Annotated in this window: 53 protein-coding genes (2 of these 53 running past the window's edge); 24 read left to right on the top strand and 29 right to left on the bottom strand. The window is 73.1% G+C overall.

The window, feature by feature from the left end; genetic code table 11:
- Window positions 1–1,148, bottom strand: partial view of an ROK family transcriptional regulator gene (locus ACZ7LT_RS13765; RefSeq protein WP_471236206.1) — the 5' portion only. Its footprint begins 34 nt before the window's first position; only the first 1,148 of its 1,182 coding nucleotides appear in the window; the start codon lies at window positions 1,146–1,148; its stop codon lies beyond the left edge, outside the window.
- A gap of 183 nt (window positions 1,149–1,331) precedes the next feature.
- Entirely contained in the window at window positions 1,332–2,294 is a 963-nt protein-coding gene (locus tag ACZ7LT_RS13760; RefSeq protein ID WP_471236205.1) for a beta-ketoacyl-ACP synthase III, read from the bottom strand.
- A 328-nt stretch (window positions 2,295–2,622) separates the two neighbouring features.
- Here ACZ7LT_RS13760 and fdhD point away from each other — a divergent pair, with 328 nt between their 5' ends.
- Window positions 2,623–3,471 carry a formate dehydrogenase accessory sulfurtransferase FdhD gene (gene fdhD, locus ACZ7LT_RS13755; protein ID WP_471236204.1) on the top strand — a complete coding sequence of 283 codons (849 nt, stop codon included), beginning with the start codon at window positions 2,623–2,625 and terminating at the stop codon, window positions 3,469–3,471.
- 39 nt (window positions 3,472–3,510) lie between these two features.
- On the opposite strand, the gene ACZ7LT_RS13750 is transcribed toward fdhD, so the two are convergent.
- Together ACZ7LT_RS13750 and ACZ7LT_RS13745 are read right to left on the bottom strand one after the other, a co-directional pair.
- Complete coding sequence (locus ACZ7LT_RS13750) at window positions 3,511–3,921, bottom strand: (2Fe-2S) ferredoxin domain-containing protein (protein ID WP_471236203.1); 411 nt, start codon at window positions 3,919–3,921, stop codon at window positions 3,511–3,513.
- Window positions 3,922–3,988: 67 nt separating this feature from the next.
- Window positions 3,989–5,020, bottom strand: coding sequence for a bile acid:sodium symporter family protein (locus tag ACZ7LT_RS13745; RefSeq protein WP_471236202.1), 1,032 nt, complete (start codon window positions 5,018–5,020; stop codon window positions 3,989–3,991).
- A 219-nt stretch (window positions 5,021–5,239) separates the two neighbouring features.
- Between ACZ7LT_RS13745 and ACZ7LT_RS13740 the strand changes: the two genes are divergently transcribed.
- The 6 genes from ACZ7LT_RS13740 to ACZ7LT_RS13715 all read left to right on the top strand — a co-directional run bounded on the left by ACZ7LT_RS13740 (window position 5,240) and on the right by ACZ7LT_RS13715 (window position 14,006).
- Complete coding sequence (locus tag ACZ7LT_RS13740; RefSeq protein WP_471236201.1) at window positions 5,240–6,115, top strand: LysR substrate-binding domain-containing protein; 876 nt, start codon at window positions 5,240–5,242, stop codon at window positions 6,113–6,115.
- Window positions 6,116–6,362: 247 nt separating this feature from the next.
- Window positions 6,363–8,186 carry an AMP-dependent synthetase/ligase gene (locus ACZ7LT_RS13735; RefSeq protein WP_471236200.1) on the top strand — a complete coding sequence of 608 codons (1,824 nt, stop codon included), beginning with the start codon at window positions 6,363–6,365 and terminating at the stop codon, window positions 8,184–8,186.
- A gap of 133 nt (window positions 8,187–8,319) precedes the next feature.
- Window positions 8,320–9,579 (top strand): ABC transporter substrate-binding protein, encoded by a 1,260-nt coding sequence (locus ACZ7LT_RS13730; protein ID WP_471236199.1) that lies wholly within the window; start codon window positions 8,320–8,322, stop codon window positions 9,577–9,579.
- A 25-nt stretch (window positions 9,580–9,604) separates the two neighbouring features.
- On the top strand, window positions 9,605–12,346 hold the full coding sequence (locus tag ACZ7LT_RS13725; protein WP_471236198.1) for an ABC transporter permease subunit: 2,742 nt from the start codon (window positions 9,605–9,607) through the stop codon (window positions 12,344–12,346).
- A complete protein-coding gene (locus ACZ7LT_RS13720; protein ID WP_471236197.1) occupies window positions 12,343–13,164 on the top strand; it encodes an ABC transporter ATP-binding protein in 822 nt (273 codons plus the stop codon). The genes ACZ7LT_RS13725 and ACZ7LT_RS13720 overlap by 4 nt, the downstream gene beginning before the upstream one ends.
- A 14-nt stretch (window positions 13,165–13,178) precedes the next feature.
- The gene (locus tag ACZ7LT_RS13715) at window positions 13,179–14,006 is read left to right on the top strand and encodes an aldo/keto reductase (protein ID WP_471236196.1); all 828 of its coding nucleotides are present in this window, start codon (window positions 13,179–13,181) and stop codon (window positions 14,004–14,006) included.
- A gap of 6 nt (window positions 14,007–14,012) precedes the next feature.
- On the opposite strand, the gene ACZ7LT_RS13710 is transcribed toward ACZ7LT_RS13715, so the two are convergent.
- Window positions 14,013–14,939 carry an NADP-dependent oxidoreductase gene (locus ACZ7LT_RS13710; RefSeq protein ID WP_471236195.1) on the bottom strand — a complete coding sequence of 309 codons (927 nt, stop codon included), beginning with the start codon at window positions 14,937–14,939 and terminating at the stop codon, window positions 14,013–14,015.
- Between the two features lie 118 nt (window positions 14,940–15,057).
- Between ACZ7LT_RS13710 and ACZ7LT_RS13705 the strand changes: the two genes are divergently transcribed.
- Together ACZ7LT_RS13705 and ACZ7LT_RS13700 are read left to right on the top strand one after the other, a co-directional pair.
- Complete coding sequence (locus tag ACZ7LT_RS13705; protein ID WP_471236194.1) at window positions 15,058–16,086, top strand: GlxA family transcriptional regulator; 1,029 nt, start codon at window positions 15,058–15,060, stop codon at window positions 16,084–16,086.
- Entirely contained in the window at window positions 16,083–16,547 is a 465-nt protein-coding gene (locus ACZ7LT_RS13700) for an RICIN domain-containing protein (protein ID WP_471236193.1), read from the top strand. Before ACZ7LT_RS13705 ends, ACZ7LT_RS13700 begins: the two co-directional genes overlap by 4 nt.
- A gap of 62 nt (window positions 16,548–16,609) precedes the next feature.
- On the opposite strand, the gene ACZ7LT_RS13695 is transcribed toward ACZ7LT_RS13700, so the two are convergent.
- Window positions 16,610–17,473, bottom strand: a complete 864-nt coding sequence (locus ACZ7LT_RS13695; protein ID WP_471236192.1) for a class I SAM-dependent methyltransferase — start codon at window positions 17,471–17,473, stop codon at window positions 16,610–16,612.
- Between the two features lie 109 nt (window positions 17,474–17,582).
- A complete protein-coding gene (locus ACZ7LT_RS13690) occupies window positions 17,583–18,530 on the bottom strand; it encodes an AraC family transcriptional regulator (protein ID WP_471236191.1) in 948 nt (315 codons plus the stop codon).
- Between the two features lie 80 nt (window positions 18,531–18,610).
- Between ACZ7LT_RS13690 and ACZ7LT_RS13685 the strand changes: the two genes are divergently transcribed.
- Entirely contained in the window at window positions 18,611–19,480 is an 870-nt protein-coding gene (locus ACZ7LT_RS13685; protein WP_471236190.1) for a Rossmann-fold NAD(P)-binding domain-containing protein, read from the top strand.
- A 15-nt stretch (window positions 19,481–19,495) separates the two neighbouring features.
- On the opposite strand, the gene ACZ7LT_RS13680 is transcribed toward ACZ7LT_RS13685, so the two are convergent.
- Window positions 19,496–19,798: a 4a-hydroxytetrahydrobiopterin dehydratase gene (locus ACZ7LT_RS13680; protein ID WP_471236189.1), complete on the bottom strand. Its 303-nt coding sequence runs from the start codon at window positions 19,796–19,798 to the stop codon at window positions 19,496–19,498.
- Window positions 19,799–20,013: 215 nt separating this feature from the next.
- On the opposite strand from ACZ7LT_RS13680, the gene ACZ7LT_RS13675 reads away from it, so the two are divergent.
- Complete coding sequence (locus ACZ7LT_RS13675; protein ID WP_471236188.1) at window positions 20,014–20,823, top strand: helix-turn-helix domain-containing protein; 810 nt, start codon at window positions 20,014–20,016, stop codon at window positions 20,821–20,823.
- On the opposite strand, the gene ACZ7LT_RS13670 is transcribed toward ACZ7LT_RS13675, so the two are convergent.
- Complete coding sequence (locus ACZ7LT_RS13670; RefSeq protein WP_471236187.1) at window positions 20,813–21,232, bottom strand: hypothetical protein; 420 nt, start codon at window positions 21,230–21,232, stop codon at window positions 20,813–20,815. The genes ACZ7LT_RS13675 and ACZ7LT_RS13670 overlap by 11 nt on opposite strands.
- Window positions 21,233–21,384: 152 nt before the next feature.
- Entirely contained in the window at window positions 21,385–22,323 is a 939-nt protein-coding gene (locus ACZ7LT_RS13665) for an oxidoreductase (RefSeq protein ID WP_471236186.1), read from the bottom strand.
- 80 nt (window positions 22,324–22,403) lie between these two features.
- Here ACZ7LT_RS13665 and ACZ7LT_RS13660 point away from each other — a divergent pair, with 80 nt between their 5' ends.
- On the top strand, window positions 22,404–23,036 hold the full coding sequence (locus ACZ7LT_RS13660; RefSeq protein WP_471236185.1) for an acyl-CoA-like ligand-binding transcription factor: 633 nt from the start codon (window positions 22,404–22,406) through the stop codon (window positions 23,034–23,036).
- 10 nt (window positions 23,037–23,046) lie between these two features.
- Here the strand turns inward: ACZ7LT_RS13660 and ACZ7LT_RS13655 are convergent, their stop codons facing one another.
- On the bottom strand, window positions 23,047–23,433 hold the full coding sequence (locus tag ACZ7LT_RS13655; protein ID WP_471236184.1) for a hypothetical protein: 387 nt from the start codon (window positions 23,431–23,433) through the stop codon (window positions 23,047–23,049).
- 182 nt (window positions 23,434–23,615) lie between these two features.
- On the opposite strand from ACZ7LT_RS13655, the gene ACZ7LT_RS13650 reads away from it, so the two are divergent.
- Window positions 23,616–24,824, top strand: a complete 1,209-nt coding sequence (locus ACZ7LT_RS13650) for a low temperature requirement protein A (RefSeq protein WP_471236183.1) — start codon at window positions 23,616–23,618, stop codon at window positions 24,822–24,824.
- 113 nt (window positions 24,825–24,937) lie between these two features.
- Complete coding sequence (locus tag ACZ7LT_RS13645; protein WP_471236182.1) at window positions 24,938–25,501, top strand: cysteine hydrolase family protein; 564 nt, start codon at window positions 24,938–24,940, stop codon at window positions 25,499–25,501.
- A gap of 46 nt (window positions 25,502–25,547) precedes the next feature.
- Here the strand turns inward: ACZ7LT_RS13645 and ACZ7LT_RS13640 are convergent, their stop codons facing one another.
- Complete coding sequence (locus ACZ7LT_RS13640) at window positions 25,548–26,978, bottom strand: amidase (protein WP_471236181.1); 1,431 nt, start codon at window positions 26,976–26,978, stop codon at window positions 25,548–25,550.
- A 135-nt stretch (window positions 26,979–27,113) separates the two neighbouring features.
- Between ACZ7LT_RS13640 and ACZ7LT_RS13635 the strand changes: the two genes are divergently transcribed.
- Entirely contained in the window at window positions 27,114–27,755 is a 642-nt protein-coding gene (locus tag ACZ7LT_RS13635; RefSeq protein ID WP_471236180.1) for a TetR/AcrR family transcriptional regulator, read from the top strand.
- Window positions 27,756–27,791: 36 nt separating this feature from the next.
- Here the strand turns inward: ACZ7LT_RS13635 and ACZ7LT_RS13630 are convergent, their stop codons facing one another.
- From ACZ7LT_RS13630 to ACZ7LT_RS13605, 6 genes are all read right to left on the bottom strand, one after another.
- Entirely contained in the window at window positions 27,792–27,956 is a 165-nt protein-coding gene (locus tag ACZ7LT_RS13630; RefSeq protein ID WP_471236179.1) for a hypothetical protein, read from the bottom strand.
- A gap of 58 nt (window positions 27,957–28,014) precedes the next feature.
- On the bottom strand, window positions 28,015–28,383 hold the full coding sequence (locus ACZ7LT_RS13625) for a hypothetical protein (protein ID WP_471236178.1): 369 nt from the start codon (window positions 28,381–28,383) through the stop codon (window positions 28,015–28,017).
- A gap of 91 nt (window positions 28,384–28,474) precedes the next feature.
- Complete coding sequence (locus ACZ7LT_RS13620; protein ID WP_471236177.1) at window positions 28,475–29,926, bottom strand: amino acid permease; 1,452 nt, start codon at window positions 29,924–29,926, stop codon at window positions 28,475–28,477.
- Between the two features lie 66 nt (window positions 29,927–29,992).
- Window positions 29,993–32,146, bottom strand: coding sequence for a phage holin family protein (locus tag ACZ7LT_RS13615; RefSeq protein ID WP_471236176.1), 2,154 nt, complete (start codon window positions 32,144–32,146; stop codon window positions 29,993–29,995).
- 135 nt (window positions 32,147–32,281) lie between these two features.
- Window positions 32,282–32,686 carry a hypothetical protein gene (locus ACZ7LT_RS13610; protein WP_471236175.1) on the bottom strand — a complete coding sequence of 135 codons (405 nt, stop codon included), beginning with the start codon at window positions 32,684–32,686 and terminating at the stop codon, window positions 32,282–32,284.
- Window positions 32,687–32,728: 42 nt separating this feature from the next.
- Window positions 32,729–32,875, bottom strand: coding sequence for a hypothetical protein (locus ACZ7LT_RS13605; RefSeq protein WP_189204564.1), 147 nt, complete (start codon window positions 32,873–32,875; stop codon window positions 32,729–32,731).
- 196 nt (window positions 32,876–33,071) lie between these two features.
- Here ACZ7LT_RS13605 and ACZ7LT_RS13600 point away from each other — a divergent pair, with 196 nt between their 5' ends.
- The gene (locus tag ACZ7LT_RS13600; protein ID WP_471236174.1) at window positions 33,072–33,845 is read left to right on the top strand and encodes an MBL fold metallo-hydrolase; all 774 of its coding nucleotides are present in this window, start codon (window positions 33,072–33,074) and stop codon (window positions 33,843–33,845) included.
- Window positions 33,842–34,477, top strand: a complete 636-nt coding sequence (locus ACZ7LT_RS13595; protein ID WP_471236173.1) for a DedA family protein — start codon at window positions 33,842–33,844, stop codon at window positions 34,475–34,477. The genes ACZ7LT_RS13600 and ACZ7LT_RS13595 overlap by 4 nt, the downstream gene beginning before the upstream one ends.
- Before the next feature lie 24 nt (window positions 34,478–34,501).
- Here ACZ7LT_RS13595 and ACZ7LT_RS13590 read toward each other — a convergent pair whose 3' ends face one another.
- Complete coding sequence (locus ACZ7LT_RS13590) at window positions 34,502–35,548, bottom strand: MBL fold metallo-hydrolase (RefSeq protein WP_471236172.1); 1,047 nt, start codon at window positions 35,546–35,548, stop codon at window positions 34,502–34,504.
- Between the two features lie 24 nt (window positions 35,549–35,572).
- Complete coding sequence (locus ACZ7LT_RS13585) at window positions 35,573–36,805, bottom strand: aminotransferase class I/II-fold pyridoxal phosphate-dependent enzyme (RefSeq protein WP_471236171.1); 1,233 nt, start codon at window positions 36,803–36,805, stop codon at window positions 35,573–35,575.
- A 241-nt stretch (window positions 36,806–37,046) separates the two neighbouring features.
- Between ACZ7LT_RS13585 and ACZ7LT_RS13580 the strand changes: the two genes are divergently transcribed.
- The 5 genes from ACZ7LT_RS13580 to ACZ7LT_RS13560 all read left to right on the top strand — a co-directional run bounded on the left by ACZ7LT_RS13580 (window position 37,047) and on the right by ACZ7LT_RS13560 (window position 41,180).
- Entirely contained in the window at window positions 37,047–38,642 is a 1,596-nt protein-coding gene (locus ACZ7LT_RS13580) for a phosphatase PAP2 family protein (RefSeq protein ID WP_471236170.1), read from the top strand.
- A gap of 76 nt (window positions 38,643–38,718) precedes the next feature.
- Entirely contained in the window at window positions 38,719–39,288 is a 570-nt protein-coding gene (locus tag ACZ7LT_RS13575) for a GNAT family N-acetyltransferase (protein ID WP_471236169.1), read from the top strand.
- Window positions 39,285–39,854, top strand: a complete 570-nt coding sequence (locus ACZ7LT_RS13570) for a GNAT family N-acetyltransferase (RefSeq protein WP_471236168.1) — start codon at window positions 39,285–39,287, stop codon at window positions 39,852–39,854. Before ACZ7LT_RS13575 ends, ACZ7LT_RS13570 begins: the two co-directional genes overlap by 4 nt.
- An 88-nt stretch (window positions 39,855–39,942) precedes the next feature.
- Window positions 39,943–40,764, top strand: a complete 822-nt coding sequence (locus tag ACZ7LT_RS13565) for a methyltransferase domain-containing protein (RefSeq protein ID WP_471236167.1) — start codon at window positions 39,943–39,945, stop codon at window positions 40,762–40,764.
- Window positions 40,765–40,832: 68 nt separating this feature from the next.
- Window positions 40,833–41,180 (top strand): VOC family protein, encoded by a 348-nt coding sequence (locus tag ACZ7LT_RS13560; protein ID WP_471236166.1) that lies wholly within the window; start codon window positions 40,833–40,835, stop codon window positions 41,178–41,180.
- Window positions 41,181–41,243: 63 nt separating this feature from the next.
- On the opposite strand, the gene ACZ7LT_RS13555 is transcribed toward ACZ7LT_RS13560, so the two are convergent.
- From ACZ7LT_RS13555 to ACZ7LT_RS13540, 4 genes are all read right to left on the bottom strand, one after another.
- Entirely contained in the window at window positions 41,244–42,143 is a 900-nt protein-coding gene (locus ACZ7LT_RS13555) for an arginase family protein (protein WP_471236165.1), read from the bottom strand.
- Between the two features lie 77 nt (window positions 42,144–42,220).
- Entirely contained in the window at window positions 42,221–42,787 is a 567-nt protein-coding gene (locus tag ACZ7LT_RS13550) for a GNAT family N-acetyltransferase (RefSeq protein ID WP_471236355.1), read from the bottom strand.
- A 44-nt stretch (window positions 42,788–42,831) separates the two neighbouring features.
- Window positions 42,832–43,260 carry a hypothetical protein gene (locus tag ACZ7LT_RS13545; protein ID WP_471236164.1) on the bottom strand — a complete coding sequence of 143 codons (429 nt, stop codon included), beginning with the start codon at window positions 43,258–43,260 and terminating at the stop codon, window positions 42,832–42,834.
- A 179-nt stretch (window positions 43,261–43,439) separates the two neighbouring features.
- A complete protein-coding gene (locus tag ACZ7LT_RS13540) occupies window positions 43,440–44,897 on the bottom strand; it encodes an MFS transporter (RefSeq protein ID WP_471236163.1) in 1,458 nt (485 codons plus the stop codon).
- 247 nt (window positions 44,898–45,144) lie between these two features.
- On the opposite strand from ACZ7LT_RS13540, the gene ACZ7LT_RS13535 reads away from it, so the two are divergent.
- Window positions 45,145–45,894, top strand: a complete 750-nt coding sequence (locus ACZ7LT_RS13535; protein WP_471236162.1) for a GntR family transcriptional regulator — start codon at window positions 45,145–45,147, stop codon at window positions 45,892–45,894.
- 168 nt (window positions 45,895–46,062) lie between these two features.
- Window positions 46,063–47,163 carry an adenosine deaminase gene (locus tag ACZ7LT_RS13530; protein WP_471236161.1) on the top strand — a complete coding sequence of 367 codons (1,101 nt, stop codon included), beginning with the start codon at window positions 46,063–46,065 and terminating at the stop codon, window positions 47,161–47,163.
- 12 nt (window positions 47,164–47,175) lie between these two features.
- Here the strand turns inward: ACZ7LT_RS13530 and ACZ7LT_RS13525 are convergent, their stop codons facing one another.
- From ACZ7LT_RS13525 to ACZ7LT_RS13505, 5 genes are all read right to left on the bottom strand, one after another.
- Window positions 47,176–49,902, bottom strand: a complete 2,727-nt coding sequence (locus ACZ7LT_RS13525) for an NACHT domain-containing protein (RefSeq protein WP_471236160.1) — start codon at window positions 49,900–49,902, stop codon at window positions 47,176–47,178.
- 81 nt (window positions 49,903–49,983) lie between these two features.
- Entirely contained in the window at window positions 49,984–50,931 is a 948-nt protein-coding gene (locus ACZ7LT_RS13520; RefSeq protein WP_471236159.1) for a S66 peptidase family protein, read from the bottom strand.
- Window positions 50,928–52,907: a prolyl oligopeptidase family serine peptidase gene (locus tag ACZ7LT_RS13515; RefSeq protein ID WP_471236158.1), complete on the bottom strand. Its 1,980-nt coding sequence runs from the start codon at window positions 52,905–52,907 to the stop codon at window positions 50,928–50,930. The genes ACZ7LT_RS13520 and ACZ7LT_RS13515 overlap by 4 nt, the downstream gene beginning before the upstream one ends.
- Before the next feature lie 12 nt (window positions 52,908–52,919).
- Window positions 52,920–54,251, bottom strand: a complete 1,332-nt coding sequence (locus ACZ7LT_RS13510; RefSeq protein ID WP_471236157.1) for a M20/M25/M40 family metallo-hydrolase — start codon at window positions 54,249–54,251, stop codon at window positions 52,920–52,922.
- Window positions 54,244–54,453 carry the 3' end of a M55 family metallopeptidase gene (locus ACZ7LT_RS13505; protein WP_471236156.1) on the bottom strand. It continues 624 nt past the right edge of the window, so the window shows 210 of its 834 coding nt (coding positions 625–834); its start codon lies off the right edge, out of view — the gene reads right to left on this strand; its stop codon occupies window positions 54,244–54,246. Before ACZ7LT_RS13505 ends, ACZ7LT_RS13510 begins: the two co-directional genes overlap by 8 nt.

The following is a 54,453-nucleotide window of genomic DNA, read 5'->3' as shown; positions in this document are numbered from 1 at the left end:
CGGGCCGCGCCGGTCACGCCCGCCGTCTGGCCGAGTTCCCCAAGGACGATGGGGAGGTTGCCGGTGGCCAGGGGCAGGGACTGGCGGTAGACCTGGGTACGGACGCTGGCGAGGAGGTTGTGGCCGAGGCCGGTCACGCCGCCGCCGATGACGACGAGTCCGGGGTTGAAGAAGCTGACGAGTCCGGCGATGACCTGGCCGACCCGGTTGCCGCCCTCGCGGATCAGGGTGAGGGCGGTGGCGTCGCCCGCGGCGGCGGCCGCGGCGACATCGGCGGCGGTGAGGGTCCCGGCCGTGTCGAGACGGGCGGCGAGTTCCGGTGAGCGTCCGGTACGGGCCGCCTCCTCGGCGTCGCGGGCGAGCGCCGCGCCGCTGAAGTGGGCCTCCAGGCAGCCCTTGTTGCCGCAGGCGCAGTCGCGTCCGGCCGGGTCGACCTGGATGTGGCCGATGTCGCCGGCGCTGCCGGTCGTTCCGCGGTAGACCTCGCCGCCGACGACGATGCCGCAGCCGATGCCCGTACCGATCTTGACGCAGAGGAAGTCGGCGACGGAGCGGGCGACACCGGCGTGCTGCTCCCCCATCGCCATGAGGTTCACGTCGTTGTCGACCATGACCGGGCAGCCGAGTTCCTGGCTGAGCGCCTCCCGGACCGGGAAGCCGTCCCAGCCGGGCATGATCGGCGGGGCGACCGGGACGCCTTCGGGGAAGCGGACGGGGCCAGGGACGCCGATTCCCGCCCCGTCGAAGCCTTCGGCGAGGCCCGAGGCGCGGAGCTTGTTCGCCATCGACAGGGCTTGTTCGAAGACGGCGACGGGGCCCTCTCGGACGTCCATGGGGTGGTTGAGGTGTCCTAGCACCTCCAACTCGGCGTTGGTGACGGCGACATCGACCGACGTGGCCCCGATGTCGATGCCCAGGAAGCGGAGTTGGGGTGCGAGGCGGATGTTGTGTGAACGGCGCCCGCCGCGGGAGGCGGCGAGTCCGTCGGCGACGACGAGCCCGGTCTCCAGGAGCCGGTCGACCTCGACCGCGAGCTTGGAACGGGACAGGTCGATCTGATCGCCCAGCTGGGCACGGGAGTTGGGGCCGCCGTCGCGCAGCAGGCGCAGCAGGCGCGCCTGATGCGCGTTGGCCGGTCGTGCGGTCATGCGTCTCACGCGCCCCTCCCGCCTGCGGCTGCGGCTTCGGCCGTACTCGGCCTGGCTTTCGAGGGGAACGTAGCAGCGCTGTCCCGGGGTGGGAAGAAGTTGCGCAGCAATCACCGCGAACTTTCGCCGCACCGAGGACAAAGCGAGGGTCGGAGCTTCCGCCCGTGCGTCGACAGGGCCCGGTCAGGGGGTGCGTACGACCTGACCGCCGTAGGAGAGGTTGCCGCCGAAGCCGAAGAGCAGGGCCGGGGAGCCGGAGGGGATCTCACCGCGTTCGACGAGCTTGGACAGGGCCATCGGGATGGAGGCGGCCGAGGTGTTGCCGGAGTCGACGACGTCGCGGGCGACGACGGCGTTCACCGCGCCGATCTTCTGGGCGACCGGTTCGATGATGCGCAGGTTGGCCTGGTGCAGGACGACCGCGGCGAGGTCTTCGGGGGTGAGGCCGGCCCGGGCGCAGACCTGGCGGGCGATGGGCGGGAGCTGGGTGGTGGCCCAGCGGTAGACGCTCTGGCCTTCCTGGGCGAAGCGGGGCGGGGTGCCCTCGATGCGTACGGCGTGGCCCATCTCGGGGACCGAGCCCCACAGCACCGGGCCGATGCCGGGCTCTTCGCCGGGTGCGGTGGCCTCGACGACCGCGGCGCCGGCGCCGTCGCCGACGAGGACGCAGGTGGTGCGGTCGGTCCAGTCGACGATGTCGGCCATCTTGTCGGCCCCGATGACCAGGGCGCGGGTCGCCGATCCGGCGCGTACGGCGTGGTCGGCGGTGGCCAGGGCGTGGGTGAAACCGGCGCAGACGACGTTGAGGTCCATCGTGGCGGGCGCCGACATGCCGAGGCGCGCGGCGACGCGGGCGGCGGTGTTCGGCGAGCGGTCGATGGCGGTGGAGGTGGCGACGAGAACGAGGTCGATGTCGGTGGGGGCGAGTCCGGCGGAGGCGAGGGCCTTGGCGGCGGCGTGTGCGGCGAGCTCGTCGACGGGCTCGTCGGGTCCGGCGATGTGGCGGGTTTTGATACCGACCCGGGTGGTGATCCACTCGTCGCTCGTGTCGACCAACGCAGCCAGGTCCTCGTTGGTGAGGATCCGGGCGGGCTGGTAGTGCCCGAGTGCGGTGATTCGAGTTCCCGTGGTAAGCGTGCCCGTCATGCCCGGGACCCCCTTGGTTTGGCTGTGTGCGTCAGGAGCTCTCCAGTGTTGTCAGCGACTGATGGGTAACCGGGTGCGTGAACCACCAAGATTCGTGGGCAGCTGTTGGAGAGTCCACAACAAGAGGGGCACGCGCCGCGCGTCGGGACGAATGCGGCATACACGACATCCGGGCTCGGGCGCCCGCCTGCAGCGCGGAGCAATGTCACCGTGCACCCCGCCCCCCGCCCCCCACCCCGCAGCAGTGTCACCGTGCACGTGCGGGACAACAGGTGCAGGACAATGAGATCGAACCCACCGCTCTTCGAGACCAAGGGGACTGATTGCCATGGGACGGGTCACCGAGCGTCGGCGCACCCTGCGGATCCGGGGCGCGGCTGTGTCCGCCCGCCCCGACACGCTGGTCGCCGAGGAGCCGCTGGAGATCCGGCTCAACGGCCGCCCGCTGGCGATCACCATGCGGACGCCGGGCGACGACTTCGCGCTGGCCGCCGGGTTCCTGGTCAGCGAGGGCGTGCTGGGCGCCGCGTCGGACGTACGGAACATCGTGTACTGCGCCGGCGCCAAGGACGACGGCACCAACACCTACAACGTGGTGGACGTGCAGCTCGCGCCCGGGGTGCCCGTGCCCGACATCACCCTGGAGCGGAACGTCTACACGACGTCGTCGTGCGGGCTGTGCGGCAAGGCCAGCCTGGACGCCGTACGCACCACCGCGCGCTTCCCGATCGCCGACACTCCCCCGGTGCGGGTGACCCCCGACCTGCTCGCCGGGCTTCCCGATCGGCTGCGGGCGGCACAGCGGGTCTTCGACCGGACCGGAGGGCTGCATGCGGCCGCGCTGTTCTCCGAGTCGGGTGAGCTGCTGGACGTACGGGAGGACGTGGGCCGGCACAACGCCGTGGACAAGCTGGTCGGGCGGGCGCTGCGGGAGGACCGGCTGCCGCTGGAGCGGGCGGTGCTGCTGGTGTCGGGCCGGGCGTCGTTCGAGCTGGCGCAGAAGGCGGTGATGGCGGGCATTCCGGTGCTCGCGGCGGTGTCGGCGCCGTCGTCGCTCGCGGTGGATCTGGCCTTGGAGACGGGCCTGACGCTGGTCGGTTTTCTGCGCGGCCCGGACATGAACGTGTACGCGGGTGAGCACCGGATAGCCCTCGGGGCCGCGGTCTCGGCGGACTGAGGCGGGCTCAGACCGGCGGAGACGGGCTGAGGCGGGGGCTTACCCGGCGGGCGGGTCGATCAGCTGGAGGGCGAGCGCGGCCGGGGGTTGCGCGATGCCGGGGCCGCCCGCGGCGGTCCAGGCGAGGATGTCGTCGAGGACGTCGTCGTCGAGGGTGAAGCCGATCCAGGCCGCGCGGGCTCCCTTGCGTCGGCCTTCGGTCGAGGGCTGGACCACGATCACGTTGGCCTGCGCGCACGGGCCGAGGCAGTCGCTCGTACGCACCTGAAGCCGTCCGCCGGAGGCGGCCGCGGCCTCGCGCAGCCGGGCGAGCTGACCGGCGTGGTCGGTACCAGGGTGCTTGCGCGCGTCGCCGCAGCAGCAGCCCCGGCAGACGACGAGGGTGCAGGGGCGGGAGGCGCCCGGGCGTATCCAGGTGTGGCCGGTTCGGCGGCCGGCGTCTAGGGACATACGGTCACTCTAGGGGCCCGGATGATCTTGCCCCCGCGGCGGGAGCCCTCCCCGGTCCCGGCAGGGGTCAATTTCCGGCCGGGACGGTGTCCCGGGCCTCGGCCGGCGCGTTCGCGTTCGCGTCGCCCACGTCGCGGGAGCGGCGCGCGGCGATCACCACGCAGACCATCAGCTGCATCTGGTGGAAGAGCATCAGGGGGAGGACGGCCAGCGCGGCCTGGGCCCCGAACAGCACGCTCGCCATCGGCAGACCGGCCGCGAGGCTCTTCTTCGACCCGGCGAACTGAATCGCGATGCGGTCCTCCCGGCTGAAGCCAAGGCGACCGGACCCGTACCAGGTGAGCCCCAGCATCACGGCGAGCAGCACTGCCTCGACCGCGAGCAGCGCGGCGAGACGGCCGGGGGTGACCTGCTGCCAGATGCCCGCGACCATGCCCTGACTGAAGGCGGTGTAGACGACGAGCAGGATCGAGCCGCGGTCGACGTAACCGAGGACCTTCTTGTGCCGCAGCAGGAAGCCGCTCACCCAGCGCCGCAGCAGCTGTCCCGCGAGGAACGGCACGAGCAGCTGGAGCACGATCTTCAGCAGGGAGTCGGCGGAGAAGCCTCCGGCGCTGCCGCCGATGAGCAGCGCGGCGAGGAGCGGGGTGAGCACGATCCCGGCGAGGCTGGAGAAGGAGCCGGCGCAGATGGCTGCGGCGACGTTGCCGCGGGCGAGCGAGGTGAACGCGATGGAGGACTGGATCGTCGAGGGGACCAGGCACAGGAAGAGCAGCCCGCCGTACAGGGCGGGGGTGAGGATGGCCGGTACGAGTCCGCGGGCGGCGAGGCCGAGCAGCGGGAAGATGACGAAGGTGCAGGCGAGCACGGTCAGGTGGAGCCGCCAGTGGGTGAGCCCGTCCAGTGCGTCGCGGGTGGAGAGTCGGGCGCCGTAGAGGAAGAAGAGCAGCGCGATCGCCCCGGTGGAGGCCGATCCGACCATGTCGGCGGCGGCTCCGGAGGCCGGGAGCAGGGCCGCGACGCCGACCGTACCCAGGAGGAGCAGGACGTACGGGTCGATGGGCAGCCAGGCTGGCAGGAGGGTGGTGCGGCGGCTCATGGGCGGCGGGGGCTCCTCTGGGGTGTGTACGGCGTCTGGGCGGCTTGCGAAAGGGATGGCGGCGGTACGGGGCCGTGGACGCGGGCCGCGCCTGGGGCGTCGGCGCGACTGAGGAGCCGCTGCCGCCGACCGTTCCCTCCCATCGTGCTCGCTGCCCGAGCAATCGGGAATCCCGTACACCACTCTTACTGCGATCGTGATCCGCAATAACATGAGGGTGTGTACGACCCGACGCAGCTGCGGACCTTCCTCGCCGTCGCCCAGACGCTGAGCTTCACGCGGGCGGCGCGCCGTCTGGGGCTGCGCCAGTCGACGGTCAGCCAGCATGTGCGGCGGCTGGAGGAGGCGACCGGCCGCCAGCTGTTCAGCCGCGACACGCACAGCGTCGATCTCACCGAGGACGGCGAGGCGATGCTCGGTTTCGCGCGGACGATCCTCCAGGCCCATGAACGGGCGGCGGCCTTCTTCACCGGGACCCGGCTGGCGGGCCGGCTGCGGTTCGGCGCGTCCGAGGACTTCGTGGTCACCCGCCTCCCGGAGGTCCTTGAGGCGTTCCGGCGCGATCACCCCGAGGTCGATCTGGAGCTGACGGTCGAGCTCTCCGGCACGCTGCACTCGCAGCTGGAGGCGGGACGTCTCGATCTGATCCTGGCGAAGCGCCCCGCCGGGGACAGCCGGGGCGAGCTGGTCTGGCAGTCGGCGCTCACCTGGATCGGGGCGCCCCGGCTGCGTCTTGACCCGGACCGTCCGGTGCCGCTGATCGTCTTCCCGGCCCCGGGGATCACCCGGGCCCGCGCTCTGGAGGCGCTGGAGGCGCAGGGCCGGGCATGGCGGATCGCCTGTACGAGCTCCAGTCTGAGCGGTCTGATCGCGGCGGCCCGCGCGGGCCTGGGCGTCATGGCGCATACGCGCGGTCTGATCCCGCCGGGCCTCACCCCCGTGCCGGCCCGCGCGGGTCTGCCGGAGCTCGGGGGCGTCGACTTCGTCGTACGGCAGGCGGAGCATCCGCGGGGCGCGCGGGAGGCGGCGGACGCGCTGGCCTCGGCGATCCTCGCGAGCGGTGACCGGCTGCGCGGTCCGGCGGCGGGGGACTGAAGGATCTGCGCCGTGACCGCACGTTACGGATTCGGTGGAGATTCCACCCGTCCACTACTTACCCGTGAGTCAGTAGCGCGGCTCCGATCTCTCCCCACCATCCCTCCCTCCTCCGGGCCGAACGCCGCTCCCCCGGTCTGACCTGTGACGTTGTCAGTTGTCCGGACATTGTGAAGGCCCTCCCGCCGGGCCCGGGGGTGGGGTACCGTCACCGGCGCTGTGCGGAGCGCCACCAAGGAGCAAGTCATTGCGCGAGTTCACTGCGCCGCCCGTGGAGGCGGCGCCTCAGGTCGGGGGCCTGGCGGACGCCGTGTTCGACCATGCCCAGAACGCTCCGGACCGGGTCGCCCTCGGCCGTAAGGATGCCGCCGGACACTGGCGGGACGTGACGGCGCGGGAGTTCCGTGACGAGGTCCTCGCGCTGGCCAGGGGGCTGATCGCGCACGGCGTACGGTTCGGCGACCGGGTCGCCGTGATGTCCCGTACGCGCTACGAGTGGACGCTCTTCGACTTCGCGCTGTGGACGGTCGGCGCGCAGCCGGTGCCGGTGTATCCGACGTCCTCCGCCGAGCAGGTGTTCTGGATGCTGCACGACGCCGAGGTGACCGCGTGCGTGGTGGAACACGAGGACCATGCGATGACGATCGGCTCGGTGGTGGACCGGCTGCCGCGGCTGAAGCGGCTGTGGCAGTTGGACGCGGGTGCGGTGGCGAAGCTGGTGGCGGCGGGCGCGGCGGTCGACGAGGACGTGGTGCACCGGCATCGGCGGGCGGTGACGCCGGAGTCGGTGGCGACCGTGATCTACACGTCGGGGACGACGGGCCGCCCCAAGGGCTGTGTCATTACACACTCCAATTTCATGTTCGAGTCGGATGTGCTGACGGGGCGCTGGGAGCCGGTGTTCCACTGCAAGCCCGGTGATGAGCCGTCGACGCTGCTGTTCCTGCCGCTCGCGCATGTCTTCGGGCGGATGGTGGAGGTGGCGGCGATCCGCAGCGGGGTGAAGATCGGCCATCAGCCCGTCCTCGCGGCGAGTGCCCTGCTGCCCGATCTGGCCGCGTTCCGGCCGACGTTCATCCTGGCGGTGCCGTACATCTTCGAGAAGGTCTTCCACGCGGCGCGGCGCAGGGCCGAGAGGGAGGGCAGGGTCGGACCGTTCGACAAGGCGGTCGAGGTGGCGGTGCGCTACGCGGAGGCCTTGGAGCAGCGGGCGTTCGGCCTGGGGCCCGGGCCGTCGGCGCCGCTGCGGGTGCAGCACCAGTTTTTCGAGAAGCTCGTGTACGGGAAGGTGCGCGAGGCGATGGGCGGCAGGGTCCGGCACGCGATGTCGGGCGGTTCGGGGATGGACCGGCGGCTCGGGCTTTTCTTCGAGGGCGCGGGGGTGACGGTCTACGAGGGTTACGGGCTGACGGAGTCGTCGGCGGCGGCGACGGCGAACCCGCCGGAGCAGACGAAGTACGGCACGGTCGGGCAGCCGATCCCGGGGACGACGGTGCACATCGCCGAGGACGGGGAGGTGTGGCTGCGGGGCCCGCACATCTTCTCCGGCTATCTGAACGATCCGCAGTCCACCGGGGCGGTGCTCCGGGACGGCTGGCTGGCCACCGGGGATCTTGGCGCGCTCGACGAGGACGGCTATCTGACGATCACCGGGCGGAAGAAGGAGATCCTGGTGACCTCGGGCGGCAAGAGTGTGTCGCCGGCGGGTCTGGAGGAGCGGGTGCGGGCGCATCCGCTGGTGGCGCAGTGCATCGTCGTCGGCAACGACCGGCCGTACATCGCCGCGTTGGTGACGGTGGATCAGGAGGCGGTCGAGCACTGGCTCGCGATGCAGAACCGGCCGCCGCTGCCGGCCGCCGAGCTGGTGCGGGATCCGGCCCTGGAGACGGAGATACGGCGGGCGGTGGTGGCGGCCAACACGGCGGTGTCGCAGACGGAGTCGATCCGTACGTTCCGGATCCTGGCGCATCCGTTCAGCGAGGAGCACGGGCTGCTGACGCCGTCGCTGAAGCTGAAGCGGAAGGCGATCGAGGCGGCGTACGCGGCGGAAGTGAACGCGCTCTACGGCTGACGGGCGGGGCACCCGGGGAGCGACCGGCGCGCCCGAGATCCATACTGACGCCTCATCAATTGATGCTGCGTCAGTTATTGACGGTCGATCAGCCCCACCGCACAATTCGGGTCACTTGACGGAGGGACCCACCGTGTTGCGATCGATCCGCACCCTCGCCGCGGCCACCGCCGCCCTGCTTCTCGCCACCGCGTGCAACTCCGCCTCCACCGGCGGCAGTCCGGGCGAGGGCCCCGGCTCCGCCACCCGGGGAGTGAGCGCCACGTCCATCAAGGTCGGCGGCATCGTCTCCATGACCACCGCCAGCGGCTACTCCAAGAAGGACACCGACCTCGGCGCCCGGGCCCGCTACGACCGCGCCAACGCGGAAGGCGGCGTCCACGGGGGGAAGATCGAGTATCTGGGCGCCGAGGACGACGGTCAGGATCCGGCCAAGAACCTCGCCGCCGCGCGCAAACTGGTCCAGCAGGACAAGGTCTTCGCCGTCTCCCCGATGAGCTCGGTCACCTTCACCGGCGCCGACTTCCTCGACCAGCAGAAGGTGCCGACGATCGGCTGGGGCACCCTGCCGTCCTTCTGCGGCCCCGCCCACCTCTACGGATTCAACGGCTGCCTGGTCCCCATGCCCGGCGGCACCCTCAACCAGACCTGGCCCGAAGGCCTCGGCGCCGTCCTCGGCGGCGCGAAGGGCAAGTCGGTCGCACTGATCGCCACCGACAACGACGCCGGGAAGTTCGGCATCCGTACGTTCACCCGCGGCTTCACCGCGGCCGGGTTCACCGTCTCGTACGCCAAGGCCGTCGTCCCGGCCGCCTCGACCCCGAACGACTGGTCCGCGTACACCAAGGAGATCCTGCGCTCCCACGGTGGCAAGGCGCCCGACGCGGTGGTCTCCGTGATGCAGACCCCGTACAACATCGGCCTGTTCACCGCACTCAAGCGGGCCGGCTACCGCGGGGTGATCTCCGATCCGACCGACTACGACCCGGGGCTGCTCGCCAAGGACACGACGCGGCAGGCGCTGGACGGTGTGCATGTGTTGTTGCAATTTCAGCCGTTCGAGTCGGACACACCGGCGATGAGGCAGTTCAAGGAGGACATCCGGAAGGCCTCGGGCGGCAAGGACGTGCCGCTCAACATGCACATGGTGACCGGATACATGTCCGCCGACCTCTTCCTCTCCCTCGCCGAGAAGGCCGGCAAGGACCTGAGCGTCGACTCCTTCCAGCAGGCCGCCGCCTCCTTCTCCGACACCGGCACGCTGGTGGGCGACCGTGCCCTGCCCAAGGGGCGCAAGGAGAGCTTCGGCTGCGGGGCGCTCGTCCAGCTCAAGGACGGGCGGTACGAGGTGTCCGTGCCGTTCCGGTGCTACCCGCCGATCCCGTTCGACTGACGGCCCCGGCAATCCGGCATTCGGCATGGGTGACCTGCTGGGATTCGTACTGAGCGGACTGGTCTCGGGCGCGCTGTACGCCCTGCTCGCGACGGGACTCGTCCTGTCGTACTCCGCCTCCGGGCTCTTCAACTTCGCGCACGGCGCCACCGCCTACCTCTGCGCGCTCGCCTTCTACGAGCTGCACTCCGGCTTCGGCTGGCCGGCCGTGCCCACGGCGCTGCTGCTGGTGTGCGTCGTGGCCCCAGGGATCGGCTGGGGCCTGGACCGGCTGATGTTCCGCAAGCTGGCGCGGGTCGGTGAGACCGCGCAGATCGTGGCCACGATCGGGCTGCTGGTCGCGCTGCCGGCCGGGGGGCTGTGGGTGGTGGAGCTGCTGGCCGACGCGGGCGCGCCGGTGGTGCCCGCGGAGAACCAGTTCGGGCTGCCGGGCGTCGGGCCGAGCCCCGCCGTGTCCTGGCAGCCGCTGGACGGTGTCGGCATCGACTCCGACCAGCTGATCACGTGGGGCGTGACGGCGGTGGCGGCGGTGGCGCTGTGGGTGCTCATGCGCCACACGCGCCTCGGGTTGCGGCTGCGGGCGGCCGTCGACAACCGCGGCCTCGTCGAGCTGCGGGGCATCAGCGCCGACCGGCTCTCGTCGATCGCGTGGATGCTGTCGTCGGGGCTCGCGGGTCTGGCGGGTGTGCTCGCCACGCCGCTGCTGGGCCTCTCCGCGCACGACTACACGCTGTTCCTGTTCGTGTCGGCGACGGCCGCCGTGCTGGGGCGGTTCGTGTCGGTGCCGCTCGCCTTCGCGGGCGGCCTCGCGCTCGGGGTGCTGCAGAACCTGGTCGCCGGGTACGCGACCTTCGCGGAGGGCATCACCGGCTTCCGCACGGCGGTACCGTTCCTGATCCTCTTCACCGGTCTGCTGATCCGGGCGCGCCGAGGACGGGCGGCGGGGACGGCCACGGCGGAGGCCCCGCCGGTGGACCACCTGGCGGGTGCGACCTGGGCGCGCCGGTGGGCGCCGTGGCTGGCGGCGGCGGCAGTGCTGTGCGTCGCCTTCTACACCGTCACGACACCTTTCTGGAGCGGGATCCTCACCCAAGGGCTCGCGATCTCCCTCGTGTTCGTGTCGTTCACGGTGGTGACCGGGCTCGGGGCGATGGTCTCCCTCGCCCAGGCCACCTTCGTGACGGGGGCGGCGCTGGTCGCCGGGCTGCTGATGAGCCACGGCTGGCCGTTCGTCCTCGCCCTGGCCGTCGGGACCGGTGTCGCCGCGCTGCTCGGCGCGGTGGTGGCGCTGCCCGCGCTGCGTCTTGGCGGCCGGTCGCTGGCGCTGGCGACGCTGGCCCTGGCCTTCCTGGCCGATCAGGTCCTCTTCCAGTTCCGGTGGCTGCGCAACGGCGACACCGGCTGGGAGATCCCGCGCCCGGTGATCGGGCCGCTCGACCTCACGGACGACCGGGCGATGGGGGTCGCGCTCGTGGTGCTGTGTACGGTCACCGTGTACGCGCTGACGCGGCTGCGCCACTCCGCCCGGGGACGGGCGATGCTGGCCGTACGGTCGGCCCCCGAGGCGGCACTCGCCTCCGGTGTCTCGGTCGTGCGGACGAAACTCCTCCTCTTCACCGTCTCGGCCGGCCTGGCGGGCTTCGGCGGCGTCATGTACGCCTCGTACAACACCCGTGTCACGGCGACGGACTTCACTGCGATGACGGGGCTGATCTGGCTGGCGGTCGTGGTCGCGGCGGGGGTACGGCGGCCGCAGTACGCGGTGGTCGCCGGCCTGGTCTTCGCGCTGGCCCCGCATCTGCTGTCGCAGTACGTCACCGAGTCCGCGCATCTTCCGGTGATCCTGTTCGGTCTGGCGGGCCTGGCGCTGGCCAACGATCCGGACGGCTACTGCGCGGCGATCCCGCTGCGGCGGTACGCGCGCAGACAGGCGGGCGGGCCCGCGGGCGGGCGGCCGGTACGGGAGCCGGGGCCCGGGTCGGCGTCGGCGTCGGCGTCGGCGTCGGCGTCGGCGCATGGGAAGGAGCCGAGGGCGGCGGAAACGGGGGCGGTCGCGTGCGACGGCACCGCGCTGCGACTGGACGGCGTGCACGCCGGTTACGGCACCGCACCCGTACTGCACGGTGTCGACCTCGCCGTACGGCCCGGGGAGATCCTCGCCCTGCTCGGCCCCAACGGGGCGGGAAAGTCGACGACATGCCGCGTCGCGGCCGGGCTGCTCCGCCCTCGGCGGGGTGAGCTCCGGGTCGGCGGGCGCGAGGTGTCGCGGGAGGGGGCGGTGGGGCGGGCGCGGCGCGGGGTGCTGCTGGCGCCGGAAGGGCGGGGCATCTTCCCGGGGTTGACCATCGAGGAGAACCTGCTGCTCCAGCTCGCCGACCGGGACGCCCGTGACGCGGTCTACGACCGGTTCGGGGCCTTGGCCCGGCGCCGGAACGTGGCCGCCGGTTCGCTGTCCGGGGGCGAGCAGCAGCTGCTGGCTCTCGCGCCGCTGCTGCAACGCCCGCCCGCGGTGCTGGTGGCCGACGAGCCGTCGCTCGGGCTCGCGCCGCGCGTGGTGGACGACGTCTTCACCCTCCTCCTTGAGTTGCGCGCCAATGGCACCGCGCTGCTGCTCGTCGAGGAGAAGGCCGCCGAGGTCCTCGGCATCGCGGACACGGTCGCCTATCTGGCGCAGGGCGTCGTCTCGTGGTGCGGGCCGCGCGCGGAGGTGGAGACGGACCGGCTGACGGAGGCCTATCTGGGTCTCTCGCAGGGGAGGCGCCGATGAGCGGGTACGCGCTGGAGACCTCCGGGGTCGGGGTCCGCTTCGGCGGGGTGCGGGCCCTGTGGGACGTACGGATAGGGGTGCGGCCGGGCGAGGTGTGCGGGCTGATCGGGCCCAACGGGGCGGGCAAGACGACACTGTTCGACGTGGTGTCGGGGATCCGGCGGCCCGACGAGGGCCGGGTGTTGCTCGACGGCCGTGACGTCACCCGCCGTTCGCCGGTGTGGCGGGCTCGGCACGGGCTGCGCCGCACCTTCCAACGGCAGCAGCTCTTCGGGCAGTTGACGGTCGAGGACAATCTCGTCGTCGCGCAGGAGTGGCGCCGGGGCAGTACCCGCGAGCACCGGGCGCGGGCGGCGTCGGTGCTGCGGGAATGCGGCCTGGAGGACCTCACGGGCGCGTACGCCGGGGCACTGCCGGTGGGCCAGGCCAGGATGGTGGAGCTGGCCCGTGCGCTGGCCGATCCGCCCCGGGTGCTGCTCCTGGACGAACCGGCGTCGGGCATGACGGCGCGGGAGCGCGGGCAGCTGGCGGAGGTGGTACGTCACATGGCGGACGAGGAAGACTGCGCGGTCCTCCTCGTCGAGCACAATGTGACATTCGTGATGGAGCTGTGCGCCCGGGTGGTGGTGCTGGACCTGGGCGAGGTCCTCGCGGCCGGCACGCCCGGCGAGGTGCGCGCGGATCCGAGGGTCCGCGACGCGTACCTCGGCACGCGGACGTCCCGGGACGGGCATGGACGTGCGTCGGGCAGGGTGATCGTCGACCATGGTGACGTACACCTGACGGACGTGCCCACGGACGTGCCCGACGACCAGTGAAGGATCGAAAGCCCGTGACGAAGGTCCCCTCCATCACTCTCAACAACGGCGTCACCATGCCCCAGCTCGGCTTCGGTGTCTGGCAGGTCCCCGACGACGAGGCGGAGCGGGCCGTGGCCACGGCCCTGGAGGCCGGGTACCGCTCGATCGACACCGCGGCCGCCTACGAGAACGAGCGGGGCACCGGCCGGGCGGTCACCGGCTCGGGGATCCCCCGTGACGAGCTCTTCGTCACCACCAAGCTCTGGAACAGCGACCACGGCTTCGACTCGACCCTGCGCGCCTTCGACGCGTCCCTGGACCGGCTGGGTCTCGACTACGTCGATCTATATCTGATCCACTGGCCGGTGCCGTCGCGGGACGCGTTCGTCGACACGTACAAGGCGTTCGAGAAGATCTACGCGGAGGGGCGGGCGCGGGCGATCGGTGTCTCCAACTTCCTTCCCCAGCACCTGGACCGGCTCGTCGCCGAGACGTCCGTCGAGCCGGCCGTCAACCAGATCGAGCTGCACCCGCAGTTCCAGCAGGCCGAGTCCCGTGCCGCACACTCCCGTTACGGGATCGCCACCGAGGCCTGGTCGCCGCTCGGGCAGGGGCGCGGCCTGCTGGAAGTGCCGACGGTCGTGGCGGTCGCCCGCAAGCACGAGCGGACCCCGGCCCAGGTGGTGCTGCGCTGGCATCTGCAGCTGGGAAACGTGACGATCCCCAAGTCGGTGACACCGTCCCGGATCCGGGAGAACCTCGACATCTTCGACTTCACGCTCGACGAGGACGACATGGCGGCCTTCGCCGCGCTGGACGAGGGCCGGCGGCTCGGCCCGGACCCGGAGGACTTCCGGTGAGCCGGGTCAGACCGTGAGGACGATCTTGCCGCGGGTCCGGCCGGTCTCGCCGAGCTCGTGGGCCTTCGCCGCCTCGGCGAGCGGCAGGACGGTGTCGACCTCGACACGCAGTTTGCCCTGCTCGACCAGCGCGGTCAGGGCGCGCAGGCCCGCGTAGTCCGGTTCGACGAGGGTGAAGCCGGGCACGCCGTCGACCGGGGCGGTGAGGGGGACGAGCGTTCCGCCCTCGCGCAGGACGGCCTGGGAGCGGGCGGTGTAGTCGCCGCCGATGGTGTCGAGGACGGTGTCCACGTCCCGTACGGTTTCGGTGAAGTCGGTGGTCGTGTAGTCGATCAGCTCGTCGGCGCCGAGCTCGCGCAGGAAGGCGTGCTTGGGGGCGCTCGCGGTGCCGATGACGTGGGCGCCGTGGGCCTTGGCGATCTGGACGGCGAGGTGGCCGACGCCGCCCGCGGCGGCGTGGATCAGGACGCGGTGGCCGGGGCGCAGCTGGGCGGTCTCGACGAGGGACTGCCAGGCGGTGAGTCCGGCCAGCGGCAGGGCCGCCGCGTGGATGTGGTCAAGGCCGGCCGGCTTGGGGACGAAGTGGCGGGCGGGGCCGGTGACGTACTCGGCGTAGGCGCCGGCCTGGCGGGGGAAGTCGGGCATGCCGAGCACTTCGTCGCCGGGGCGGTACAACGTGACACCGAGGCCGACGGCCTCCACCACTCCGGAGACGTCGTAGCCGAGGACGGGCGTCTCGTCCCACTGGCCGAAGCCGCCGGTGGCGCGGGACTTCCAGTCGACGGGGTTGACGCCCGCGGCGTGGACACGGACCAGGATCTCGGTGGGGCCGGGCTCGGGGCGGGCGAGGCGGACCTCGGTGAGGACCTCCGGGCCGCCCCATTCGGGGGTGCTGATGGCGCGCATGGTGGCGGTCGCGGCGTTGCTGGTCATCGGGGTGTGTGCCCTTTCACATGGTGGGGTTTCACAGGGTGCGGTGATGTCCTCAGCCTCTGCCAGGACCGGGCCCCCGGGTACTGGCCCGATGGCCATGATGTGACAGGATCTGGCCATGGATCGTGATGGCAGACATCGGGTGGTCGTCCTCGCCCTCGACGGGGTGATGCCCTTCGAACTGGGGATCCCCACGCGGATCTTCGACTGCGCGCGGGACCGGGACGGCTCGCCGCTGTACGACGTACGGGTGTGTACGCCGGACGGCGCCCCGGTCCGTACCGACGCGGGCTTCTCGGTCACCGTCGAGCACGGTCCCGAGGCGCTGGAGGAGGCCGACACCGTCGTCGTACCGCCCGCGCATGCGCTGCGGCAGCAGGCTGAGGAGGGGCTGCTTGGCCGGGAGCTGACGGCCGCGCTGGCCCGGATCCGGCCCGGCGCGCGGATCGTGTCCATCTGTACGGGGGCGTACGCTCTGGCGGCCGCCGGGCTCCTCGACGGGCGCCGCGCGACGACGCACTGGTTCGAGGCGGACCACTTCCGGGCGCTCTTCCCGCGTGTCGACGTCGACGCCGAGGTGCTGTTCGTCGACGACGGGGACGTCCTGACGTCGGCGGGCGCCGCCGCGGGCGTCGACCTGTGTCTGCATCTGGTGCGCCGCGACCACGGCAGTGCCGTCGCCAACCGGGTCGCCCGGCTGTGTGTCGTACCGCCGTGGCGGGAGGGCGGGCAGGCGCAGTTCATCGAACGGCCGGTGCCCGAGCCGTCAGTGGCCACGACCGCGCCGACGCGCGCGTGGGCGCTGGAACGCCTGGAGCGGCCGCTGACCTTGGCGGAGCTGGCCGGGCACGCGCGGATGAGCGTACGGACGTTCACGCGCCGCTTCCGGGACGAGTCGGGTCTCACGCCCGGGCAGTGGCTCACGGCTCAACGCGTCGAGCTGGCCAAGCAGTTGCTGGAGACGAGCGATCTTCCGGTCGACCACATCGCCGACCGGGCCGGTTTCGGCAGCGGCAACTCCCTGCGTCAGCACATGCGCAGCATGGTCGGGGTCTCCCCGGCCGCCTACCGGCGCACGTTCCAGACCATGTCGACCATGTCACACCGTACGAGGTCACACCGTACGAGCAAGGAGCACAGCCGGTGAGCCCGTCCCCCACCCCGTTCCCCGAGGGCGTCTATCGGGTGCGCAATGTCGCGAGTGGGCTGGTCCTGGAGGTCTACAAGGGCGCCAAGGGCAGCGGGGCCCGGGTCCAGCAGGCGGCGGAGAACGGCACGCCGGGCCAGCACTGGCACATCGCGCCGGTGCTGGGCGGCAGCGGGCTGCACCATGTGGTGAACGTGGCCAGCGGCAAGCGGCTCGACGTGGCCAACGCCTCCACGGAGAACGGCGCCGCGGTCCAGCAGTGGAAGGCCAACAACTTCGGCGCCCAGGAGTGGATCATCGAGCAGGACCTCCAGTCCCCGGGGACGGTGGCTCTGGTCAGCTTCATCAGCGGGCTGCTGCTGGAGGTCGCCGACGGTTCGACGGAGGACGGCGGGGCCGTGCGGCAGTGGGAGGACACGGACTCCCCCGCGCAGTGGTGGCGGCTGGAGCCCGTGTCCTAGGGGCGTGTTTCGAAAGTCCCGTCTGGCTGGGAACGCCTGGGGCGGGCCGAGGGGGGCGGCGGTCAGCCGCGCCGGGCGGTGTGGACGGTGTGTGCGGTGGCGTAGTACACGTCGGGGCGCCGGTGCAGGCTCTGCGGGTCCCGCGGGTCGAGCAGCCGGTCCAGGGTGGCCAGGTCGTCGGCGGCGAGCCGGTCCGCGAGGACCGTACGCCGCCGGGTGAACCCGGCGACGACGTGGTCCCGTACGACGGCGGGCAGCGGAGCCGGTACGTCGAGCAGGAACGTCCGGGTGCCGCTCGGTGCGACGCCGGCCGCCGTGAGCAGCGCGCGCCAGTCCTCGGTCTCGTCCGTGTGGCCGGGCAGCTCGGCCCGCATGTCGGTGAACCAGTCGGCGTGGACCGCGTCGAGGCGGGCCTCCAGGCCCGGTCGGCCGATGCCGATGCTCCTGGGCAGATGCCGGGCGGGCAGGCCGCCTTCGACGACGGCGAGCAGCCCGCCGGGGCGCAGCAGCCGGGCGAACGCGCTCAGGGCGGCGCGCTGGTCCCCCAGATGGTGCAGCGAGTTGCCGGCCCAGACAAGGTCGGTCTCGCCCAAGTCGTCGATGGCGCCGGGGAGTTCGGCGTGCCGGACGGAGACGCGGTCGCCGAGGCCGGCTCGCTCGGCGCGGCGCGCGGCAAGCTTGAGGAGGGGCTGCTCCGCGTCGACGGCGACGACCTCGGCGTAGGGGAACGCCTCGGCGAGGAGGCAGGTGAGGACGCCGGGCCCGCTGCCGATGTCGAGGATCCGGCGCACCCCCGCGGCGGGCACGAGGGTGCCGAGCCAGGACGCGGCCTGGGCGTAGAGGGGGTCCTGCAGCTCGGCGCCGGTCTCCAGGAGGGTGCTCAGCTCGTTCCAGTCGATGTGTGTGTCGTCGTGGTGATGGCTCATGGGGTCAGCGTGCTGGTCCGGCCGGTTCGAGGCGAGTTTCGTTGCGGTTTCGGCAACGCGGACGGCCGACCGGGTGCCTCGGCCGGGCGCCTGGAGTGGTGGGCGGCGGTCAGGGACGGGGGGCGGGGCCGCTTGTGCGGTGTTCCTGGGGGCTGATGCCGCGTTCGCGTTTGAAGGCGGCGCTGAGGGCGAACGCGCTGCTGTAGCCGACCTGCCGCGCCACCGACTCGACGGTGGCGTCCGTCTGGCGCAGCAGATCGGCGGCGAGCGCGAGCCGCCAGCCGGTCAGGTACGCCATCGGGGGCTCCCCCACCAGTTCGGTGAAGCGGCGGGCGAGACCGGCGCGGGAGACGCCGGCCTTGGCGGCGAGCGCGGCGACCGTCCAGGGATGGGCCGGATCGTCCTGGAGCAGGCGCAGGGCATGTCCGACCACCGGATCGCCCATGGCGCGGTACCACGCTGGCGCCTTCGCGCCCGGCCGGGAGAACCAGGCGCGCAGCACGGCGATCAGGAGCAGGTCCAGGACCCGGTCGAGGACGACGCTCTGGCCGGGCTCGTCGCGGGAGATCTCCTCGTCGAGGACGGGCATGAGCGGGCAGTTCCACACCTCGGCCGGGATGTGCAGCAGGGGCGGCAGTGCGTCGAGGAGACGCCGGCTGACCTCGCCGTCCATCTGGTAGGTGCCGATGAGCATGGTGTGCGAGCCGTGCGCGGCGTTGCCCCAGGTGCGTACCCCCAGCCGCATGGCCTGCGACAGCGGCTCCCCGCGCAGGGTGGTGCAGGTGCCGCCGGGGCCGATGACGGCCTGCGGCGGAGTGCCGGGGGTGTCGGCGGCGGTGTACGGCTCCGGTCCTCGGGCGATGGCCACGTCGCCGGGGCGCAGCAGGACCGGGTCGCCGTCGTCGGGGACGATCCATGCCTCGCCTTCGGTCACGCACATCAAGCAGAGCGGGGCGCGGTCCTCGATCCGTACCGCCCAGGGTGGCTCCATGACCATACGGAGGAGGAAGGCCCCCTTGGCCCGCGGTCCGTCCAGGAGTCCGGCGAGTGCGTCCATGCGGGAAGCGTAGACGCACGCGTATGCGATTGAGCCTGTGCAGCATGGGAAGTCGTCTTGTCCGCCGCCAGTCTTGTGGCATGACAACGACGACGAACACCAAGCAGAACGCGAACCCCGCGAGGGGCACGGACACCATCGCGACCGTTCTGGTCACCAGCGGCTCGGGCAAGACCGGCCGCCGGGTCACCGAGCGGCTCCAGGCGCGCAATGTGACCGTACGCTCCGGCTCCCGCACGGGCTCGACCGTCTTCGACTGGGAGGCGCCGGAGACCTGGGGGCCGGCCCTGGCCGGGGCGGACGCCGCGTACGTCGCCTACTACCCGGATCTGGCCGCGCCCGGGGCGGTGGAGGCGATGGACGCCTTCGGGAAGCTCGCCGCCGAGCTCGGGGTGCGGCGGCTGGTGCTGCTGTCGGGGCGGGGCGAGCCGGCGGCGGTGCTGGCCGAGGACGCCCTGCGGGCGGCGGCGAGGGGCGCCGAGCTGACGGTCGTACGGGCCTCGTTCTTCGCGCAGAACTTCAACGAGGGCGCGCTGGCGGACGGCGTCCAGGCGGGCGAGATCGCCTTCCCGGCCGGGTCCACCGCGGAGCCGTTCATCGACGCCGACGACCTGGCGGACGTGGTGGTCGCGGCGCTCATGGAGGACGGTCACGCGGGGCTGGTCCATGAGGTGACCGGGCCGCGGCTGGTCACCTTCGACGAGGTGGCCGCCGAGATCTCCCGGGTCTCGGGGCGTCCGGTGGCGTACGTACCGCTGAGCGGCGAGGAGTACGCGGCGATGCTGGAGGAGTACGGGCTGCCGCGGCCCGAGGCGCAGTGGCTGGCGGGGCTGTTCTCGATGCTGCTCGACGGCCACAACGCCTCGGTGACGGACGGGGTGGAGCGGGTGCTCGGCCGGGCCCCGAAGGACTTCGGGTCCTTCGCCGCCGCGGCCTGGCCCCAGGGCTGACCGGCCGGGGCGGGGTCAGTCGGCGCCGTGGCCGGGGGCGGCTTCCTCGACCCGGTGGGCGAGGGCGAAGTCGCGCTCGGTGATGCCGCCGACGTCGTGGCTGTTCACGGAGAGGGCGACGGTGTTGTAGCCGAGGGTCAGGTCGGAGTGGTGGTTGAGCTCCTCCTGGATCTGGGCGACGTGGACGACGAGGGCGGTGGCCGCGAAGTGCGTACCGAGACGGTAGGTGCGGGCGATGCGGTCGCCGTCCAGGCTCCATCCGGGCAGTTCGCGCAGCCGGTCCTCGATCTCCTTCTGTGACAGCGGCTGGGTGGGCATGTCCGGGGCTCCCTCCGGTGAAACGGATATGACGGTACGTCGGGTGTGACATGGCATGGCGTCCATGACGCGGTGTGACATGGCACGGCATCCGTGACGCGGTGTGACATGGCACAACGTCCGTGACCCGTGACGATACGGTCTACGTACCCGCTCTTCGCTCTCCCCATCTGGGCGTCACCCGGCCGGTTCCCCTCCTGGGTTACCGTCTGCCCATGACAACTGTCGCCACCGGCCATGGTGTAGGGCCGCTGCTGCGCGGCTGGCGCGTGCGTCGGCGGCTGAGCCAGTTGGAGCTCGCGCTGCGCGCCGACTCCTCGGCGCGGCACATCTCCTTCGTCGAGACGGGCCGGTCGCGGCCGAGCGAGGAGATGATCCTCAAGCTGGCCGAGCATCTGGAGGTGCCGGTCCGGGAGCGGAACGCCTTGCTGCTCGCGGCCGGTTACGCGCCCCGGTACACGGAGTCGTCCCTGAACGATCCGTCGCTGGAGACGCTCCGCGAGGGGATCGAGACCCTGCTCCAGGGCTACGACCCGTACCCGGCGCTCGTCGTCGACGGCTCGTACACGGTGGTGGCCGCGAACCGGGCCATCGGGATGCTGCTGACGGGGCTGCCGGAGCATCTGCTCACTCCCCCGATGAACTCGATGCGGATCACCCTCCACCCGGAGGGTCTCGCGCCGCGCATCCGGAACCTGCGGGAGTGGCGGGGCCATCTGCTGGCCCAGATGGAGCGCCAGATCGGCCTGGCGCGCTCGGAGCCGCTGCGGGCGCTGTACGACGAGGTCGCCGCCTATCCCCTGCCGGAGACGGGCGGCGACCCGGACGACCGGGAGGACCCGGTGCCGTTCCCCTACTTCGCGCTGCCGCTGCGGATCGAGCACGACAGCCGGGTGCTGTCGTTCGTGTCGTCCATCTCGACGTTCAACACGCCGATGGATGTGACGGTCGCCGAGCTGGCGATCGAGACGCTGCTCCCGGCCGACCAGGCGACGGTGGCGTATCTGCGCTCGGTCAGCGCGTAGCGGCGGCCCGCAGCGCGGACCACTGCAATACGACGAACGCGCCGACGACGGCGGCCTGCGCCGGGATCCAGACCATGCCCACGGCGCTCGGCGAGAGCCAGACGGCGAGGGCGACGACGCTGAGGACCACCCAGACGGCGTTGACGTCCACCACGGCCTTCACGGCCCCGGCGGCGGGCCGCGCCCGCGTGGCGAGAAACCCGACGAACCCGGCGAACACGGCCAGCAGCAGCCCGAGTTGGAGCAGCAGCCCGGCATCCACCCCGAGAAGCTCCCCGAGCGGCTCGGAGGCCACGGCGTAGGCCACTGCGTTGGCCCCGGTGACGACGGCGTCGAGCGCGAGGAAGCGACGCAGCATGGACTGCGGCTCGGTGGTGCGGGAGATTCCGGCGAGCAGGGCGTGCGACATGGCGGATCAGCCTCCGTCAGGGATGAGTTCTCTCCAACCGCCGAAGCCCGCCCGGAGTGCGCCGGGCGGGCCCCGGCGCACCCCACGATGCCGCTGCCGCCGACGGGGGTCGATTACGTCCGAGGTAATGCCGCGGCCGTCGTCCGGGCCGTCTAGACGGGGGCCGGGAGTCCGTACCGTACGTTCGTCAGCTGTTCCGAAAGGTCCCACAGGCGGCGGGCGGTGTCCGGGGAGGAGGCCGCGGGGGCGAGGGGGACGTGGGTGGGGGTGCCGCGGAGTTCGGCAGGGCCGTTGGGGCCGATGAAGTGGCCGCTTTCGGCGTTCGGGGCCGTGGCCGCGTACAGCTGGGGCAGTGCGCCCTGGGGCGGGGACTGGGCGAGCAGGGGGTTGCCGATGCGGCCGAACACCAGCCGCCACAGGGCGATCGGTGCGCTCGTCTGGAGGTTGGTGGCGGTGTAGCCGGGGTGGGCGAGGACGCTGCGCACCCCGCTGCCCGCCTGGGTCAGGCGGCGGTGGAGTTCCCAGCCGAAGACGGCGTTGGCGAACTTGGACTGGTTGTAGAAGGCCATCGGGCCGTAGGTGCGCTCGCCGGAGATGTCGTCGAAGTGGATGCGTCCCTTGCGGTGGTTGATCGAGCTGACCGTCACCACGCGGGGGTCGCGCCCGGCGCTCAACTGGTCGAGCAGGAGTCCGGTGAGGGCGAAGTGGCCGAGGTGGTTGCAGGCGAACTGCAGCTCGTGGCCCTGCGCGCTCAGCGAGCGGGGCGGCGCCATCACGCCGGCGTTGTTGACGAGCACGTCGAGCCGGGGGTGGTCGGCGCGCAACCGGTCGGCGAAGGCGCGTACGGAGTCGAGGTCGGCCAGGTCGAGGTGGCGTACGTCGAGGTCCGCGTCCGCCTGTTCGGCCGTGATCTCCGCGGCCGCGCGGTGGCCCTTCTCCTCGTCGCGTACCGCGAGGATCACCCGCCCGCCGCGGCGGGCGAGCGCGCGGGTGGTCGCCAGGCCGAGGCCGCTGTTGGCGCCGGTGACGACGAACACCCGCTGGGTCTGGTCCGGAATCTGGTCGGCGGTCCAGCGCTGCTGCGATGTCATGTGGCACACACTGCCGATCGTGACACCAAGTGTCAAGACGCTCCTGGGTGCCATGTGAGGCATGGGGTTACCATGTCACGGTGAACTCACGCCCCGAAGTCACGCGTCCCGAAGTCAGCCTGGCGCAGCGCAAACGCCAGCTCGTCTCCAATGAGTTGACCGAGGCCGCGCTGCAGCTGCTGGCACGTAAAGGGTTCGACGGGGTGACCATCGACGAGATCGTGGCCACCGCCGGAGTGTCCAAGCGGACGTTCTTCCGGTATTTCGCGTCCAAGGAGGACGTGGTCGTCCAATTCCTGGCCGAGATGGGCGCGGACATGTGTACGGAACTGGCGGCGCGCCCCGCCGAGGAGAGCCCTTCGGCGGCTCTGCGGCACGCCGTCTCGGTGCCGATCGCCGCCTGTGCCGACCATTTCGACCGGGCGCTGAGCGTCGTTCAGCTGATTCTGCGGACGCCCGCCCTGCACGCGCGGTTCCTGGAGCGGCAGGCGCAGTGGCGTGACGATCTGGCGGCGGAGGTGGCACGCCGCCAGGGGCTCGACGGGGACGGCGATCTGTATCCGCAGCTGGCGGCCGCCATGGCGCTGAGCGCCTTCGACACCGTGCTGCAACGGTGGAGCGGCAGCGCCGGCACCGCGGACCCGGCCGACCTGATCGACCAGGCCTTCGCGGTCATCGCACCGGCGCTCGACGCCGCCGAGCGGCGCGCCTAGCGCGAGGGGGTCAGGCGGCGCTGACGAAGCCGCCGCGGGCGCGGCCGCCAGTGAAGAGCTCGTCCCAGTCGAGGGCGTCCGGCAGCGCGTCGAGCGAGGCGACCACGGCGCCGCCGGCCTGCTGCACGGCGGCGCACCACTCGCTCATGCCGTCGAGCTCCTCCTGGGCGTCCTGCTCGTCCGCCGCGCCGAGCGTCGGCACGATGCACCCCGCCTCACCCGGCCCGTCGACCAGACAGAGGGTCAGGCGCGCGGCTATCTGCCATCCCTCGCAGATGGGCATCCGCCCTTCGGGGGCGTGGAGCGGGGGCAGCGACGCATGGATCGGGGCGGCGCCGAGCAGCAGGATCGGCACAGGACCGAAGACGAATTGCGCGTTCTCGCGAGGCAGGAGCATGGGCTCACTCTGCCATGGGGCCGGATGAGGGGCCCGGCCGGACCGGTCCCTGGGCCGAGGCAGCGCGGTCTCGTACGGCTCGCGGCCCGAACTGACCTGTCTCACTGGGTAGTTCGCCCGTCCCCGCCCGCAGCGCTCGGCCTACACTGCCCGGGGCCTGCAGGGACGGTGGGAGGGACGGCATGGCGCGTGTGGGTGAGCGGGCGAGGATGAGGGCGACCGGGGGTGATCACAAGGTCACCCCGGCCGAGTTGTTCTTCGATCTGGTCTTCGTGTACGCGATTACGCAGGTCACGGCGTTGATGGCGGCGGATCCCGGGCCCATGCGGATCGTCGGGGCGATGGTCGTGCTGGCGCTGCTGTGGTGGTGCTGGTGTTGTTTCGCCTGGCTGGGCAATGTGGTGCGGGCCGATTCCGGGGCCGTGTTCGCGGTGCTGGTCGCCGTCATGACGGTGGTGTTCGTCGTGTCGCTGACGGTGCCGGAGGTCTTCGCCGACCGGCCCGGAGGGCTGCCGGCGGCGTTGGCGTTCGTTGCCTGTTACGGAGTCGTACGGCTGCTGCATCTGGTGTCGTACTGGATGTCCGACCCGGACGACACCGCGCTGCGGCACACCCTGCGGCGGACGGCGCTCTTCTCCGTCGTACCGCCGCTGGTGCTGCTGCTGGCGGGCAGCGCGTTCAACGGGGGCGCGCAGTTGCTGTGGTGGCTGGGGGCCGTGGTCATCGACTACTGCGGGATCTATGTGACCGGTGCGTCGGGGTGGCGCGTGAGATCTCCGGGGCACTTCGCCGAGCGCCACGGGCTCATCGTGATCATCGCGCTGGGTGAGTCGATCGTGGCCATGGGGGTGGGCGTGGCCAGCTTGCCGGTCACCTGGCCGGTCCTGGGCGCGGCCGTCGCCGGGCTGCTGGTCGCGGCGGGGCTGTGGCGGCTGTACTTCCGTCAGGTCGGCGAGGCGGCGGAGCGCCGACTGGAGGAACTGGAGGGGGACGAGCGGACGCGGTTCGCCCGGGACACGTACACGTTCCTGCATCTTCCGCTGGTCGCCGGGGTGGTGCTGAGCGCGCTCGGCCTGAAGAAGGTCCTTCAACAGGTCGCCGACACCGGCCACTACGGGCTCGCCGAGCCGCTGCACGGCCCGGTCGCCTGGGCGCTCTCCGGCGGGATGGGGATCTTCCTGCTCGGCACCGCGGCCATTCTCGCGCGGTCCGGGGGCCGTTGGTCGCCCGCGCTGATCGGCGGCGGGGTCGTGTTCCTCGCGTCGGGCGCGCTCGTCGTACGGATTCCCGCGCTGGCGGCGCTCGGCCTGCTGGCCGTAGCGGTGACCGCGCTGGTGGTGGCGCACGGGCGGATCGCGGCGCGTACGGGCCTGGTCGCGGAGCACACGTAGGGAGAGGCGGCGGTTCGTATCTCTTCCGGCAGCTGCGTACTCGGGTCAGCCGCTCACAGGGCCGCCCTACTGTGGGAGCGACACAGCATCCGTGACCACGAACGGGAGTTCCGTTGACGACTCTGCCCGATCGGCCGAACACCGCGCTGCTCGTCATCGATGTCCAGAACGGGGTGGTGGCCGGGGCCCACGACCGCGACGGCGTGATCGCGAATATCAAGACCCTGGTGGGCAAGGCTCGCGCCGAGGACGTGCCCGTAGTCTGGGTGCAGCATTCCGACGACGAACTCGAGCGGGGCAGCGAGCCCTGGCAGTACGTGCCGGAGCTGGCGGATCGCCGAGCGGCGGACCCTCTCGTCCACAAGACCTACGGTGACTCGTTCGAGGGCACCGCGCTGGAGGCGCTGCTCGCCGAGCGTGGGGTGGGCCGGCTTGTGGTGACGGGTGCCCAGAGCGACATGTGCATACGGTCGACTCTGCACGGGGCCCTGGTCCGCGGGTACGACGTGACGCTGGTCGGCGACGCGCATACGACGCAGGACCTCAGCCAGTACGGCGCGCCGGCCCCGGGCCAGGTGATCGCCCACACCAACCTCTACTGGCGGTGGCAGAGCGCACCCGGACGCCGCGCGGACACCGTCGACACCGCCGACGTGAGTTTCGCCGGCGCGGGCTGAGCCACCCCGCGGCTGAGGCCCGCGCCGCGGCCCGCGCGCCGCACGTTCAGACCGTACGCGCCGCCGGGCGCGGGTCCAGTGGGGTCAGGACGCCGAGGCGGTCCTCGATCGCCTGGGCCGCGGACAGGCACAGGTCCTCGCGGAAGGCGCGGCCGACGATCTGGACTCCGGTCGGGAGGCCTTCGGTCACGCCGGTCGGTACGGCCACGCCAGGGACGCCCACGAAGCTGGTGACCGAGCACAGGCGCATGCCCGACGCGACCCGCTCACGGCCCGCGGCGTCGCGCGACTCCAGGCCCGGCTCGACAGGGGGCTCGGTGAAGACCGGGCCGAGCAGCAGCGGGTAGGTGTCGAGGAATTCGGCCCAGGAGCGGCGGATGTTCAGCCACGTGCCCATCAGCTTCATGAACTCCGCAGGGCTCGCGGGCGGCGTCTGAGCCATGGCCATCTCGATGTAGCGGTCTCCGCCGTCGCCGAGGAGGGTGCGTACCGCCGGCCAGGTCGGGGCGAACTCGGTCACGGTGATCCGGCCGTACGCATCCAGGGCCTCGTCCAGCCGCGGGACGTCGTCCACCTCGCACACGTCGTACCCGGCGTCGCGCAGCGCGTCGGCCGCGGTCGCGACCGCGGCGCGAATCGCGGGGTGGACGCCGTGGCCGCCCGGGTCCGCCACGACCGCGACCTTGATCGGGCCGGGCAGCGGCTCCCCGTACAGGGGCACCGGCAGGGCCCGCGGGTCGCGCGGGTCGGTCCCGGCCAGGACCTCGTACGCCAGGCGCAGGTCGCCCACGCTCCGGGCCAGCGGGCCGTCGGTGACCAGCACCTGGGAGGCGGGTCCGGGGTCCTCCGGGCCGAAGGCGCGGTGGTCGGCGGGAAACCGGCCCGTGGACGGCTTCAGCGCAGCGACCCCGGAGAACTGGGCCGGGATGCGCACCGATCCGCCGGAGTCGTTCCCGAGCCCGAGCGCCGCCATGCCCGTGGCGACGGCCACCCCGTCGCCACCGCTCGTGCCGCCCGGGGTGCGGGCGGGGTCCCAGGGGTTGACCGTGTCACCGAACAGTTCGCTGCGTGTGTGCATCCCCGCGAGGATCAGGGTCGGCATGTTGCTGTGCCCGATGGGGATGGCCCCCGCCGCGCGCAGCCGTGCCACGGGAGGCGCGTCGGCCGGTGCCACCATGTCCCGGAAGCGTTCCACACCGAACGTCGTCGGCACGCCTTCGACGGCGGTGGTCTCCTTCACCGTGAACGGCACGCCCGCGAGCGGCCCCAGCACGTCGCCGGCGGCCCGCCGCCGGTCCGTGTCCGCCGCGGCCTCCCGTGCCCGCTCCGCCAGAAGCTGCGTGACCGCGTTCACCCGCGGGTTGACCTCGGCGATGCGCTCCAGGTGGCTGTCGACCAGTTCGACGGCAGAGACGTCTCCGTCGCGTACCGCCTCCGCCTGGGCGGCGGCCGTCATCTTCCACAGGGCGTCCTGCATGGCGCTCGTCCTTTCCCCTCCACGTACCAATGCGCTTGCATCGGAACCGTACCGTAGAACCGATGCGAGCGCATCGAATAAACTGCGCCGAGAATCCGCGACAGGGCGACACAGCAGCACAGGAAGGCGACGGGCATGCCCAAACAGGTCGATCACGAAGGCCGGCGCCGCCTCATCGCCGAGGCCGTCTGCCGCTTGGCCGACGAACGCGGACTGGAGGGCGTGACCCTGCGCGACGTCGCCGCCCGCGCCCAGGTGTCGATGGGCGCCGTGCAGCGCTGCTTCCACACCAAGGAGGAGATGCTCGTCTTCGCCCTCGGGCATGTCGGCGAGCGGATTGGCGAGCGCGTGCGGGCCCGCCTCGTCAGTAGCCCGGCCCAGTCGGCCGGTACCGCCCTCGGCCACGCGGCCACCGAGATCTCACTGCTCCGGGAGGAGCACCGCGCCCAGGCCAGGGTCTGGCTCGCCTTCGTCGCGCAGGCGGTCGTCAGCGAACCGCTCGCCGCGACCCTGAAGACGAACTACACCGCCCTTGAGCAGACGTTCACCCGCCTCGTCGCGGAAGCCGTCGACGCCGTCGAAGCCGTCACCAAGGCCCCGGAAGCGGAGGGCCGGGCGGCCACCCAGCCACTCGACCCGCGACGCGAGGCGCGCACCCTGCTCGCCCTCGCCGACGGTCTCACCACCCACGTCCTCATCGGCCATCTCGCCCCGCACGAGGCGCACGACGTCCTCCATGCCCACCTCGGGGCGCTCTGGGAGCGGGCGGCCCACTGAGGGGCGCCGGTGCCGGCGCCCCTCGACGGGCATGGCTCAGCGCGGGGACGGGCGGTCTCCGCGGTGAGGTTCGCTCTCCGGCCGGGGCGCGGGCTCGCCGCTCTCCCGGGCAGGGGCCGTGCGGTCCGTGGCGTGCACCTGTTCGCGGGCGGCCTCGGCGCGCAGCAGGGCGTTCATGACGGCGAAGGGGTCGACGGGCATGGCTGTGCTCCTTTGCGGTGGGGGTGGGGCGAGATGCGCTGCGGGAGGTACGGGCCTCTCAGCAGCGCATCACCACGTGCCGCGCGGTGTGGAGCGTGCGGGGGTGTACGGGCCGGGAGTCGTCGGTACGGGGTGGGCCCGTACGGGCCGGGGAGGGGCGGGCGGCGCCGGCCGCGGCTCCGTGAGCACGGCGGGCGCGGGCCGGGGCGGCGGATTCGGTCTCGGCGTCCGAGGCCTCCCCGCCGGGATCGGGTGCGGCGGAGGCCGCGGGGCGCGGGACGGCCGTTCCGGCGGCCACGGCCTGCGCTGAGACCCCGAGGAGGGCGGCGAGGACCAGCAGGGCCACGAGCCCGGTCCGGCGGACCGGGCAGCGGCCCCGGCGCACGCGAGTGCGCGTCTCAGAGACGGGCGTCGGCGCGGAGCTCATGGACATCCCCACTACCCCGCCGCGGACCGGATCCGGCGGCGACGCCCCGGGATCCGCCCGCTCGGCCTACACCCCGAGGCCGGTTTTCACCTCACTGGCGGACGGGGCCACGCGCGCCCACCGGGACCGACCTCTCCTCCACCGCACTGGCCGGCTCACCTTCCGGCGCCTCACTGTCCCCGGCGCCCGTGCCGCCCGTACCGTCCTCGGCCCGCGCCGCCTTGCGGGCCGACATCCACGCGTAGACGAGCACGCCCGCGAAGAGGAACAGCACGCCCTGGTAGACGGCCGCGTAGCCGGATCCGGCGACCAGCCACATGGAGAAGCCGAAGGCGGCCACGGCGAGGATCGCGTCGCGGACGAGGCGGGGGCGGTGGACGCGGTCGGAGCGGCCCGAGAGGAGGAAGTAGATCTGGGCCGCGGTCGACAGGAGGTAGGGGACGGTGGCGGTGAACGTCGTGATCAGGACCAGGATCTCGAAGACGCCCTGCGAACCGGCCGTGTAGTTGTACACCGTGAGCAGCGAGGCGAGGACGACGGTGACGAGGACGCCGACGGTCGGCACACCGCGCTTCTTGACCGCGAACGCCCGCGGGAACAGTCCGTCGCGGGCGGCCGCGTACGGCGTCTGGGCGCTGAGGAGGGTCCAGCCGTTGAGGGCGCCGACCATGGAGACCAGGGCCATGCAGGCCACGGCGGTGCCGCCCCACGCGCCGCCGAACATGGCGTTGACGGCGTCGGAGAAGGGCGCCGAGGAGCCGACGAGGTCGTCGTGGGCGACGGTGCCGAAGACGGACAGGGTGCCCAGGAGGTAGATCAGCGCGGCGGCGAGGGTGCCGAGGACGGTGGCGCGGCCGACGTTGCGCTGCGGGTCGCGGACCTCGCCCGCGCTGACGGCGGCGGATTCCACGCCGAGGTAGCTGAAGAGCAGGATCGCCGCGGAGGCGGAGATCGCGCCGAGCGCGCTGTGGTCGCCGGCCTGGAACGGCCCCAGGTTGTCCGCGTCGAAGAAGAAGAGACCGCCGACGGCGACGAGCAGCAGGGGGACGAACTTGAGGACGGTGGCGACGAGTTGGACTACGCCGACGTACCGCGTACCGGCCAGGTTGGCGAGCGCGGGCAGCCACTGCAGCAGCAGCGCGGCGGCGATCGTCGCGGCGGTGGAGTCGCGCAGCGGGACGAGGACGTCGAGGTAGCCGACGGCGGCGACGGCGAGCGCCGCGTTGGAGACCCAGGTGGTGATCCAGTACGACCAGGCGGCGAGGAAGCCGGCGAAGTCGCCGAAGGCGGCGCGGGCGTACACGTACGGGCCGCCGGTCTGCGGGTGGCGCCGGGCGAGCCGGCCGAAGACCAGGGCGAGTGTGAGCGCGCCGACGGTGAGGACGCCGAAGGCGACCAGGCTGATGGTGCCGTACGGGGCGACGGAGGCGGGGAGCAGGAAGATTCCGCCGCCGATGATGTTGCCCATGACCAGTGCGGTGGCGATCGGGAGTCCGAAGCGCCGTGCGTGGGGGCTGTGCTCTTCGGTTGTGGTGCTGGTCATGGGGGGTGGTGCGCCTTTCGTCGGACAAGCCCGCCCATGGTCGGTGATGCGAAAGGCCGTTCCAAATCAGTGGTTTTTGTCCGGCGCGACCGGCTCGACGACCGGAAGAACTCCTTCCGGCGAGGGCCGTGACGGGGAAATCTCCGCGGCGGGGATCTTCGCCGGCCGGAACGGGCCGAGCGGCACCTGCGGCCCCATGCACTCGCGCAGCCAGCGGCGCAGCACCCGGTGCACCCGCTCCGCGCCGACCAGCTCGCCGCCGTCGGTGACGGGCGGGGAGAGGTCGAGGGGCGAGAGGAGGAAGGGCCGGGACTGCTCGCCGCCGAGGCCGCCGTGCGAGCCGATCTGCTCCTCGAAGGCGTGCACCGCGCCGGTCGCCGGGTCGTACATGGAGTTGACCATGATGTCGGCGGCGTGCGGGAACGCGTCGGTGCGCCGTACGGTCTCGGCCGTCCCCTTCCCGAAGACGGTGAGCGACCCGTCGTCGGTGAGCTCGGCGACCGGGACCTCGGTGTTGCCGGGGCCGAGCACTACCGAGCCGTGGGCGGCACTGCGCACCAGCAGGAATCCGATGCCCGGGTGGTTGGCGAGGGTGCGCAGCAGCGCGGGGTGGCGGCGGTCGATCTCCTCGCGGGTCATGCGGTGGGGTACGTGCGGGAAGGAGACCAGGCCCAGATTGCCGGAGGCGAGCACGAGAGGGCCGGAGCCCTTGGGCGGCGGCTGCTCCTCGCCGCTCTCCTCCAGCGGCCGGTGCAGGGCGCTGCGCAGCGCGTCCCGTGCGGCAGCGCGCGCCTCGGAGCCGCTGGGGGTGCGCCCGGCGCGCCGCGGTACGGGCAGCCCGCAGCCGGCGCGTACGAGATCCTTCAGGGTGAGCCCGTACGCGCTCTCGAAGGTCTCCCCCGGGCTCTGGCCGTGGTCGGAGAGCAGCACGATCTTGTACGGGCGGGGGGCGTGCTCGGCGACCTTGGCGATCAGGGCGATGGACCGGTCGAGCCGCTGGAGGACCTTGGCGGCGTCCTGGCTGTGCGGGCCGGAGTGGTGGGCGACCTCGTCGTAGGCGACGAGGTCGGCGTAGACGGCGGCGCGGCCGGCCAGCAGGTCGCCCATGACGGCGGCGACGACCACGTCCCGTTCGACGACGGTCGCGAAGGCCCGGACGAAGGGGTACAGGCCGCCGCGGGAGACCCTCGGGGTGTCCCCGCGCAGGCGCGCCCGGGTTGACTGGGCGATCTCGCGGGCGGCCTCGGCGACGAAGGAGCCCGCGGTGCGGACGGCGTTGGCGGGGTCGGAGAAGTAGGCGAAGTAGCCCGCGCGGGAGCGGTTGCGGCGGCCGCGGCGGGCGGCCATGGACAGGACGAGGGCGAGCTGGTCGGCGCCGCCGCTGAAGAGGTTGCCGCGGCTGGCGCCGTCGACGGTGAGCAGTCCGCCGTCGCCGGTGCGTTCGATGGCGCGGCGCTGGAGTTCGACGGCGCTCGCGGGCCGGTTGGAGACCATGAGCCGGCCGGTGTCCTTCTCGTACCAGCGGAAGGCGGGCACGTCGTGGTTGGAGCCGTGCAGTATGCCGAGCTGGCTGGCGCCGGTCTGGCTGGACCAGTCGGTGCGCCAGGGCGTGAGGCGGTGGGTGGTGCCGGCCCAGGCGGCGACGGTGGGCATGAGGCCGTCGGCGAGGGCGTCGACGAGGACCTGGTGGCCGACGCCGTCGAGCTGGAGGAAGAGGGTGCCGGGTGGGGTTTCGGGGCCGCCGGGGAGGTTCGTGCGGCGGCGTTTGCGGTCGGTGAGGCGGTAGAGCCTGCGGCGGTAGGCGTTGTCGTCGCGGACGGCGAGGGCGGTGGAGGTGGCGGAGGCGACGGCCGACATGACAGCCGCGACGACGACGGCGGTCTCGGGGTCGGCGGCGCCGCGGCCGTCGGGGATCAGCCAGAGCGCGATCAGCAGCAGGGAGCCGTTGAGGAAGAAGACCAGCAGGCCGAGGACGAGGGCGGGTACGAGCAGCAGCGCGCGGACGGCGACCGGCCACGCCAGGGCGCCGAGGAGTCCGAACGCGCCCGCGCCCCAGGCGGCGGTGACGGCGGTCCTGGTGACGCTGTCGCCGTCGTCGGACTGGAGCTGGAAGTCGGGCAGGATTCCGGCGAGGGCCAGCATGGTGAGCGAGGAGACCGCCCATACGGCGACGACCCGCCCCAGCGCGCCGCCCGCTCTGCGCCATCGCCCTTCGCCCACGCCGCGTCCGCCCCTTCGCGTGTCGCCGGTTCGCGTTTCGCCCTTTCCTGCTTCAAGCGTGACACAACGCCGCCGGGGGGCGCCGAGGAACGGCCAGGGGACCCGGCCCGAGCGCTCCGCGGGGTGGTGCGGCGCTCAGCAGCCGTCGTAGCCGGCCGTCGGCATGGACAGTCTGCGGTGGACGTCCGCCTTGGCGGCGGCGTCGTATGCGGGCTCGTCGAGTCCGACGGTCTCCAGCCGTACGCCCCGCCGCTCGCACTCGGCGGAGAAGTCCCGCACCGAGGTCAACGCCCGCTCCAATACCCGTTCGTTGGGCGCGACGAAGAGGTCCACGGCCCCCGCGTCGACATCGGCCCACAGGCCGCGGTGGTCCGGGCGCAGTCCGTAGAAGAGCAACTGCCGCGCCAGGACGTAGCCCTTGCCCGCGGCCCAGCGCGCGCACATGGCGTGCTGGCTGCGGGTGTCGACGAGGAAGGGGTCGCTGTCGAGCTCCTCCAGCGGGGTCAGGCTCGCGATCGCCGCCACTCGTACGTCGTCCATGACCGCCCCCCTGTACACGCGGTACGCGCTGTCGCACCGACCCTACTCCGATCCCGCGCCGCCGAGGAGGCGCGCCCCCTGGGCGCATGGGGGCGAGGAATAGCCGCAGGTGTGGCAGATCATCCAGCCGTCCTGGTTGACGGCGAGGACGCCTCCGCACCGTGGGCACTGCGCCGAGTGCATCGTCATGACGGCCGCTCCCATCCCCTGCCTGCCCCTGTGTCCCCGGGAGCCCGCTTTCCCCGGGAATCCCGGGAAACTCCTGAGAAGTCCCGGGGATGGCTACCCGCGTGCATGTGGGCGCAGACCCACCCGTTGGCGGCAGCGGACATTTACGCTCGTAGACGAGCAGGACATGCTGTCCGGTCGGCGAGGGAGGACGGGCGTGCCGGTGGAGGTCACGTGGTGGGGTCATGCCACTTGTACGGTCGAGGACTCCGGGGTCCGGGTACTCACCGACCCGCTGTTCGCCCGCCGGCTCGCCCATCTGCGGCGGCGGCGCGGGGCGCTGCCGCCGCCGCAGGCAGCGGTCGCCGAGGTGGTGCTCGTCTCCCATCTGCACGCCGATCATCTGCATCTGCCCTCGCTGTCCCGGCTGGCGCCGGGCACGCTGCTGGTGGTGCCGCGCGGGGCGACGCGGGCGGTGCCGGGGCTGCGCAGGCTGGTCGGGCTGCGCATCACGGAAGTGGGGCCGGGTGACGAGGTGAAGGTGGAGTCGCTGGCTGTACGGGCGGTGCCGGCGCTGCACGACGGGCGGCGGCTGCCGGTGGGGCCGCACCGCTCCCCCGCGCTCGGCTATGTGATCAGCGGGGCCGCGCGGACGTACTTCGCGGGGGACACCGGGCTGTTCGACGGGTTGGCGCAGGCGGTAGGGCCGGTGGACGTGGCGCTGCTGCCGGTCGGCGGCTGGGGTCCTTACCTGGGTCACGGCCATCTGGACGCGGGCCGCGCGGCGCGGGCGCTGGCCGCGCTCGCGCCTCGCGCGGCGGTGCCGGTGCACTACGGCACGTACTGGCCGGTCGGGATGGACGGGATCCGGCCGCATGAATTCCACGCGCCGGGCGACGAGTTCGTACGGCACGCGGCGCGGCTGGCGCCGGAGGTGACGGTGCATCTGCTGGCGCAGGGCGAGTCGGTGCGGCCGGAGGTCGCTCCGTGATCGAGGAGATCGCGCGGCAGTTGCCGCCCGAGTCGACGCAGCAGGCCGTGGGATATCCGTCGCTGTTCCTGCTGGTGGCGTTGGGGGCGCTGGTGCCGGTTATTCCGACCGGGGCGATCGTGAGCTCGGCGGCGGTGGTGGCGTTCCATCAGACCGCGCCGCTGGCACTGGTGTTGGTGTTCCTGGTGGCGGCGAGCGCGGCGTTCGTGGGCGATGTGGCGTTGTACTGGCTGGGGCAGCGGGGCGTTCGTTCGCGTAACGGCTCGCGCTGGCTGTCGTCGCTGCGGGGCCGGGCGGCGCCGGACCGGCTGGAACACGCTCAGGCGAAGCTCCGTACGCATCAGGTGTCGCTGCTGGTGCTGTCGCGGCTGGTGCCGGCGGGGCGGATTCCCGTGATGCTGGCGTGTCTGCTGGCGCAGATGCCGCTGCGCCGGTTCGTACGCGGGGACGTTCCGGCGTGTCTGGCGTGGGCGGCGACGTATCAGCTGATCGGCATCCTGGGCGGCTCGCTCTTCCCCGAGCCCTGGCAGGGCGTGGTCGCGGCGGTCGCGCTGGCCTTGCTGATCAGCGGCGCTCCGGCGGTGTGGCGGTGGCTGCGCCGCGGGGCGGGTACGGGCGAACGACCGGCATAAGGCCAGGCAGGTACGGCACGACGGTCAGTCCTCCAGGGTGCGGGAGGCGCCCACCGGAAGGTCCCACAGGTCGGCGCGCGGGAGGTTCGCGGACTGCCAGGCGGCGCGGACGCGGGTGAGGGGTTCCAGGACCGGTTCGGCCGACAGGACGAAGGTGGCCCAGTGCATGGGGGCCATCCGCAGGGCTCCGAGGTCCTGGAAGGCGTGGACCGCCTCCTCCGGGTCGGTGTGGACGTCACGCAGCCACCAGCGCGGCTCGTAGGCGCCGATCGGCAGGAGGGCCAGGTCGATGCCGGGGTGGCGGCGGCCGATCTCGGTGAACCAGTGGCCGTATCCGGTGTCCCCGGCGAAGTAGACCTTGCGGTCCGTACGGTCGGTGAGAATCCAGCCGCCCCACAGGGAGCGGCAGGTGTCGGTGAGGCCGCGCCGGGACCAGTGGTGGGAGGGGACGAAGTCGAAGCGGACGCCGCCCAGTTCGGCCGCCTCCCACCAGTCGAGTTCGGTGACCCGGGTGAAGCGGCGGCGGCGGAACCACGGGCCGAGTCCGGCCGGGCAGAAGACGGGCGTGCGGCGGGGCAGTCGCTTCAGGGTCGGGGCGTCGAGGTGGTCGTAGTGGTTGTGGCTGATGACGACGGCGTCGACGGGCGGCAGGTCCTCCCAGCGCACCCCGACGGGGGTGATCCGGGCGGGGGTGCCGACGATCCGGCGGGACCAGACGGGGTCGGTGAGGACGGTCAGCCCGCCGATGCGTACGACCCAGCTGGCGTGCCCCGCCCAGGTGACGGCGACGGTGGTGGGGGTCGCGTCGGGCAGCGGGCCGGGTTCGAAGGGCAGCAGCGGGATGGCTCGCAGCCCCTCGGGGTCGGGCCGTACGGCGCCTTCGCGGGCGAAGCGGGCGAGGGCGCGCAGGCCGGGGAGCGGGGCGGTGAGGCGGTCGGCGAAGGTTCTGGGCCAGTCGCGGACGAGGCCCAGGGGCTGGAGCCGGACGGGCGGCCGCTCCGGGCGGCGCCCGGGGGCCGTTGCCCCGGGCGTCGTACCGGCGCCGGTCGTCCGTGCCGTCTGTTCCGTCATCTGCGGGCTCTCCGTTCTCGGTGGTCACACCGGTCCGTGGGGGCGCAGTTCTTCGAAGGCCGACCCGAACGTGGTCAACGCCTCCGCCACGTGCGGCAGTTCCAGGGGATCCGGCGCGCCGAGGGATTCCAGCCGTTCTTCCGGGGTGGCACCGAGGAGCGGTCCGGTGGCGAGCCGTACGCGCAGGGCGCCCAGTTCGTCGCCGAAGCGGTGGCCGCCCGGGGCGGGGGCGCCGAGCCGTGCGGAGAGGTACTCCTCCAGCTCCATGGAGTCGTTGACGCCGCGGGCGGCGAGGCCCGCGCGCAGCGGCCCGAGGTCGGCGTAGAGGTGGCGGCCCACCTGCGGGGGTCTGGCCAGGGCGCCCGCGGTGAGGAGGGCGCGGTGGGCGGCAGCCGCCACGCGCGCGTGGAGGGCGGTCGCGGCGGCCGTGCGGTCGGTGACCTCGCCCGGTTCGCCCAGGGCATGGGCGGCGGCCGCGGCGACGGGGGCGGGCAGGACGGCGCCGAGGGCGGTGAGGAAGTCGAGGGTGCGGGCCCGGCGCCCGGCGGAGGGGGCGGCGGGCGGGAAGCGGGCGACGGCCGTGGGCCAGGCGGGCGGGGCGAGCGCGCCGGCGAGGTCGTACAGGACGGTGACGTCGTCGGGGCACATCTCGGCGGGGCTGAGCAGGACGGTGTCGTGCGGGCGGTGCAGGGTGTCGCGCCAGGTCTCGTCGCTGATGATGTGCAGGCCCTCGGCGACGGCGGCCTCGCAGGCCTCGCGGACGAGCTCGGGCGGGGCGACGGTGGCGGTGGGGTCGTCGGCGACGGAGAGCAGCAGCAGGGCGGGGTGTCCGCCTTCCGCGCGGACCCGGCGGACGGTCTCCAGGAGCGCGAACGGGTCGGGGATGCCGCCGCACTCGGCGGGGGTCGGTACGTGGTAGGCGGGCCGGCCGAGGAGGCGGGCCTGCGGTGTCCACCAGGCGGGGCAGGGGCGGGGCATCAGGACGTCGCCACCGTGGACGGCGAGCAGGGCGAGGAGCAGGGGCTCGGGGCCGGGGGCGGCGGCCACGTCCTCGGGGTGGCTGCGCAGGCCGCGCCGCCACCAGTAGCCGCAGGCGGCCTCGCGCAGGACGGGCCCGCCGCCCGCGGGTTCCGCGGTGGGCAGCCCGGCGGCGGCCGCGAGGACGGCCGCCAGCTCGGGCAGGACGGGCAGGCCTGGTTCCGGGGCGTGCGGCCCGTAGCGCACCGGCCCGTGCCCCTCCGGAGCCGTCTGCCGCATGCCGTACCTCCGCCGCTCGCGCGTGGACCCTCAGAGCCCTTTATACGGAGGTTTGGTGCGGTTCGCCGCTTCAGCGTGCGCCCGCCGGAGAGCGGCCGGGCGCACCCGGCCGCCAGGGCGCGGGCGGGCGGGGCGAGGCGGAGGCCGCCGAGGGGGTGACGGACGGGGCAGGTCGCGGGGCCGGTCGGCGACCCTGTGGGTGGTCGGCTTGGGGTGTGGGGGAATCGGGTACCCGCGTGGCATGTCCGAACCGTTCGCTGCTCATCTCCCTGTGCCTCATGTCCACACGCCTCACATCCAGGTCCCCCAGCTCCACGCCGCTGTCCACGGGCACGGGCACGGCCTCGGGCTCGGCCGGGCGCCGTCGCTGCGGCTGCAGACGGCCCGGCTGCTCGGCGACTGGGACCGCGAGCTCTTCCATCAGGTCGCCCGCCGCCACTGGCCCGGGGCGGACCCGCTGCTCCCAAGGCTGAGCCGGTTCGCGAACCACGGGGTGCTGTGGTTCGCCACGGCGGCCGGGATCGCCGCGCTGGGCGGGAGTGCGCGGTCGCGTCGGGCGGCGCTGCGCGGGGTGGCGTCGCTGGCGCTGGCCTCGGCGACGATCAACACCGTGGGCAAACGGGCGGTGCGGCGGGCCCGGCCGGTCCTGGACGCGGTGCCGCTGATGCGGCAGCTGAAGAAGCAGCCGTTCACGACGTCCTTCCCGTCGGGGCACTCGGCCTCGGCGGCCGCCTTCGCGACGGGCGTGGCACTGGAGTCGGCCGGCTGGGGGGCCGCGGTCGCCCCGCTGGCGGGTGCGGTGGCGCTGTCCCGGGTGTACACAGGGGTGCACTATCCGAGCGATGTGCTGGTGGGCGCGGGGCTCGGGGTGGCCGCGGCGTTCGCGGTGCGGGCGCTCGTACCGGCCAGGACCCGGCCGCACGCGCCGGGCCACCCGTACCACGAAGCGCCCGCGCTGCCCGGCGGCGCCGGGCTGACCGTGGTGGCCAACGAGGCGTCGGGGTCGGCCGACGCGGACCTCCTGCGGGACGCGCTGCCCTACGCCGAGGTGGTGGAGTGCGCGCCCGAGGACATCGAGGGGGAACTGGAGTCGGCGGCGCAGCGGTGCCGGGCGCTCGGGGTGTCCGGCGGGGACGGAACCGTCAATCAGGCCGCGGCGGTCGCCGCGCGGCACGGCCTGCCGCTCGCGGTCTTCCCCGGCGGCACCCTCAACCACTTCGCGATGGACCTGGGCCTGGAGACGGTGGCGGACACCTGCCGGGCGCTGACGGCGGGGGATGCCGTACGGGTCGATCTGGGGCGGTTCTCTCCCGGGCCACGGGGCGCCGCGCACGGCTACTTCGTCAACAACTTCAGCCTGGGGGTGTATCCGGAGCTCGTACGGCTGCGGGAGCACTGGTCACCGCGGATCGGAGCGTGGCCGGCCGGGATCCTCGCTGCGGTGCGGGTGCTGCGGGGCGAACATCCGCTGGAGACACAGGTGTCGGGCGAACGGCGGCCGCTGTGGCTGCTGTTCGCCGGGAACGGCGTGTACGGGCGGGTGGGGCCCGCGCCGACCCGCCGCGACGACCTGGCGGACGGGCTGCTGGACGTACGCGTGGTCCACGGCGGACGGCTGCCGGGACTGCGGCTGGTGGCGGCCGCGCTGGCGGGCCCGCTGAGCCGCTCCCCCGTGCACGCGGCGCGCAGTCTGCGCGGGCTGCGGATCGGCGGGCTCGCACCGGGAACGCCGATCGCGTACGACGGCGAGGTCGCCGAGGCGGAGGGCTCGCTGCTGGTCGACAAGGCGCCCCGGGCGCTGATCGTGTACGGCCCGGGGAAGAGGAAGAGGCGCTAGGCACCGGGGTAGCCCGCTGGGCCGACCTCGGGGAAATGGCGTTGCGACGAGCAGGGATGCCACGGAGCATCGGGCCATGAGCTCCCCCGTGTTCCTGGAAACCGCCCGGCTGCGGCTGCGCCCCTTCGGCGGCGCCGCCGACGACGACGTGGAGCGGGTCCTCTCGCTCGACAGTGACCCGGAGGTGATGCGCTACCTCAACGGTGGGCGGCCGACCACGAGGGACGAGGTCCGGCAGCGGGCGCTGCCTCGGCTGCTGGGGCCGGGGTTCTGGGCGGTCTGGGAGCGGACGGCGGACGAGTGGCTCGGCTGGTTCCAGCTGGAGCCGCTGACGGCCGGGGACTGGCGGACGGTCGAGCTGGGGTACCGGCTGCGCAGGGACGCCTGGGGCAAGGGGTACGCGACGGAAGGGTCACTGGCACTGATCGACAAGGCCTTCGGCGAACTGGGCGTGGAGAAGGTCACCGCGAACACGATGACGGTGAACTCAGCCTCGCGGCGCGTGATGGAGAAGGCGGGACTGAGATACGTCCGCACCCGCTTCGAGCAATGGCCGGAAGTGATCGACGGGTCGGAGTACGGGGACGTCGAGTACGTGCTCACCCGCGCCCGCTGGGCGCGCCGCCAGGGAGGTCAGGCGGCATGACGGCCCGATCGGTCCCGGCCGAACCGATCCGTACCGCCCGGCTGCGGCTCGTACCGCTGGCCGTGGAGCACACCGAGGAGATGGCGCGGGTGCTGGGCGCCCCGCGGCTGCACGCGTTCACCGGCGGCGCCCCGGACACGGTGGACGAACTGCGGGCGCGCTACCGGCGGATGCTGGCCGGGGCGCCCGACCCTGGCGTCTCCTGGTGCAACTGGGTCGTACGGCTCGGCGCGGACGGGGAAGACAAGGGGCATGCGGATGGGCCGCTCACCGGCACCGTGCAGGCCACGGTGACCGACGACGGGTCGCCGGGCGGCCGTACGGCGGAGGTCGCCTGGGTGATCGGGACGCCCTGGCAGGGGCGCGGGATCGCCGGGGAGGCGGCACGGGCGCTGGTCGCCTGGCTGTGGGCCCGGCCCGTGGACCGGATCGTGGCCCACATCGACCCGGACCACCACCGCTCCGCGGCCGTCGCGGCCTCGGCGGGCCTCTCCCCCACCACGGTCCGGCAGGACGACGAGATTCGCTGGCAGGCGTCCAATTCGCCTGGCGCTACTGGCGCTTGAAGAGCATCGTCCACATTCCAAGACGCGGGTCTCATCATTCGACCCGGCGGCGTACGGTGGTGACCACTTCACGGGAGGGAGTCCGGTCATGACCGATGCCGCGCGGGAGACCGCCGTCTACACCCACGGCCACCACGAGTCGGTGCTGCGCTCGCACCGCTGGCGTACCGCCGCCAACTCGGCCGCCTACCTCGTCGCCGAACTGCGCCCCGGGATGGCGGTGCTGGACGTGGGCTGTGGGCCGGGCACCATCACCGCCGATCTGGCCGAGCTGGTCGGGCCGGACGGCCGGGTGACGGCGGTGGACCACGCCGAGGGCATCCTGGAGCAGGCGCGTGCCGCCGCCGCCGAACGCGGCCTGAAGAACGTGGAGTTCGCGCCCGCCGACGTCCACGCCCTGGAGTTCCCGGACGACTCCTTCGACGTCGTCCACGCGCACCAGGTCCTCCAGCACGTCGGCGATCCGGTGCGGGCGCTGCGCGAGATGCGCCGGGTGTGCCGGCCGGGCGGGATCGTCGCGGTCCGCGACAGCGACTACGGAGCGTTCACCTGGTACCCCCAACTGCCGGTCCTGGACGAGTGGCAGGAGCTGTACGCGCGCGTAGCCCGCGCCAACGGCGGTGAGCCGGACGCCGGACGGCGGCTGCTGTCCTGGGCCCGCCGGGCCGGCTTCACCGACATCACCGCCACCGCGGCCACGTGGTGCTTCGCCACCCTCGGGGAACGCGCCTGGTGGAGCGGGCTGTGGGCGGACCGTACCGAGGCGTCCGTCTACGCGAAGCTGGCGGTGGACGGCGGGCACACGACGCCCGAGCGGCTGGCCGCGATCGCGGAGGGCTGGCGGGAGTGGGGCCGCCATGACGACGCGTGGTTCATGGTCCCGCACGGCGAACTGCTCTGCCGGGCCTGACCCGCGCGCCCCCGGCGACCGCCAGGCACCCTGCCCCGCACGCCGGGTGCTCAACTAGGCTCGCCCGCATGGAGATTCTGGGCACCACGCTGCGTATCTGCGTCGACGACCTCGAACCCGCCGTGGACTTCTACGAACGCCTCACCGGCGGCAGCGCGCTGCGCTTCGAGCGCGGCGGGGTGTCGGTGGCGGCGGTCGGCTGCTTCCTGCTGATGAGCGGACCCGAGGCGGAGCTGGAGGTGCTGCGCAAGGTGACCGCGACGATCGCCGTGCAGGACGTCGACGCGGCGTACACCGCGCTCACGGACGGCGGAGCGAAGATCCTGGCCGGGCCGGTGCCGACCCCGGTCGGCCGCAATCTGATCGCGGTCCACCCGGACGGGTCGGTCTTCGAGTACGTCGACCGCCGCCACTGAGGACCGTACGCCACGCCGCCCGGGCCCGGCGCCGGGCGGCGAGGAGGCGGGGCGCCGGGAAGGTCAGCCGGTGAAGGCCTCGACGACGATGTCGGCGAGGAGCGCGCCCGCGGTGCCGTCCGGGTCGCGGTCGGGGTCGTACACGGTGACATTGAGCCCCACGCACCGCTCGGAGCGGACCAAGGTGCCGAGCAGGGTGGCCAGTTCGTCCGGGAGCAGGCCGTCCGGCTCCTGGCTGTCGACGGCGGGCATCACGGTCGGATCGAGGACGTCGGCGTCGAGGTGCACCCAGAACCCGTCGAGCTGTGGGATCTCCAGCGTCCGCAGGACCGCGCCCGCCATGTCGGCCACGCCCCACTCGCGCAGCTGGCCGACGCTAGCGGTGGGGATCTTCAGCTCGGCGAGTTCGGCCAGGTCCTCGTCGCCGTCGCGGAGCCCGAAGAGGCGGACGTCCTCGTCGCGGAGGTAGGGCCGCAGGCCCTCCAGGTCGGTGAGGTCGTCCTGGCCGCGTCCGGTGGCGAGGGCCAGCTCCTCGCCGGCGGCGGCGCCGATCTCGTCGGGGCGCGCGTTGCCGGAGTGGCGGAAGTCGGCGGAGCCGTCCAGGGCGGCGAGTCCGTAGCGTCCCAGCCGCCGCAGCGCGAGGGAGGCGCCGAGCTGGATGGAGCAGTCACCGCCGAGGACGAGCGTGAACTCCCCGGCACGTACGTGATGTTCGATCCGGTCGGCGAGCTTGCGGGTGTACGTGGCGAGGGCGCCGGCGTTGAAGACTCCGTCGCCTTCGCGCCAGTCGCCCCGGTCGTAGCGGGGCGGGACGACGACCCCGCCTTCGAAGGCGCGAAGGCGCTGCACGATCCGCTGCTCACGCAGGGCTCCGGCGAGCTTGTGGCAGCCGGGGACCGTGCCGGGAGCGGGCGGCCGCAGTCCCAGGTTGGAGGGGGCGTCGACGATCACGATGTTCCGCATGCGCCCCATCCTCATCGCCGTGAGGCGCAATCTCAATGTGAATTCACTGGAGGGACATCCTCGTCCAACGGCCGCCCTCAGGAGCGTGGTTCGGGCCGGTGGCGGGGTTCGGTTCGGGGGCGCATCTCGATGGTGATCGCCCAGCGTTCGTGGTCGCGCCAGGCGCCGTCGATGAAGAGCATCGCGGGCGAGAACCCTTCGAGCCGGAAGCCCGCCCGCCGCACGAGTGCGAGGGAAGCCGTGTTCAGCGGCTGGATGTTGGCCTCCAGGCGGTGCAGCCCGAGAGGGCCGAAGGCATGCCGGCAGACCAGCTCCAACGCCTCGCTCATCACACCCCGCCCGGCAGCGTGCACGAAGGCGCCGTAGCCGAGCGCGCCGCTGAGGAAGCCACCGCGGACGATGTTGTTGATGTTGATGAACCCGGCGATGCGTCCGTCGGAGCGCGGTTCGGTGACGAGGAATCCGACCCTGGCCGGATCCTTGTCGAGGGCCCGCGTGTACGCGGCGTACTCCTCGACGGTCCGGGGCGGGAAGAGCCAGGGCCGGTGCAGCTCCACGCTCTCGCGGGCGCGGGCGGTGAACTCCGCCGCGTCGTCCGGGGTGAAGGGGCGGATGGCGACGCGCGGGACGTCCGCGCGGTGCATGGGCTCGGGCAGGTCTGACACCGGGTCAGGCTAACCGGCGGCGATCACGGCACCGCTACCGCGTCCAGGTCGGTGGCGACCGGACACGTCTCGGCGTTCTTCACCACGCCCAGGGTCGCGGTGCGTCCCGTGAGATCCGTGCCGGGCTTCGGGTACTGGCCGCAGACCTTCCAGTTGGCCGGCCACAGCACGCGGCGCTGCCCGCCGCTGACGTCCCGGGCGTCGACACGGGTCCGCCCGTCGAAGGCGCCGAGCGCCCCGAGCAGATTGCGTCCGGTGACGTCGGGCATGCGGGGTCCGGCGGCCGGGACCGGGTCGGGAATGGGTCCGGCGGCTGCTGCCGGGGCGGCCAGGGCGAGCAGGGCCGCCGGCAGGACGGCGACGACGGCGACGACGGCGAGGGCGATCCGGCCCGGAGCGAGCGCCCCGGAGACGCCCCTCCCGTCCGTCGTCGCGGTGTCCTTGGCGGTCATACGCGGGCCCTCCTCGGTCGTACGCCCCTGTGGAACCAGGATGGACGGATCCCGGCCCCACAGGGGCGGTCGGACAGGCCGTACGGGTGAGGGACCCCGGCCCGTCCCCACCGGAGCCGCGACCGTGACCGGCAGGCCGGCCCGGTGGCGGCCTCGATGGCGGCCCTCTACGGCCGGGCTCAGTGGTGGCTGAGGACCAGCTGCGGCTCGTCGGTCTCCGCCGTGTCGGCCGGGTCGGGCCGCTGGATGAGGAACGCGGTGACCACACCGATGCCGAGCAGCGCCAGCGCCGTGTACATCGCGTGCTGGTAGCCGGCTTCGGTGACGCCCTGGGCGTCGCTGCCCGCCGTGATCATGGCGGAGGCGAGGGCGATGCCGAGCGAGGCGCCGATGCCGAAGCAGGCGCCGTTGAGACCGGAGAGCGAGCCCGGCTTGTCCTTGGGCGCGGTGGTGACGGCGAGGCCGTTGAGGCCGGTGAGCATGAAGCCGCCGTACGTCACACCGAGCGCGGCGAGCGCGGCGACCAGGATCCACTCGTTGTGCAGGAAGAAGGTGGCGAAGAGGAAGATCGCGAAGTTGGCGACGGCGCCGGTGACCACGATGGTGCGCCAGCCGATCTTCGGGCCGAGGCGGCCGGTGAGCGGGGCGGAGATCACGCCGATGAGCTGGATGGGGGTGAGGAAGAGCACGGCGGCGGTGACCGCGGAGAGGCCGAGGCCGACCCGGGCGTCCTGGGAGAACAGCGGGATGGTCAGGGCGATCGCGCCGAACGCGCCGCCGAGGGTGCAGATGGTGGTGATCAGAAGCGGCCAGGCGCGGCGCGAGGCGAGCACCTCGATGTCGATGACCGGGTTCTCGGCGCTCTTCTGGGAGACCACGAAGAAGACGAGCGAGGCGACACCGCCGAGCAGGAAGCCGAGGGTGAGCGGCGAGGTCCAGCCCCAGGCGCCGCCCTGGGCGAGGCCGACGAGGACGCCGGTGAGGCCGAGCGCGAGGGCGGCGATGCCGCGCGAGTCGAAGCGGGCGTCGGCGGTGGTCGGCGGGACGTCGGGGACGTACTTCCGGACGCCGAGCAGGCCCGCGACCGCGATCAGGGTGGAGCAGACGAAGATGCCGCGGAAGCCGATGGTGTCGGCGATCTGGCCGCCGGCGATGGCGTCGACACCGGCGAGACCGCCGTTGACGGCGGTGATGATGCCCGCGGCCTTGCCGAAGCCGGCCGGGGTGAGCAGCTGGTTCAGGGTGAGGAAGGCGAGGGTGAACATCGCGGCGGAGATGCCCTGGAGGACGCGGCCGGCGATGAAGATCTCGATGTTCGGCGCGAAGACGCAGAGCAGGTTGCCGATGATCAGCACGATCGCGCAGACGATCATCATGGGCTTGCGGCCGCGCTGGTCGCTGAGGCGGGCGAGGGTGACCTGGCCGATGGCCGCCATCAGGAAGAAGAGGGTCTGGGAGAGACCCGCGGCGGTGGTGGTGGTGCCGAGTCGCTCGATGACATCCGGCAGGGCGGGGCTGAGCATCGTGGCGTTGATCTGGTAGCCGAGGACGGCCAGCACCATCGCCAGAAGCATGGGCCCGCGGCCCGCGAGTGAGGAGTCGGATCCGGAACGCGTCCGGCCGATCGTGGTGGACATGTCGGCCCCTTTGCCCTGGATGTCATGTCGTGAGCGAATCGGTGGAACGACACCCGCGAGAAGCCCGTACGGACGTTGTCTGACAAGTGCCGCCCAACACTCTGAGATCTACGCGCGTAAAACGTCAAGACCCTCGGCCTTGTGAATCCGAATACCTGCTTCCGCTCTGGCTACTGGCTGGTCACCGCCGTTGCCGCTCGGCACTGGATAGGGCTTAACTTGCCGACAAGTGAGTCGAGGAGGGGCAGTGGCAGTCAGCGGAACCCAGCGGCGACCGGTCGTGGTGCTCTACGAGCGCATCGCGGACGCCATCCACGAGGGCGTGTATCCCCCCGGCTCCACGCTGCCCTCCGAGCCCAAGCTCGCCACCGAACTGGGCGTCAGCCGGCCCGCCCTGCGCGAGGCCCTGCTGCTGCTCCAGGAGGACGGTCTGCTGACGGTACGGCGCGGGGTGGGCCGGACCGTCAACGACCGCCCGCCGCGCCGGGGCTTCGAGCACATCCAGCCGCTGGAGGACCTGATCGGCTCCGGCGCCCCCCTGCGGGTACGGGCGCTGCTACGGACCGTCGAGGAGCCCACCGACTTCACCACCCAGCACCTGCTCGCGCCCGCCCGCGCCGAGCTGCGGTTCTGGGAGTCGCTGCTGACGGGGGAGGGTACGGCGGCCGCGCTCAGCCAGGAGTGGGCGGCGGCCGACGACGTACTGGACGGGACCCACCCGGCCTTCGCCGAGGCGCTGCGCGGGCCGTCCGCGACCGGCCGGACCTCGATGCTCGCGGTGCTGGCCGGGGCGTCGCGCGGGGTGGCGCTGAGCGCCCACAGCAGCGTGACGGCGACCCTGCTCGGACAGCGGCGCGGCGAGCAGCTGGGCCGCCCGGCCGACACCCCCGCCGTCCTGGTCACGCAGGTCGTACGAGTGGACGAGACCCCGATCCTCGCGGCCAAGCACATGCTGCCGACGGGGGCGCCGGCGCTGCCCGTACTCCAGTCCAACTGAGAGGACGGGCCGCGGGACGGGCGGCCGGGACGGGCGGCGCGGGCACGGCTTTCCGGCTGGTTGTCGGGCGAGCGCCGTCGGCCCGAGCCGGCGCACACCCCCGGCGGCCCCCACCCCGAGACCGACATCACGGCATCGGACACCAGCCGTGCCGTACACTTCCGCGGCATGCACTTGTCTGACAACAACGCCGCCGCTGCCTCTACCCCCGTCGCCGACTGGATCCAGCGCGCTCCCAAGGCCGTCCTCCACGACCACCTCGACGGTGGTCTGCGTCCCGCCACAATCATCGAGCTGGCCCGGGAGTGCGGCTACACCGCACTGCCCACCGAGGACCCGGCCGCGCTCGCGGTGTGGTTCCGTGACGCCGCCGACTCCGGGTCGCTGGAGCGGTACCTGGAGACCTTCGCCCACACCTGCGCCGTGATGCAGACCCGTGAGGCGCTGTTCCGGGTCGCGGCGGAGTGTGCCGAGGACCTGGCGGCCGACGGGGTCGTCTACGCCGAGGTCCGCTACGCCCCCGAGCAGCACCTGGAGGGCGGGCTGACCCTCGACGAGGTCGTCGAGGCCGTCAACGAGGGCTTCCGGGAGGGCGAGCGCCGTACCGGCGGGCGGATCACCGTCGGCACGCTGCTCACCGGCATGCGGCACACCACCCGCTCGCTGGAGATAGCCGAGCTGACCGTCGCCCACCGCGAGCGCGGTGTCGCCGGTTTCGACATCGCGGGCGGCGAGATCGGCAACCCGCCGGCCAACCACCTGCCGGCCTTCCAGCACCTGAAGCGGCACAACTGCCACTTCACGATCCACGCGGGCGAGGCGGTCGGCGCCGAGTCGATCCACGAGGCCGTGCAGGTCTGCGGCGCCGAGCGGATCGGCCACGGCGTGCGGATCACCGACGACATCCAGGTCCACGACGACGGCACGGCCACCCTGGGCCACCTCGCCGCGTACGTCCGCGACAACGGGATCGCCCTGGAGGTCTGCCCGACCTCCAACCTCCAGACCGGCGCCGCGAAGGACTACGCCTCGCACCCGATCGACCTGCTGCGCCGCCTCGGCTTCCGGATCACCCTGAACACCGACAACCGCCTGGTGTCCGGCACGACCATGAGCCGCGAGTTCCAGCACATGGCGGACGCGTTCGGCTACGGCCCCGAGGTCTTCGAGCAGTTCACGGTCGCCGCGGTCGAGTCCGCGTTCCTGCCGCTGCCGGAGCGCCGCCGTCTCGTCGACGAGGTCATCCGGCCGGGGTACGCGGCGCTCTGAGCCGCCCACCCGTCACTCCCCCACCGGCCGCCCCGCGGCCGGCAGGGAGTGCAGCGGCCGCCGGGGCGCCGGACCCACCCCGGCCCGGTGCCAGACCAGTTCCACCACCGAGCGGGCGACGGCCTCCTCGCGGGCGCGCCCGGCCCCCGGCTCCATGTACGTGACACGCACCACGACGTTCCCGGTCCGGGCGGTGAGCTCCACCCCCGGCTCGGAGGCCCCGCGGACCCGCCCGACCGGGACCGGCCGTCCGGTCGCGCGGTCGCCGAACCCCGGCACGTCCCAGGACCCGGGGAGCCGCTCGGCCGCCATGTAGTCGGCACACCGCTCCGCCCTGCGGCAGATGTCCGCCTCCCACGCATGGGCGTACACCCACAGGGCGACGCGCCGGGCAGTGGGCCCCTCGTCGGTCCACAGACACCATCGGTGCGAGAGCTGCCGGGCCCGGGGGACGACGAGCAGCGGGGCGAGGTCCTGGGGGGCCGTCAGTCGGCAGGCCGGGCCAACCGGCCCGTGCGCCCCCCCGACGCGGACGTCGACGGTCTCGCCGCACCAGAACACCAGCCCGGGGAAGACGGCCGCCCGGACCAGGACGGTTGCCCACTCCCGCAGGCGGCGGCCCCGGGGCCGCGCCGGCGCCCGAACCGGCGGGCCGTCACCGGCCAGCCGGTCGCGCAGTTCGAGGTGCCGGAAGCGGTAGGCCCGCCCGTCCTGGCGCAGGACGCCCCGTACGTGCGCGTCCCGCAGGAAGGCCGTCGTACGCCAGGGCAGCAGGCCGCGCGCCGCGAACCAGATGCGCGCCACGGTGTAGCGCCCCCAGGCCGTGAGCAGGACGGCGTGCAGGGCGAAGGCGAGGACCGACGCGCCGCAGACCACCCACCAGTCCAGCGGGTCGACCGACTGCCAGCCCGCCCCCCGCGACCAGACGAGCTGGGCGACCGGTGCGGCGAGCAGCAGTCCGGCGTGCGGGGTCATGAAGCGCGTTTGGGGGCCCCAGCTCAGCGCGCCGGTGGTGAGCGCCACCCGCCGGTCGGCGCGCAGAACGCCCAACGGCCCGTCGGGTGAGGCGGGATGGGCGGGCGTGCTGGCGGACCGCAGTGGCTTCCAGAGGCGCCAGCCGTGGGGGAAGCAGGCGCGGCGCGGCTCGGGGAGCACTTCGCCGTACGGGGCGCTCCGGCCGCCCACCATGCCGGCGAGCAGGATGGCGGTGAGGGAGAGCGACAGGGGCACGACGGGCCAGGTGTCCGCGACGGCCCTGCCCACGCCGGCCCAGGCCAGCGCCCCGGCGACCAGGACGATCGGTGGCAGCAGAGCGAGGACCCCGACCAGCGGCGGCAGCTGCTGGTCCAGCCGCCACCAGGCGATCTCCTGGGTGTGGGTGTCCCGCAGCTGACGGGCGAGGAAGCCGAGCCAGTGCTTGGCCTGCCGGGCGTTCCACGGTCCGCGCGCGGACCGGTCGTCGAGAGAGATGCCGTAGACGGCCGGTACGAAAGCGTCCAGCAGGTGCGCTTCGATCGCCGCCCGGTCGTGGTGGCGCAGGAGGTCGGCGGGGTCGGCGCTGGTGGCGCTGTACGCGGCGCGGGCGAGCCCGACCATCAGCGGCGTCGACAGCGCCTCCCGCAGGGCTCGGGCCGCGGTGTCGCCCGGATCGCTCCGGGCGAGTCGGTCCAGTACGGGCGCCCAGGTGGTGGTGAGCTCGCCGCCGTGCCGCACGGGGCGGCTGGCGAGCGGCAGGAACGCGGTCAGCTGCTGCACGGTGAGCGGTTCGATTTCGATGACGGCGGCCGCCGTGAGGACGTCGCCCTGGTCGACCGCCGCGGCGTACGGCTCCGGGCGGCTGGTGAGGACCATGGGGCGGCCGGGGCCGTGCACGCCGTTGAGGGCGATCAGTGCCTGTGCCCGGAATCCGTCGCCGATCTCGTCGAAGCCGTCGAGGATCGGCATGATCCTGCCGGCGTCGAGGAGGGCGTCGACGATCGCCCGCCGGACCGGTCCGCGCGTGTGGAGTTCCGGGTACTGGTCGGCCACATGGGCTGCGACATGCTCGAAGGGGCCCCGGACGGTGGGGTCCCAGGAGGCCAGGGGCACCACCACCGGCACGGGCAGGTTCGTACCGGGCGCCTCCAGCACCTTCAGGGCGAGGCGCGTCGCCAGCACCGACTTGCCGGCGCCCATGGCGCCGAGCAGCACCATCCTGCCGTGCGGCAGCCCCTCGAAGACGTGGAAGATGTCGGCGGCGCCGTCGATCTCACCACTGAGGTCGGGGTAGGGCCCCTCGGTCGGGCCGTGGACGTTGACGGCGTGATCGCCGAGGACCGGGTCACCGGGGCGCCAGCGCACCCGCAGGGGTCTTGGGTCGTGGATGCGGGCGAGCCGTTCCTCCTGGCGGTACCGGACGCGCAGGCGGCCGGCCAGGGTGCCGAGCGCCGCGTTCATGTCGTCCTGGGGTACGACGACCCGGCGTCGGAAGCGCCATTCACCGGCCAGCACGGCGAGTTGGCCGAGGGTGAGGAGCAGCACCACCCAGCCGGTGATCCGGCCGGGCACTTCAGGGCGGCTCAGCAGGAAGACGCCGGTGCAGCCGAGTACCGCGGACCCGAGCAGCCTCAGGCCGACGGAACGTACGGTCAGCGGGGGAAGGTGCACATGGAGTTCGCCGGCCTGGACCACATACCGTGCGAAGACATCCCTGGCCTGGTTCTCGACCCGTTCCGGCGCTCCCCGCCCCCATCCGCGCATGGGTCCATGGTGCCCCCGCCGGGCGGTGATTGTTCCCGGTTCGGTTCAGTCTGCGCACCCGACACGGCACTTGACATACCGTCAGGCCAGGGCCGGCTCGTCCAGGGTCAGCGCGCCCGCTTCCGCGTCGAGTACGGCCGGCACTCCGAGCGGCATCGTGAGCGCCGTGGCGCTGTGCCCGAAGCCCATCTCCTCCACGATCGGCACGCCGAGTCCGCCGAGCCGGTCGGCGAGGACCGCCCGCACCTGCTCGTACGGTCCGCACTGCGCCCATGAGCCGAGGCCGATCCCGGCCACCCCTTCGAGCCAGCCCGAGCGCAGCAGTTGGGTGAGGATACGGTCCAGGCGGTACGGCTCCTCGCCGGTGTCCTCCAGGAGCAGCAGCCCGCCCCGCGCCGAGGGCCGGGCCTGCGGGGTGCCCAGGTCGGCGGCGAGCAGGCTGACGCAGCCGCCGAGGGTGACGCCCCGGGCCCGGCCGGGGGCCAGTGGCCGGGCGGTGGGCAGGCCGAGGGTCGTCACGGACTCGGGGGCGAAGAGGGTGGCGCGCAGCGACTCCTGGGTGGGGACGTCGGTGAGGAAGGTCGTCGCCGCCGCCATCGGGCCGTGCAGGGTGACGAGCCCGGCCCGTACGGCGAAGGCCTCGTGGAGGGCGGTGACGTCGCTGTAGCCGACGAAGACCTTGGGGCGTGCCGCCCGGATCGCCGCCCAGTCGAGGAGGTCCACGATCCGCTGGGCGCCGTACCCCCCGCGGGCGCAGATCACCGCGGAGACCGAGGGGTCGCACCACGCCTCCTGGAGGTCGCGGGCGCGCGCCTCGTCCCCACCGGCGAGGTGGCCGATCCGTGGGTGGACGTCGAGGACGTGGGCGGCCACCACCGGGTCGAGCCCCCAGCTGCGCAGGATCCCCACGCCGATCTCCAGGCGGTCGGCGGCCACGGGTCCGCTCGGTGCCACGACGGCGACCCGGTCTCCCGGCCGCAGCCGGGCCGGCCGGATCAGCGCCGTGACGGTCCCCGGCGCGGTGGTCACTTCGTCAGCTCCAGCGGCGGGACGTCGGGCCGGTGGATGCCGAAGGTCTGGGCGTAGAGGGCGAGTTCGGCCTCCAGGGCGCGGACGATGGTGCCGGCGAGCCGGAATCCATGGCCCTCGCCCTCGAAGCCGATGTACGCGTGCGGCACTCCCCGCCCGGCCATGCGCGCGCGGAAGCGTTCGCTCTGCGCCGGCGGGCAGATGACGTCGTCGAGCCCCTGGAGCAGCAGGAACGGCGCCTGGATGCGGTGGCTCTGGTGCAGCGGGGACCGTTCGCGGTAGCGGGCGGGCACCTGCGCGAGGGGGCCGACGAGCGATTCCAGGTACTGCGACTCGAAGTCGTGGGTCTCGTCGGTGGCCCAGCCCAGCAGATCGAGGATGGGGTAGATGATCGTGCCGCAGGCGTAGACGTCGGTGGTGGTGAGGGAGGCGGCGGTGGTCCAGCCGCCGGCGCTGCCGCCGCGGATGGCGAGCCGCGCCGGGTCGGCGGTCCCCTCGGCCGCGAGGGCCGAGGCGACGGCGGCGCAGTCCTCGACGTCGACGATGCCCCACTGTTCGCGCAGGCGGCGGCGGTACTCCCGGCCGTAGCCGGTGGAACCGCCGTAGTTGACCTCGGCGACGCCGATGCCGCGCGAGGTGAAGTAGGCGATCGCCAGGTCGAGGACGAGGGGGGCGTGTCCGGTGGGCCCGCCGTGGGCCCAGATTACGTAGGGCGGCAGTTCGTCGGCGGGCGCGGTGTGGTCGGGGCTGTGGGGCGGGTAGATGTGGGCGTGGATCTCGCGGCTGTCGGGGCCGGTGAACGTGCGGATCTGCGGCTCGGGGTAGTAGGCGGGGTCGACGGGGTCGTCGTGGGCGGAGCCGATGACCCGGGTGCGGCCGGTGCGGGTGTCGAGCTCCACGACCTCGTACGCGCTGCGGGGGCTGGCGGCGACGCCGATGACGCGGGTGCCGTGCACGGCGAGGGTGGGGGCCCATTCGGTCCAGGGCCCGGGCGCGTCGACCAGTTCGCCGCTGTCGGGGTCGAGGATGCCGAGCGCGGTGGCTCCCTTGCCGTGGACGACGGCGATCAGTCCGTCGTCCAGCGGGTGGAACCACTTGAGCCCGATCTTCCACAGGGGCCCGCCGAACTCCTCCTCGCGGGGGCAGAGCGCGGTCGGTTCGCCCGGCGGCCGGGAGCGGTAGAGGTTCCACCAGCCGCTGCGGTCGCTCAGATGCAGCAGCTGCCCGTCGGGGCTCCAGTCGGCCTGGGGGACGGACTCGTCGGGCCCGCCGTGGACCGGCCGGGCGCCGTGGAAGGTGCCGTCGGTGGTGACGTCGGCGAGCATCACCTCAGTGCCGTCCCACGGCATCCGGGGGTGGTCCCAGCCGATCCAGACGACCTGACTGCCGTCGGGCGAGAGCCGGGGCCCGGTGACGAAGCGGTGCCGTCCGTCGGACAGTTCCCGTACGGCCGCGCGGTCCTCGGCGGCCGAGCCGTCGAGGGGGACGGCGGCGACGACCCGCCGCACGTCTGTGGGGGCGGAGCCGGTGAACTCCTCGAGCACGCACCAGACTTCGCCGCGGTCCAGGTGGATCACGGGGTCGACCCAGCGCAGCCCGCCGCCGGTCCCGGAGAGGGGGGTGAGGGGGCGCGGCGGTGCGCCGCCGTCCGGTTCGACGGCGTACAGCCGCTGGTCGGGGACGTGGCAGAAGACGACGAGCGGGCCGCCTGTGGCGCGTGGCGCGCCGGCCCAGGGCTGTCCGCCGTACTCGACGACTCTGCTGCGGACGTTCCACGGGGCGGGCAGCACGGACTCCTCGGTGCCGTCGGCGCGGCGCCGGACCAGGGCGCGCCGGCCGCCTTCCTCGGGCCGTGGCGCGGTCCACCACACCTCGTCGCCGACGACGCCGACGAAGTCGGGCCGTCCGTCGCGCGCGGCGGTGAGCCGGGCGTCGATCGGAGACGGCCAGCTGCCGTACGCCCCCGTGGCTGCCATGCGGGATTCCCCCTATGCGGACTGCAGGTAGTGGTCGAGGACACGGACGCCGAAGTGGAGGGCGTCCACGGGCACCCGCTCGTCGACTCCGTGGAACAGCGCCTGGTAGTCGAAGCCGACGGGCAGCTTCAGCGGGGAGAAGCCGTAGCCGGTGATGCCGAGCCGGGAGAACTGCTTGGCGTCCGTGCCGCCGGACATGCAGTACGGCACGGCGTGGCCGTCGGGGTCGAACCGCTCGACGGCGGCGCGCAGCTTGCCGAACGTGGGCGAGTCGACCGGGGCCTGGAGCGCCACCTCCCGGTGGTGGTACTCCCAGTCGACGTCGGGTCCGGTGAGCCGGTCCATGGTCGTACGGAACTCGTCCTCGGCGCCGGGCAGCACCCGCCCGTCGACGAAGCCGGTGGCGTGGCCCGGGATCACATTGACCTTGTAGCCGGCTTTGAGGACGGTCGGGTTCGCGGTGTTGCGCACGGTCGCCTCGACGAGGGCGGCGGCCGGTCCCAGTTTGCCGAGGAGCCCGTCCACGTCGAGGTCGGGGGCAGTCACGTCGATCTCGATGCCGTGCAGCGCGGCCAGTTCGGCGAGCGCGGCCCGGACGGTGGGGGTGAGCCGTACCGGCCAGGGGTGGTCGCTGATGCGGGAGACGGCCGCGGCGAGGCGGCTGACGGCGTTGGCGTCGTTGACCTTGGAGCCGTGGCCGGCCCTGCCGTGGGCGGTGAGTTTGAGCCAGGCGGTGCCCCGCTCCCCCGCCGCGATGGGGTAGAGCGTCAGTCCGCCTCCGGCGTGGAACGTGTAGGCGCCGGACTCGCTGATGCCTTCCGTGCAGCCCTCGAAGAGGGCGGGGTGCTGGTCGGCGAGGAAGCCGGATCCGTCGGCGGCGCTGGCCTCCTCGTCGGCGGTGAAGGCGATGACGACGTCCCGGCGGGGGCGGACGCCACGGCGGGCCCAGTCCCGGACGACGGCGAGGATCATCGCGTCCATGTTCTTCATGTCGACCGCGCCGCGGCCCCACACCACCCCGTCGCGGATCTCGCCGGAGAAGGGGTGCACGCTCCAGTCGGCGGGCTCGGCCGGGACGACGTCGAGATGGCCGTGGACGAGGAGGGCGTCGGCGGACGGGTCGGTGCCCTCGATCCGGGCCACCACGTTCGTACGGCCCGGCGTGCGTTCCAGCAGGACCGGTTCGAGGCCGGTCTCGGCGAGCTTCTCGGCGGCGTACTCGGCGGCAGGCCGCTCCTGGCAGTCGCCGCCGCCTCTGTTGGTGGTGTCGATGCGGATCAGGTCGGAGGTGAAGGCGACCACCTCGTCGAGGGCCCGGTCGGTCACGGCCGTACGGTCATCCATACTGCTCCTCCAGCGCCGCGGAGACGATGGTGGTGACTGCCTTGAAGGTGCGGATGGCGTCGTACATCGTCTCGCTGGTGTAGGCGACCCGGCGCTCCGCGCCGGTCCGTACCCCGGGTACGACCGTGGCCGCCGCGGCGAGATGGGCAGCATCGAACTCCAGCTCCATCGTGAACGGCCCGCCGCGTACCGGCTCGTGCCG

It is taken from the genome of Streptomyces sp. NPDC039465 (assembly GCF_055639315.1).
This window is presented reverse-complemented; position numbering and strand designations above follow the sequence as displayed.

Bases quoted from the DNA above. Each gene is read 5' to 3' on its own strand.
- ACZ7LT_RS13760 (WP_471236205.1), bottom strand. From the start codon at position 2,294: ATGACGGGCACGCTTACCACGGGAACTCGAATCACCGCACTCGGGCAC.
- fdhD (WP_471236204.1), top strand. From the start codon at position 2,623: ATGGGACGGGTCACCGAGCGTCGGCGCACCCTGCGGATCCGGGGCGCG.
- ACZ7LT_RS13750 (WP_471236203.1), bottom strand. From the start codon at position 3,921: ATGTCCCTAGACGCCGGCCGCCGAACCGGCCACACCTGGATACGCCCG.
- ACZ7LT_RS13745 (WP_471236202.1), bottom strand. From the start codon at position 5,020: ATGAGCCGCCGCACCACCCTCCTGCCAGCCTGGCTGCCCATCGACCCG.
- ACZ7LT_RS13725 (WP_471236198.1), top strand. From the start codon at position 9,605: ATGGGTGACCTGCTGGGATTCGTACTGAGCGGACTGGTCTCGGGCGCG.
- ACZ7LT_RS13720 (WP_471236197.1), top strand. From the start codon at position 12,343: ATGAGCGGGTACGCGCTGGAGACCTCCGGGGTCGGGGTCCGCTTCGGC.
- ACZ7LT_RS13710 (WP_471236195.1), bottom strand. From the start codon at position 14,939: ATGACCAGCAACGCCGCGACCGCCACCATGCGCGCCATCAGCACCCCC.
- ACZ7LT_RS13705 (WP_471236194.1), top strand. From the start codon at position 15,058: ATGGATCGTGATGGCAGACATCGGGTGGTCGTCCTCGCCCTCGACGGG.
- ACZ7LT_RS13695 (WP_471236192.1), bottom strand. From the start codon at position 17,473: ATGAGCCATCACCACGACGACACACACATCGACTGGAACGAGCTGAGC.
- ACZ7LT_RS13690 (WP_471236191.1), bottom strand. From the start codon at position 18,530: ATGGACGCACTCGCCGGACTCCTGGACGGACCGCGGGCCAAGGGGGCC.
- ACZ7LT_RS13685 (WP_471236190.1), top strand. From the start codon at position 18,611: ATGACAACGACGACGAACACCAAGCAGAACGCGAACCCCGCGAGGGGC.
- ACZ7LT_RS13680 (WP_471236189.1), bottom strand. From the start codon at position 19,798: ATGCCCACCCAGCCGCTGTCACAGAAGGAGATCGAGGACCGGCTGCGC.
- ACZ7LT_RS13675 (WP_471236188.1), top strand. From the start codon at position 20,014: ATGACAACTGTCGCCACCGGCCATGGTGTAGGGCCGCTGCTGCGCGGC.
- ACZ7LT_RS13670 (WP_471236187.1), bottom strand. From the start codon at position 21,232: ATGTCGCACGCCCTGCTCGCCGGAATCTCCCGCACCACCGAGCCGCAG.
- ACZ7LT_RS13665 (WP_471236186.1), bottom strand. From the start codon at position 22,323: ATGACATCGCAGCAGCGCTGGACCGCCGACCAGATTCCGGACCAGACC.
- ACZ7LT_RS13655 (WP_471236184.1), bottom strand. From the start codon at position 23,433: ATGCTCCTGCCTCGCGAGAACGCGCAATTCGTCTTCGGTCCTGTGCCG.
- ACZ7LT_RS13650 (WP_471236183.1), top strand. From the start codon at position 23,616: ATGGCGCGTGTGGGTGAGCGGGCGAGGATGAGGGCGACCGGGGGTGAT.
- ACZ7LT_RS13640 (WP_471236181.1), bottom strand. From the start codon at position 26,978: ATGCAGGACGCCCTGTGGAAGATGACGGCCGCCGCCCAGGCGGAGGCG.
- ACZ7LT_RS13635 (WP_471236180.1), top strand. From the start codon at position 27,114: ATGCCCAAACAGGTCGATCACGAAGGCCGGCGCCGCCTCATCGCCGAG.
- ACZ7LT_RS13630 (WP_471236179.1), bottom strand. From the start codon at position 27,956: ATGCCCGTCGACCCCTTCGCCGTCATGAACGCCCTGCTGCGCGCCGAG.
- ACZ7LT_RS13625 (WP_471236178.1), bottom strand. From the start codon at position 28,383: ATGAGCTCCGCGCCGACGCCCGTCTCTGAGACGCGCACTCGCGTGCGC.
- ACZ7LT_RS13620 (WP_471236177.1), bottom strand. From the start codon at position 29,926: ATGACCAGCACCACAACCGAAGAGCACAGCCCCCACGCACGGCGCTTC.
- ACZ7LT_RS13610 (WP_471236175.1), bottom strand. From the start codon at position 32,686: ATGGACGACGTACGAGTGGCGGCGATCGCGAGCCTGACCCCGCTGGAG.
- ACZ7LT_RS13605 (WP_189204564.1), bottom strand. From the start codon at position 32,875: ATGACGATGCACTCGGCGCAGTGCCCACGGTGCGGAGGCGTCCTCGCC.
- ACZ7LT_RS13590 (WP_471236172.1), bottom strand. From the start codon at position 35,548: ATGACGGAACAGACGGCACGGACGACCGGCGCCGGTACGACGCCCGGG.
- ACZ7LT_RS13585 (WP_471236171.1), bottom strand. From the start codon at position 36,805: ATGCGGCAGACGGCTCCGGAGGGGCACGGGCCGGTGCGCTACGGGCCG.
- ACZ7LT_RS13580 (WP_471236170.1), top strand. From the start codon at position 37,047: ATGTCCGAACCGTTCGCTGCTCATCTCCCTGTGCCTCATGTCCACACG.
- ACZ7LT_RS13575 (WP_471236169.1), top strand. From the start codon at position 38,719: ATGAGCTCCCCCGTGTTCCTGGAAACCGCCCGGCTGCGGCTGCGCCCC.
- ACZ7LT_RS13570 (WP_471236168.1), top strand. From the start codon at position 39,285: ATGACGGCCCGATCGGTCCCGGCCGAACCGATCCGTACCGCCCGGCTG.
- ACZ7LT_RS13565 (WP_471236167.1), top strand. From the start codon at position 39,943: ATGACCGATGCCGCGCGGGAGACCGCCGTCTACACCCACGGCCACCAC.
- ACZ7LT_RS13560 (WP_471236166.1), top strand. From the start codon at position 40,833: ATGGAGATTCTGGGCACCACGCTGCGTATCTGCGTCGACGACCTCGAA.
- ACZ7LT_RS13555 (WP_471236165.1), bottom strand. From the start codon at position 42,143: ATGCGGAACATCGTGATCGTCGACGCCCCCTCCAACCTGGGACTGCGG.
- ACZ7LT_RS13550 (WP_471236355.1), bottom strand. From the start codon at position 42,787: ATGCACCGCGCGGACGTCCCGCGCGTCGCCATCCGCCCCTTCACCCCG.
- ACZ7LT_RS13545 (WP_471236164.1), bottom strand. From the start codon at position 43,260: ATGACCGCCAAGGACACCGCGACGACGGACGGGAGGGGCGTCTCCGGG.
- ACZ7LT_RS13540 (WP_471236163.1), bottom strand. From the start codon at position 44,897: ATGTCCACCACGATCGGCCGGACGCGTTCCGGATCCGACTCCTCACTC.
- ACZ7LT_RS13530 (WP_471236161.1), top strand. From the start codon at position 46,063: ATGCACTTGTCTGACAACAACGCCGCCGCTGCCTCTACCCCCGTCGCC.
- ACZ7LT_RS13525 (WP_471236160.1), bottom strand. From the start codon at position 49,902: ATGCGCGGATGGGGGCGGGGAGCGCCGGAACGGGTCGAGAACCAGGCC.
- ACZ7LT_RS13515 (WP_471236158.1), bottom strand. From the start codon at position 52,907: ATGGCAGCCACGGGGGCGTACGGCAGCTGGCCGTCTCCGATCGACGCC.
- ACZ7LT_RS13510 (WP_471236157.1), bottom strand. From the start codon at position 54,251: ATGGATGACCGTACGGCCGTGACCGACCGGGCCCTCGACGAGGTGGTC.